Raw genomic sequence first — 41,062 nt, forward strand, 5'->3', positions numbered from 1 at the left:
GGATTGGGCTGGCGGGGGTTGAGCTGGGAGCTTTGGTGGGGAACTGCGTGGGGCGATTTCGCGTGCGGGTGTCGGAGGGTCCGGTTAGCGTCGAGGGCATGAGCGGAGCGATGCGGTGCGGCGTGATCCTTCCGGGCGGTACAGCTACGCAGCAGCTTGAGTTGGGCCTGCTGGCGGAGGAGCGCGGTTGGGACGGGGTCTTCATTTGCGAGGTGGCGTACGGGGTGGACGCGTGGTCCCTGCTGGCGGGGATGGCGGTGCGCACGTCGCGGATCCGGCTGGGGACGCTGCTTTCGCCGCTGCCGTGGCGTCGGCCGTGGAAATTGGCCGGGCAGGTGGCGACGGTCGATCAGCTGTCCGGCGGACGCGCTATCGTCACCGTCGGGCTTGGGGCGACCGAAATGCTGATGGGCACCGCGGAGGTGACCGATCGGCGCGAGCGGGCAGAGCGGATGGACGAGGGGATCGACCTGATGCGCACGCTCTGGTCGGGCGGGCGCACGTACAGCGGGAAGTATTACGAGTTCGGTGCCGGAGTGGTCGGCGGCATCGTCGAAATGGGGCTTCCAGTGCAGCGGCCAGTGCCGATCTGGGTCGTCGGCGCCTGGCCGCGGCCGCGGTCGATGCGTCGTGCTGCGCGGTGCGAGGGAGTGGTACCCGAGTACCACCTCGATGGCCGCGAGTCGACGACCTCGGACGCGCGTGAGATGAAGACCTGGCTGTTGGACCACGGGGCGCGTGCGGACATCGACATCATTGCGGAGGGCGAGACTGCGGCGGATGACGCGGCTGCTGCGCGTGAGCACGTGGCGTCGCGTGCGGACGTCGGGTGTACGTGGTGGCTCGAGACGCGTTGGCAGCGGTCTGCGGACGAGGCTGTGCGGCTTGAGGAGGTACGTGAGCGGATTCTCGCCGGTCCGCCGCGGCGCTGAGGCGGGAGGAGCGGCGAGGCCTGATGGGGAGGGGGTCGGGCGAGGGATCGGATGGTATGGGTGGCGGGGCGTCGCAGCGTGCGGATGCGTGGATCGTGCGCATGTAGGGAGGGCTCTCCGGGGCGTCGCGTCTGGTCTTGCGGCTGCTGGCGAGTCTGAGCGAGGACCATGATCAGGGCTCAGTTCGCTGAGGGCCACTTGGCGGTGCGCAGGGATCGCTGCGAGGCCGCGAAGATTGCGATACCCGCCATCGCCACTGCTGCGCCGCACAGAACCGTCGAGGGGGCAGCGATCTGCAGCACGCTGCCGCCGAAGGCCGCGCCAAGGGGCATCCCGAGCCCTGCGAGAGTCATCACGGCTGTCAACACGCGTCCGCGCTGATGGTCGGGGACTTGCTGGAGGATGAGGACGTCGACCAGCACCTGTGCAGCGGGTACCGCGAAGCCGATCGCCGCCAGCCACCCTGCCATCCAGAAGCCGCCGAACTGGAACAGGGCGGTCATCGTCAGTGCGATCGTCATCAGGGCGCCGAAGACGATGAGCAGTTGGCCGGGGTGCAGGATCTTGTAGAGCTTGGGTATGCAGGGCGCGCCTATGATGCCGCCACCGGCGAAGGCGGCGAGGATCAGACCGATGTAGTGCGTCGGTACGTTTTCGTGCTTGGCGAGCATGATCAGGACGAGGTCGAGCGGTACGCCGATCAGGTTGATCAGCATGATGAAGAGCATCGTGCCGCGCATTACGGGATTACCCCAGATGATGCGCAGCCCGGCGAGGGGGCTCTCGGACTCGCGCTTGGCGGCCCTCGCGTCGGATTCTGCGGGGGAATCGGTGGCTGCGGGGAAGTCAGTGCCGGTGAGCTGCGGCTTCGAGTCGAAGCGCACCACGACGGCGCAGAGCACGGAGACGCCCATGCCGATGGCGACGGCGACGAAGGGCAGCGAACGGTTGACGGCGTACAGCACCGTCCCGACTGCCGGGCCGATCAGCTGTGCGATGCTGCTCACCGCCTGCTGGACCGATAGCGCCCTGGTCAGCTGTGATGCGGGAGCGACCGAGCGGAGCGCCAGGGTCCTGACCCCGCTCAGCGGCTGGCAGATACCCAGGATCGCGGCGCTGAGGTAGATCTCGATGAGCCAGACATGACCGCTGGCCAGGGATACCGCGAGCACCGTCGCCAGGCCGGCGCGGATGCTCTCGCTCACGATGAGGATGAGTCGACGGTCGTGCCGGTCCACGAAGTTCCCGGCCGGCACCGAGGCGAGCAGCAGCGCCGTGAACTGGACCGTGCCGAAAAGGCCGGCGAGCAGCGGCTTTCCGGTGAAGCCGAGCACCAAGAGCGGATAGACGACCTCGGCCATCGTGAGGCCGAGGAACGCGGTGAAGCTCCCGGCGTAGACCGTGTGCAGCGCGTGGTTGGCGCGCATCGGCGGTTCGGGTCTCGCGGAGCGCGGATCGGTACTGATTTCCGGACTGCTTGCCGGCTCGGTCATGGTCGTCATCTGCCCCTGCCCCTCGTCGTGCGGCGCCACTGTTTGCGCCTCGTCCATTATTCACACATACGTGAATGATGCTGTCAAGCAGAATGGTCACGAGCTCGTGTATCATTGTTGGCATGGCGAAGAAGGAGGAGACGGAGTCGGCGGCTGAGACCGAGCTCGAGGCGGCGTTGCCCCTCGGTCCGCAGCCGCTGCCCGAGCTGATCGAGTTCCGTCAGATCGACGACGCCGCGACGATGAAGGCGCTCGCCGATCCGCTGCGGCAGCGGATTATGCGCGCTCTAGGTCGAAACGTGCACGTGAAGGCGCGCATCATGACCGTGAAGCAGCTCGCTGAGGAGCTGGGTGAGCCGACCACGAAGCTGTATCGGCACATGAAGCAGCTGCTGGCCGTGAACCTGATCCAGGTTGCTGAGCTGCGCCTGGTCGGCGGCATCGTCGAACAGCACTACCGCGTCGCCCAGAAGGGCTGGGGCGTGAACCCCGAGCGCTCGATGTTGGACCGGTCGGCGCTCTCGGAGGAACTCGTCGAGCTCGTCGGTGCGGGCGTCAACGAGTATTTCGGCCGCTACGAAGCCGCGTTGCAGGCGGGGCGGACGCACGTGCGTTCTTTGGACAGCCTCGAAAATCCGCCGTATGTCCGCTCGGTCGGTTCGATCTCCGATTTCCGGGTGCCGCGCGAGCGGGCGGCTGAGTTCGCCGAGCGCTTCCACGCCCTCGTGGAGGAGTTCAACAGCCATCCGAATACGACAGAAGGGGACATCGTGCATGCGAATCTGCTGGCGATGTTCTACGCGACCGAAGCGGACGAGGCGCTGGGGGAGTAGCCGGCCCGCTCCGGCCGCGGCGGCGCGAGATCGCCGCGTGCGTTACTCGCCGATGTCCTCGTACCAGAGGTCGGGGCGCGCGGCGATGAAGTCGCGCATCAGGCTGATGCATTCGGCATCGTTCAGCAGGGTGATACCGACGCCGTTCTCGGCCAGCCAATCGTGCCCGCCGTAGAACGTCGTCGCCTCGCCGATCACGACCTGTCCGATGTTGAACTGGCGTACTAGACCTGAGCAGTACCAGCACGGCGAGAGCGTGGTCACCATGATCGTGTCCTGGTAGCCGCGAAGCCGTCCGGCGGCGCGGAACGCCGAAGTCTCAGCGTGCATTGACGGGTCGTCGTCCTGGACCCGGCGGTTGCGGCCAGCGCCGAGCAGCGTGCCGTCCTTGTGGAAGAGGGCGGCGCCGATCGGGATTCCGCCCTCGGCGAGTCCGAGGCGGGCCTGCTCGCGGGCGACGGCGAGCATCGAGTCTGCGGAGGGGTGCACGGCGTGCGGTTCTGTCATTGCGCCAGCTTACGGCCGATGACCTGCGCTGCCGAGACGACGGCGTCGGACAAAGCCTTGAGAGCGGGCGAATCGAGCTTCCACTGCTGCCAGTAGAGCGGCACATCGACCGAGTGCCCGGGCGCCACCTCGACCAGCGCGCCTTCCGGCAGTAGCGCGGCCTGCTCGTCGGGGATCATGCCCCAGCCGATGCCGCGGGCGACTGCGCCGAGGAAGGCTTCGGAGGTCGGAATGAGGTGCCGGATCTGTTCGCGGCTCGGCGGCCGACCTGCCAGAGTGCTGAGGAATCGGTCCTGCAGTTCGTCGTTCCGGTCGAAGACCAGCACCGGCGCGGCGGGCAGCGTCCGCTCGACCGGTCCGGTGGACAGCCAGCGCTCGACAAACGCCGGACTCGCCGAAGCGCGGTAGCGCATGACGCCGAGTTTGGTGACGCGGCAGCCGGTTACGGCGGTCGCGTCCCGGGTCACCGCGGCGGCGACGCGTCCGCGTCGGAGAAGCGCCGCGGTGTGCGCCTCGTCCTCGCGGAGCAGTTCGAAGCCGACGCGCAGCGAGGCCGGAATCCGGGTGAGCGCGTCGAGGAACCAGGTGGAGAGCGAGTCTGCGTTGACGGCGACAGCGATCGTCGTGGGGGCCTGCTGCTCGGCGTCGAGACCGAGTTCGGCGGCGGCGTCTGCTTCAAGCCGAACAAGTTGGCGGGCGTAGCGCACCAGCACTTCGCCGGAGTCCGTGAGCGCGATCGGCTTCGTGCGGGTCAGTAGCACGCGGCCGATCCGCTGCTCCAGCGCCTTCACCCGCTGGCTCACGGCGGACGGCGTGACGTGCAGCGCGGCAGCAGCGGCATCGAAGGTGCCCTCGTCCACGGCGGCGAGCAGCGTGCGGACCTGATCGAGCGGGAGCTCTTGCATCATGATCTCTAATGGTATCGAAGAAACATTAGCTGTACTGTCGTCTTGCTCTCCGATTACGGTCGCGATATGCGTCAAGACCTCCTCACCCTGGTCGCCGGCCTCGGCACCGGCCTGTCTCTGATCGTCGCCATCGGTGCGCAGAACACCTTCGTCTTGCGTCAGGGACTGCGCCGGAAGCACGTTCCCGCGATCGTGACCGTGTGCGTGCTTTCGGATCTCGTGCTCATAGCCGCGGGCGTCGCCGGACTCGGCGCGTTGGTGGAGTTGCGTCCCGGCGTGCTGACGGCGGTCGCGTGGGCAGGTGCGGCGTTTCTGGTGGCGTACGGCGTGCTCGCGGCGCGACGTGCACTGCGGCCAGCGTCGATGCGAGCGGATGACGGAGACGGGTCACCGGACACGTCGATGCGTGGCAGTGTTCTGACCTGCATGGGTCTGACGTGGCTCAACCCGCACGTCTACCTCGACACGGTCCTGCTGCTCGGGTCGGTCGCCGCCGGTTACGGGACGCACCGCTGGCTGTTCGCGATCGGTGCGGGGATGGGCAGCGTGCTGTGGTTCTGCGGTCTGGGCTTCGGCGCGAGACTCGCCCGTCCCCTGTTCGCGAAGCCGCTCGCCTGGCGAGTGCTGGACAGCGCGATCGCGGTCACGATGATCCTGCTGGGCATCCGGATCGCCGCGCTCGGCTGATCGCCTTGCCGTTACTCCGTTTCACTGAACGCGCTCGGCATCATCCGAGCGATGTAGCTCGAATTCGCGCGGAAAGATGGCCCTCCCGACCGATGCGCGGTCGCGGAAGCGCTGCTCAGAATGGGAAGCGTGAAATGGTTGACACGTGACGAAGAGGCCGCCGGGCCGGCCGGTCGGGCTGCCTGGATCCGGCCGGCCGGGCCAGCGCCCCGGCCGAGCAGGCTCGAGCTGCTGTTCGACCTGCTGCTCGCGTTCTGCCTCGCGTTGCCGCTGAAGCCGGAGCGCGCGTACACGGTCAACGTCCTGGGATACCAGCAGGGCTTCGTGGCGAAGGGCACGATGATCGGCATCGCAGTCCTCGTCCTAGTGGCTCTGGCGATCCGGCGGCGCTACCCGCTCGTAGGCCTTGGCCTGCTGCTGATGGGGATGAACTTCACCCCTGCGCCGTTCGTCATGGTCGGCTTCGGGGTCCTGATAGCCGCGTACTCGGCAGCGGTGTACAGCCCGTACCGCCGGGTCATGCTCGCGGTGCTGGTACTCGTCCCCGTGCAGCTCATCAGGCACGGATACATCAACCTCATTCCCGGGAACAGGCAACTCGTCTTCATGGTCGCCGTACCGTTGGCGATCGGGATCGGGCTGTACGGATCCGAGGTACGAAGACAGGCCACGCGCGACGTGGCGGCGCTCAAGCGGACCCGGGAGGAGAAGGAGCGGGAGGCGATCCGGTTGGCGGTGGAGGCTGAGCGGTCTCGCATCGCGCGCGAACTGCATGACGTGGTGACGCACAACGTGAGCGTCATGGTTGTCATGGCCGGCGCGGCGCGTAAGACGCTGCAACGCGATCCGGAGCAGGCAACGAACGCGTTGCTGGAGGTAGAGTCCGCGGGGCGGGCGGCGATGGCGGAGCTGCGCCAGGTGATGGGCTTGCTGACGGACTCGACGCACGAGCAGCACCAACTCGCGCCGCAGCCGGGGCTGGACCAGTTGGAGCCGCTGGTCACCCGAATACGCGCGACGGGCGTGCCGATCGCCTACCGGGTGCTCGGCCGGCCACGCACGCTGCCGCCCGGGCTCGACCTCACCGCGTACCGCGTGGTGCAGGAGGCGCTGACCAACACGGTCAAGCACGCCTCGGGCGCCAACGTGGACATCCTCGTGGACTACGAGCCGGCGCGGCTGAGCCTGGACATCGCCGACTCCGGAGGCGTGCCCGGTGCGGGCGCGGCCGGCGGCAATGGCAGAGGCCTGATCGGTTTGCGCGAACGCGTCGCGGTGCACGGCGGGACGGTGCAGGCGGGGCCGCGGCCGAGCGGCGGATATCGTGTGCAGGTGGAGTTGCCCCTTCCGGCGGAGGACGCCGCATGAGTGAGGTGGTGGAGGATGCCCGGCCGGTGACAGCGGTTGTGGAGGATGCCCGGTCCGTGAATGAAGTGGCGGAAGGCGCCCGGCCGGTGACAGCGGTGGTGGAGGATGCCGGGCCCGTGACAGCGAGGGTGGAAGACGCCCGGCCGGTGAAAGAGATGGTGGAAGACGCCCGGCCCGGGGATGAGAGCCTGCGGGTGGTGGTGGCGGACGACCAACAGCTGGTGCGCACCGGCTTCCGGATGATCCTCGCGGCCGACGGGATTGACGTGGTGGCCGAGGCGGCGGACGGCATCGCGGCGATCGAGGCCGTGCAGCGCACGCAGCCCGATGTCGTGCTCATGGACATCCGCATGCCGGTGCTCGACGGGCTCGAGGCCACGCGGCGTATTCTCGGCGAGCCGCAGGAAGCGGACTCGACGGCGCCGCGGGTCATCATCCTGACGACGTTCGACCTGGACCAGTACGTCTACGACGCGTTGGCGGCCGGGGCCAGCGGCTTCCTGCTCAAGGACGTGACGCCGGAGCACCTGACCAACGCAGTGCGGCTGGTGCGTTCCGGCGACGCGCTGCTCGCGCCGGCGATCACCCGGCGGCTGGTCGAGAAGTTCGCCGCGCCCGCACCCGCCGCCGAGCCCGCCTCGGCCAGAATCCGCGAGCCCGCCTCGGCCAGGATTCGCACGAAGCACGGCGAGCTGTCCGCGCTCACGGCGCGGGAGCTCGAGGTCTTCCGACTGCTCGCGCGCGGGCTGAGCAACGCTGAGCTGGCCACGGAGCTGCATCTGAGCGAGGCGACGGTCAAGACGCACGTCGCCCGCATCCTCGCGAAGCTGCAGCTGCGCGACCGGGCCCAGGCGGTTGTCGCGGCGTACGAGAGCGGTCTCGTCACGCCGCAACAGGTGCAGGACACGTAAGCAGGCCTCGTAGGTAGCGGACTGGTGGACGGCGCACGGCACGGCATGGGCGCCTGTGCGCTGAGCGTGCGCTGGCACGCTCGTAGCCTCGGCTGACGGGTCGGGCCGAGGCAGGCCATGCATGCGCGCAACGTCGCGCTCGTTATGCGTCGCTCGATAGGGGCACGCCTCATGCGTCGCCCCGCGTCGTGCGTCGCGTCCCACGCACCGCTCGGCATGGGTCGTGAGTCGGGCGTCGCCCCCTCGCGCGTCGCTCGTCATGGGTTACGTGTCGTGCGTCGCGCCCCATACACCGGCTCGACATGGGGCACGCCTCGCGGGTCGCCCGTCGCGGGCCACGCGTCGTCCGTTGCTCGTCTCGGGTCCCGACATGCGCCGCTCGTCTTGGGTCCCGACATGCGCCGCTAGTCCTGGTTCCCGTGACATGCGCAGCTCGAAATGGATCCCGTGTCATGCGCGCTTGAGCGGGGCGCTCGGGTCGCTGTCGGAGAGGAAGGACGTGCAGCGCTCGGCCTCCTCGAGCTCGCCGATCTCGCCGGCGGCCTCGGACAGGGCGCGCAGCGCGCGCAGGAAGCCCTGGTTCGGCTCGTGGGACCACGGGATCGGGCCGTGGCCCTTCCAGCCGTTGCGGCGCAGCGCGTCGAGGCCGCGGTGGTAGCCGGTGCGGGCGTAGGCGTACGCCGTGACGGCCTCGCCCGCGTCCAGGGCCTGCTCGGCGAGGAGCGCCCAGGCCAGCGAGGACGCCGGGCAGGAGGCGGCGACCTCCTTCAGCGGCGTCCCGGCGTCCAGCAGTCCTTGGGCCCGCGGGTCGGCGGGCAGGAAGGTGGGTGGCGGGCCGGCGATCAAGTTCTCAGGCATGTGAGAAGTCTAGGCCGCCGTCCGCGCCGCTTCGGCACCGGCCGTCTGCGCCGCTCCGGTACCGGCCGTCCGCGCCGCTCCGGCACCGGTCGTCCGCGCTGCCCCGGTACCGGCCGTCCGCGCCGCTCCGGCACCGGCCGACCGCGCCGCCCCGGCACCGCATCGGGATCGAACCGGGATCGAACCGCTCAGGCGGCGAGTTCGGCGATGGGAGCTTCGCCGTTGAGCTCGCCCTCGAGCTCGTCCTCGGACGCGAGGCGGGCCTTGCGCTGGTAGTAGGGGACCTTCTTGGTGACGTACCAGGCCATCGGGATCAGGCCCAGCGCGAGGGCGCCGATGCCGATCCACTTGGCGCCGGCGGTCAGGCCGCTGCCGCTGAGGTTCTCGATCAGGGTGAAGGCCATGAAGGCGGAGCCGAGCAGCGGGAGGAAGCCGATGAACAGGGCGTTCGAGAGCGAGGTGAAGACCTGCTTGCGGTACGCGACGGTCACGGCGAGGGCGGCCAGGCAGTAGTAGACGGCGATCTGCAGGCCGATGGCGTTGATCGCGTCGGTCATGATCGTGCTGATGGAGCCTATGAAGGCGGAGGCGACGAACAGGATGAGGCTGACGACGGTGACGGCGGCGGTCGCGATGACCGGGGTGCGGCGCTTGGCGTCGATCTTGCCGAAGGCCTTCGGCAGCGTGTTGTCGCGGCCCATGGCGAACAGCGAGCGGGAGACCTGGATGAGCGTGGTCTCGAGGGTCGCGATGGTGGAGAGCATCACGGCGACGATCATCAGCTTGCCCATGACCGACCCGCCGACGGCCGACGCCAATGCGGTGGAGATGGCCGTGCCCTGGTTCTGGATGTCGCTGCCGGAGAAGAACAGGTTGATGTCGACCGTGTAGAGCTCGAACAGCGCCCACACGATCACGACGCCGATGATGCCGCCGAGGTTGGCGAGCTTGGAGTGCTTGGACTCCTCGTTGAGGTTGGCGGTGACGTCCCAGCCCCAGTAGTAGAACGCCGCGACCAGCGCCGCGGCCGCGAAGCCGGAGACGCCGCCGAAGTGGGTGGGGGAGAACCAGCTCCAGGAGAACGCGGCGCCGTGCCGTCCGGACTCGTGGAACAGCGCGGCGACCCCGACGACGATCAGCACCGCCACCTCGATCGCTGACATGATCCACTGGGCTTTGGTGGTGATCGCCACGCCGGCCGCCACGATCACGGCCATCACCAGGAACCAGATCGCGCCCACGGCGGTGATCGTGCCGGTGGACCACGTCTTGTTCTCGTTGAACAGCGAGAGCGTGGCCTGGCCGGCCGGGACGGCGGCGGCGACCATGAAGATCGTCGCGGAGACGACGACGGCCCAGCCGGAGATGAAGCCGAGCAGCGGGTGCAGCGCCTTGCGCACCCACGAGTACGCGGCGCCGGCGTTCACGTCGCCGCGGCCGAGGTGGGAGAAGGCGAACGCGATGCCGAGCATCGGGATGCCGCACCAGAGCAGCGCCGCGGGTCCGGCCAGCGCGGCCGCGCCCACCAGCACCGCAGTACTCGCCGAGACCGAGTAGCCGGGCGCGGTGCCCGCTACGGCCATCACGATCGAGTCGACGCCCTTGAGGGCGCCGTGCGCCAGCTGGGCCGAGCCTGACGAGGAGGGCGTGGCCTCCCGCTGCTGAACCTGATCGCTCATGAAATCTCCACCGACATCACCGTCGTCATCGACAACGCATCTGAAAGGCCCGTCGCGCGCGGGCCTGTCGGGTGAGTACAGCATTGCTGTGACGTGCGCAACAAGAGGCTTCCCCCGCCATTTCTGTGACTTACTGTCTCGGACTTCCCCTACTGTGTGCCTATCTGTCAAGGAAGGCGGGTGAGATGCGCGCGGTCGCCATCTCCGTCCAAGGTCTGTGGAAGCGGTTCGGCACGAAGCAGGCGGTGGCCGGGATCGACCTGGCGATCGAAGCCGGCTCGTTCGCCGGGCTCGTCGGGCCGAACGGCGCAGGTAAGACCACCTCGTTGTCGATGATGACGGGGCTGCTCAGGCCCGATTTCGGGCGCATTCTGATCAACGGCGTGGACGTGTGGGCCGATCCGGTCGGCGCGAAGGCGCTGATCGGTGTGGTTCCGGCGGAGGTGCGGCTGTTCGAGCGGCTCTCCGGCGCGGAGCTGCTGGAGTACGCAGGACGGCTGCGCGGGATCCCGGCGATCGAGGCACGGCGCCGGGCCGCGCAGCTGCTGGACGTGCTCGATCTGGCGCCGGACGCCAGGCGGCTGGTCGCCGACTACTCAACCGGCATGCGGAAGAAGGCTGCGCTCGGCAGCGCGCTCATCCACAATCCCGCGGTGCTCTTCCTCGACGAGCCGCTCGAGGGCGTCGACCCGGTCTCCGCCGAGGCGATTCGCAGGCTGCTGACGCGCTTCGTCGGCAGCGGCTCGACGGTGCTGTTCTCCAGCCATGTCATGGAGCTGGTGGAGCAGGTCTGCGACCGGGTGTCCATCATCGATCAGGGCCGGATCATCGCGAGCGGCACGACCGACGAGGTCCGCAACGGCAGGACGCTGCATCAGGCGTTCATAGACCTCGTGGGTGTCCGGGCGCATGACGGGGAGGGTCTGTCGTGGTTGGGCTCCTCGTCCGTCTGAAGATCCGGCTCCTGCTCAACGCCTTCAAGGTCTCCACGCAGACGGCCGTCTCGTTCGTGTTCAGCAGCGTCGCCGCCGCGGCGGTCGCGCTCGGCGGGTTCGCCGGCCTCGCGGTACTGCGCGGTCAAACGGAGGCCGTCGACGTCACGACGGTCGTGTTCGCGGCGTCCGCGGTCGGCTGGCTGGTCCTGCCTCTGGTCCTGTTCGGGCTCGACAGCACGCTCGATCCGAGCACGCTCGCCCTGTTCCCGCTGCGCATCCGTCCGCTCGCGCTCGGCCTGATCGCGGCATCCGCGACCGGGGCGTGGCCGCTGGCCAACGTCGTCGGTCTGCTCGGTGTGACGGTCGGGCTCGCGGTCGGCGTCCTCGGGGTGCTGATCGCGGTGGTCGCGGTCGTGTTGCAGGTCCTGTTCTGCATCGTGCTCTCCCGTTTCGTCACGACAACCCTGGCAGGGCTGCTGCGCTCGCGCCGCGGCAAGGACTTCGCCGCGCTGCTCATCCTGCCGATCTTCGCGCTGTACGAGGTGTTCGTGCAGGTCGTGCCTCGTCTGACTGCCGAGGGGAAGATCACCGAGAAGAGTCTTGACGGCGCCGACGCGTGGCTGCGCTGGACACCGCCGGGCCTGGCCGCGCACGCGGTCTTCGACGCGTCGACCGGGCATCCGCTGACCGGCCTGCTGCGCCTGCTGCTGCTCGCCGCGATCGTCGTCGTGCTCGGCGGGCTGTGGATCAAGCAGTTGGCGCACGCCCTGGTCACGGTCGACTCGACCACGCACGCGGCGGCCGTCAACAGCGCGTCGCTTCGGTTCGGCAACCGCGGACTGACCGGCGCCGTCGCGGCACGGACCTGGGTGTATCAGCGCCGCGAGCCGCGGTCGCTGATCCTCTGGGGGATGGTCGTCGTGCTCGCACTGGCCACGTCGTTCGAGACGCTGCGGACGGATTACGCGTTCGGCCTGTTCAGTGCCGCGTTCTTCCTGTCGGTCTTCGCCGGCGTCTTCCACGGGAACCTGTTCGGCATGACCGGATCCGCGTTCGGGTTCGACGCCGTCGCACTGGACGGGCGCACGGCGATGCGGGCGTACTTCGCCGGATCGAACCTGGTGATCGCGGCGATCGCCGCGCCGCTTTCCGCGGTGCTGCTCTCCGCGTTGGCCGTGTACGCCCGGCATCCGGCCACAGGCCTGCTCGCGCTGTCGATCAACCTTGCCGGGCTCGGCGCGGGGATGGCGTTCAGCAACCTCTTCAGCGCGGTGCTGGCGTATCCGGTGCAGAAGCGGCCTGGCAATCCGACGCCGAAGCCGGTCGAGGGGTACTCGATGCACGCCGTCGGGATCGGCTGCGGAAGCTTGGTCGGGACGACGCTGCTGCTCATCCCCATGATCATCGCCGTCGTCGCGACCGGTCACGTCGTGGCGGCCCTGCGGATCACGGCGCTGCTGGTCGGCGGCGCGGCGTACGGGCTGCTGATCGCCATCGCCGGCGTGCGTATCTCGGCGCGGATCGCCGCGAAGCGCATTCCGGAACTCGCCCAGATCGCCATGCAGAGCAGGTTGTAGAAGGCCGCGTAGCCATGCAGAGCAGGCTGTGGAAGGCCGCGTAGCCATGCAGAGCAGGTTGTAGAAGGGCTACAGAAGGGCTTGTAGAAGGTCGCGCGCACGGGGCCGCGATCCGCCGGGATCGCGGCCCCGACCTGTGTGGCGACAGGTACTCGGCGACAACAGCTCGCATCATGGCACGCCGAGACCCACGACCGTCCGAGGCGCGACGCGGAACGGCCCCGTTCGGCCGATTGATATGAACTATGCGGGCCGGCGGCCGTGGTTGGACTTGCGGTGCCGCCTGGCCTTGCGCTTGTTGGTCTTCTTGGACATGGCCGGCCTCCCGTTCCGTCGGACAGATTCATGTCCCGTACCCGTCCGGATGATCCCTATTCGAGTGCTGGCTCCGCTTGTAGCATCACCGGCATGACCTTCTCGCTCACCGTGCTCGGCGCGGCCACCCCGTACCCCGCTCCCGACGCCGCCTGCTCCGGCTACCTGCTGCGCGCGGGGGCGGCCCGGGTGTGGGTGGACGCGGGGTTCGGCACGTTCGCGAACCTGCAGCGGCACATGAACCCGGCGGAGCTGGACGCGATCTGGATCTCGCACCTGCACCTCGACCACAGCCACGACCTGCAGACGGCGTTCTACGGTCTGGCTTACGGCGGCCTGGGGCTCGAGGCGCCGATCCCGGTCTACGGCCCGCCCGGGTGGGTCGCGAAGTACTTCGGCGAGCACGCGGGGCACTTCACGGACGTGACGGAGGTCTTCGAGATGCACGAGATCGCCGAGGACTGGAGCGGCCGGGTCGGCGACCTGCGGCTGTCGGTCTGCCGGGTCGAGCACTCGCAGCCGGCGTACGGGCTGCGCGCGGAATACGAGGGTCGCGTATTGGTCTATTCGGGTGACACGGCACCGTGCGAGAGCCTCGTCGAGCTCGCGGCGGGCGCGGATCTGTTCGTCTGCGAGGCCGATTTCGACACCCCGGAGCAGCGCACCGAATACATCCTGCACTCCACCCCCGAGGAGGCGGCGCAGATGGCCAGCGACGCCGGAGTCAAGAAGCTGATGGTCACGCACGTCGCGTACAGCCTGGGCATCGAGGCGGCGACCGCCCGCGCCGCCGCCGCGTTCGGCGGCCCGACGATCTCCGCCAGGGACAACGAGACGCACGAGATCTAGCGGCGGGACGGCGGGGGTTCCGGCCGCGGGACGCACGAGATCTAGCAGCGGGAGGGCAATAAATCGGGCAGCGGGCCGCGGCAGACCTAGCGCGGGCACCCGGTGGCGCGCCACTGGCGAATCATCGGAACCGGTCACCCGGGCTCCCCGGGTCGGGTCAGCATGGGCGGGCAATCGCCCCCAGGACCCGCGAAGGAGCATGCTGTGTCCCCACAAGTCCGGACCCGCGCCGATCTCTGGCGCTGGCGTCGACATAAGATCCTGCTGATCGCCGCCGCACTGCCGCTTGTGATCGGCGGTTGGGTCACGGCGGCGATCGCGGCTCCTCCGGTCCATGGGCCGGCGCGGCCCGTGCGGTCGGTCCGGCCGGTCGCCGGACCCGATCTCGACTGCACGCTGACCATCCCGAACGCGCCTCTCACGGCTCGCGGCCTGGCGACCCCGTACATCCTCTCGGCCACGACGCCGGCCGCCGGACCGTGCCACGAGTCGAACCCCGCGCAGTCGGCGTTCGTGCAGGCGGCGATCTACGATCCGGCCACCGGAGCGATCTCCGTATACGACCCGCTCGTCGTCGACGCGGGGCACGGCGCGGCGCTCGCCCCCAGCGTCCCGGCGATATCGGCCGACGCCGTGGTCGGTATCTGGTTCGGCTACAACGGGAACAACCTCACGATCCGGTCTGCGGGAGGGGCGGGCCTTGCGCTCGACCACTGCGTGAACGGGCTCGGCGAATCTGTCTTCTCGCAGTTCGCGTACTGCAACGCGAAGGCGTTCTTCGCCGCGGTCAACACCGGAATCGCGAAGCACAAGCTCGTGGTCCCCGCGCTCGGCACGGCGAACGACGGCCAGCCCTGCCCGACGACGCGCGACTTCTCGATCGTCGACCAGGACCAGAGCGACAACGTCACCACTCGATACCTGGTCACCGCCGGCGGCCGGACGGCGCAGGACACCCCTGCCAACGCCGCGAGATTGCGTGACGTCGACGTGCTGTCCAACCCGAGCGACAACGCCTTGCTGGACGAGTTCGTGGATCCGGCGCTGGGCTGCACGCCCTGGACCGTGCGCGACCTCGACGGCGGCGGCACGGCCACGTCCCTTGCACTGGACGAGATCCAGGCGAACGCAGACCAGGCCGGGCCCGCCGCGCTCGTGCCGCTCAACGACCCTATGACAACGGTCGGCCGGGCCCGCAGCGTCGCGAAGACCGATCTCTACCGCGTCGGCGTGGACCAGGCGCCGCTGCCGGCCGGGGAGAATCCCCGAGTCTACTGTCAGGACATGGATTCGATCCAGAGCGCGCGGCTCAAGCACGACGCGAACCTCTTCGTGGGAGCCCCGAGCCCGGACGCGGCCGCCGCGATCAACCTGTTCACCTTCCTCGCGGCCCGGCTCAGCGCCTCGTTCCACCATCTCGGCTGCGCGCGCTTCGGTCTGGCCGACCCGGTATCCTCCGAATCGGTCGACGACGCGGGCGCCGTCACGGCGGTTACCTTCGCTTCCTGAGACGACCGAGCAGACCGACCCGAGCCGCTGGAGGCCCCATGTCCCGCCCGTCGGTGAAGTACACCGCCACCGTGATCGGCACCCCGACGCCGCGCACGCTCGCGCGCTTCTACGCCGAACTGCTCGGCTGGGAGATCGGCGCCGACGAGCCGGAGTGGGCCACGGTACGCAACCCGGAGGGCGGCGCCGGGCTCTCCTTCCAGATCGAGGAGCACCACCGGCGCCCGGTCTGGCCGGGCAGCGCGAGCGACCAGCAGATGATGATGCACCTGGACTTCGAGGTCGACGACCTCGAAGCCGCGAGCAAGCACGCCGTCTCGCTCGGCGCCGTCGTCGCGCACTTCCAGCCGCAGGACGACGTCGTCGTGCACTTCGACCCGGACGGGCACCCGTTCTGCCTCTGGATCGCCGTCGCGGCGGCAGAGGGTTGAGACGGGCGCCCGGTGGGCCGGCGGTCAGGCGGTCGGGACGGTCAGCAGCACGTCGCCGGCCGTCGTGGCGACCTGGAACTTCTGGATGTCCGAGGCGTTCATCGCCACGCCGCCGGGGATGGTCGCCGTCGCGCCGACCGCGTCGGGCGCCCACCAGGTGCTCGCGACGACCTTGTTGCCGTGCCCGTCCAGCGCGTACAGCACGCAGTCGTCGCCGGCCTTGACGCCCTTGAGCGAGATCTGGACCCAGCTGCCCCACTCGGTCGAGCGGTACTGCACAGTCCCGGAGACCCCGTCGGCCTTGTTCGCCGCGCTGACCGTCTCGATCCCGGCGGCCTCGGGCGCACCGGAACTCGGCCGGGTTCCGGCGTAGATCCCGATGGCCGCGGCGGCCACCAGCACGCCGGAGATCAGCGCCGCCGTCGCCGGCCGCATCTTCGTGCTGCGGCGGGCGCGGCGCGAGGACGGCCGCGAGGACGGGCTCGGCTGCGGGGGACGCGGGCTGCCGCCGGGACGCTGGCCGCCGGGCAGGCTCGGATTGGCGCGCAGCCGGACGTCTGACGGCGATTCCGCGACGCCCAGCAGGCCGGCGCGCGCGCTGAGGCGCTCCCACATGCCCGGGTCCGGCGCCGCGTCGGCCTCGGCGTAGGAGGTGAAGGCCTCCACCGGGACCTTCGAGAGCAGGCCCGCCACGGGTGCCAGCGCCGCGTACTCGGCCTGGCACGCCGGGCACTGCGTCAGATGCGCGCGCATCCGCTCCGCCTCGTCGGACTCCAGGGCGCCCACCAGATACGCGCCCAGCTCCTCACGCCACGGATGTGCTTCCTCGTTCATCGCGTCAGCCCCCTTTCCGCAAAGGCCGACCGCAGTGCACGCAACGCGTAGTACGTGCGGGATTTCACCGTACCCGGCGGCACGCCGAGCGTCTTCGCGGCCTCCGCCACCGAGGAGCCGCGGTAGTAGGTCTCGATGATCACGGCGCGGTGCTCTTCGCTGAGGGCGTCGAGCGCCTCGGCCATCTGCAGCGCGTCCAGCGTCTGCTCGAAGGCGTCGTCCGTCGGATCGGGCACGGAGCCCGCCCAGTCCTCGCCGAGCCGGTCCTCGCCGACCTCGCGCGGCCGTGCCTGGCGCGCGCGTACCGAGTCGATCACCAGGTTGCGCGCGACGGCGAACAGCCAGGCGCGCACGGATCCGCGGTCCGGGTCGAGCGCGTCCGGGTGGGTCCAGGCGCGCAGCAGCGTCTCCTGGACGATGTCCTCCGCGGCCTGCCGGTCGCCGTGCATCTGGCGCAGCACGTATCCGAACAGCGGCCCGGAGTACTGCTCGTAGAGCGCCCGAAGGCGTTCCTCATCGGCGCGCGCCGGCGTCTCGACCGCGGCGCCGGACGTGCGGGCGGCTCTGCCGAAAGAGCGTTTCAACGGCTCCGCTCCGGTCCGGGGTTGTCTGGGCTCGGCCATACTACCCGCGGAAGCCGGTGCGGAGAGTAGTCCCGCGCTCCCCAGTGTGCTCACACCCCGATGCACGCTTCGCGGGTGTCTCCGGTTCAACCTCTGTCCGAAAAGATGCGCCTCCTTGACAGGAAAACTTGTCGGAGTGAGACTTGGTCCATGCAGGAGATCGCCGTCATCAACGAGCCGGAGGCCGCGCGCAGCGCGCTCGACCCGGTGCGTGCGCGGCTGCTGGCCGCGCTCGCCGAGCCGGCCTCGGCCAGCAGCGCCGCGAAGAAGGTGGGCCTCAGCAGGCAGAAGGCCAACTACCACCTGCACGAGCTCGAGCAGTACGGGCTGGTGGAGCTGGTCGAGGAGCGCCGCCGCGGCAACATGCTCGAGCGGGTGCTGCAGGCCAGTGCGGCCTCGTTCGTCATCTCCCCGGCCGTGCTCGCCGAGCTGGCGCCGGATCCGCGGGAGAGCCCGGACCACCTCTCCGCCCGCTGGCTGGTCGCCCTCGCGGCGCGCATGCTGCGCGAGGTGGGGGAGCTGATGCGCGGCTCGCGCGCGGCCGGAAAGCCGTTGGCCACCTTCGCGATCGACGGCGAGGTGCGGTTCGCCTCGGCCGCGGAGCGGGCGCTGTTCGCCGAGGAACTCGGCCTCGAGGTGCGCCGCCTGGTCGCCAAGTACCACGATGAGAAGGCGCCCGGCGGCCGCGATCACCGGGTCGTCGTCGCCCTGCACCCGAGCCTGAAGCCGCCGGCCGCGCCCGCGGCGCCCGGACCCGGGTCGGCGGCCGGGCCGGATTCCTGAAGCCAAGTCCGTAGCCGAGCCTGAGGAGCAGTGAGCCGTATGTCCAAGCAGTTCGAGGTCCGCCGCGAAGTCGTCATCCAGGGTACGCCCGAGCAGATCTTCGCCGCCGTGACCCGGGAGACCGCCGCGTGGATGTTCCCCGTCGAGGAGGTCCCCTCGGTCGGCGGTCTCGGGCCGGAGGATCCGAAGGTGAAGATCTGGCAGCCGCCGGAACACGTGCAGATCCGCGTGGAGGGGCCGGACGGCTTCTTCAACGCGCTCGACTACCTGATCGAGGCCCGAGACGGCGGTACCGCGCACCTCCGCTACGTGCACAGCGGCGTGCTGATGCAGGACGACTGGCAGGACCAGTACGACGGCGTCGGCGCGCACACGGACTTCTACCTGCACAGCCTCGGCGTATACGTGCGCTACTTCGCCGGTCGGCCGGTGGAGTACGTGGCCGTCGCGGGCCCGCCGTCCTCGGCCAAGGCCGGTTCGATCGACGTGCTCAAGGCCGCGCTCGGCCTCGGTCCGGAGAGCAAGGTCGGCGACCCGCTCTCGCTGGAGGTGCCGAACTTCGGCTGGATCGAGTCGGAGGTCGACTACCTCACCGAGCACTTCGTCGGGCTGCGCTGCTCGGGTGCGCTCTACCGGTTCTACGGGCGCGACGCGTTCGGCGGGACCGTGGACGCGGCGCACCACCTCTTCGAGCCGAAGACCCCGCTTGCCGAGGCGAGGTCCGCCTGGCAGGCCTGGCTCGACGGGGTGTTCGCCTAGCCGCCGGCCGCCGCGGTCCTGCTAGCCCGCGCAGGCTCGCGCGGCCCGGTCGGACATGCGGCGGCGCACGATGTCGGCGGGGGTCGGGAGGTCCTGGCGGTCTGGCGGTCTGGCGGTCTGCGTGGGGCCTGGTCGGGCTGTGCGGCGCGCACGATGTCGGCGGGGGTCGGGAGGTCTGGCGGTATGGCGGTCTGCGTGCGGTCTGGTCGGACCGTCTGCGTGGAGCCGTGTCAGGCTCGCGGCGGCGCGCGATGTCGGCGATCGGTCTGGCGGTCTGGCGGTCTGCGTGCGGCGTGGTCGGACTGTCTGCGTGGGGCCTAGCCGGGCTGTGCGGCGCGCACGACGGCGGCGACCTGGCGGATCGCGTCCGGGCCGACTCGGCAGCAGCCGCCGATCAGCCGTGCCCCGGCGTCGATCCAGGAGCGGACGAGGCCCGCGTCGAACGTGGACTCCTCGTGCCAGCTGCGGGTCTGCGCGTCCCAGGATTCGCCGCTGTTCGGGTAGACGACGACCGGTTTGCCGGTTACCGAGCCGGCGATCTCGACCGCGGCGAGCACGTCTTGCGGGGCGCAGCAGTTCACGCCGACCGCGATGATCTCGGGGACTTCGGCGACCGTCGCGAAGGCCTCTTCGAGAGGCTGGCCCGCGCGCGTCTCGCGGCCGGCGATGCTGAAGGAGAGCCAGCAGGGCAGGCCGGAACCGCGGACGAGGTTCATCAGGGCCTTGGCCTCGTCCGCGTCCGGGATGGTCTCCAGCGCGAGCACGTCCGGCTGGGCTCCGGCGAGGGTTTCCAGGCGGGGCGCGTGGAAGGCCTCGAGATCGCCGATGCTCAGGCCGTAGCCGCCGCGGTACTCCGAGCCGTCCGCCAGCACCGCGCCGTAGGGTCCGACGGAGGCCGCGACCCAGCGCTCGCGCGATGGCAGGTCGTCGTGCTCGGCGGCGGCTGCCTCGGCGTCGCGGGCCAGTTCGACGCTGCGCCGCATCAGCTGGGCGGCGTGGGAGTGGTCGATGCCGCGCGTCGCGAAGCCCTGGAAGCTCGCCTGGTAGCTGGAGGTGATCACGAGCTGGGCGCCGGCCGCGAAGTAGGCGGCGTGCGCGGCGGTGATCTGCGCCGGATCGTCGGCCAGCAGGCGCGCCGACCAGAGGTCGTCGCGCAGGTCAGCGCCCTGCGCCTCGAGCTGGTTCGACAGCCCGCCGTCGAGCACGACCGGGCCCGCCGCGAGGGCGTGCGCCAGCGACGTGGTCGCGGGGACCGCCTGGGGGATGGTCATCGCGATTGCCTCCTGCCCGATCAGCTTCGTCGGATGTCCGATCACTCGATGGTAGCGCCGGGCGATCTTGATTCCGGGCAGGAGGCGGCTGACGCGTGTTCAGGCCGGGCGCCGCGGCCGCGGGTCAGGCCTTCCGGCAGAGGATCTCGCCGTGCGGCAGGCACAGCCAGCCGTCCTCGTCGGCGGCCCAGTCCCGCCAGACCTGGGCGATCCGCTCCAGGTCCTCGGTCGTCGCGCTGCCGCCCTCGACCGCGACCCGCGCGAACTCGGACTTGGTCGCCCGGTCCGCCCACGACGAGCCCCACCAGGCGCGCTCGGCGTCCGTGCTGTAGCACCACGAGGACGTGCTGGCGACGATGTCCGCGCGGTCGAAACCGGCGCGGGCGGCCCAGGCCTTCAGGTGCCGGCCGCCGTCCGGCTCGCCCCCGTTCGCGCGGGCCACTTCGCGATACAGCCGGATCCACTCCTCGAGACCCGGGTTCTCCGGGTACCAGAAGAAGCCGCCGTAATCGCCGTCCCGCGCCGCCACGTAGCCGCCCGGCTTGCAGACCCGGCGCATCTCGGCCAGCGCCCGGACCGGGTCGCCGACGTGCTGCAGCACCTGGTGTGCGTGCACGACGTCGAAGGTGTCGTCCGGGAAGTCCAGCGCGTGCACGTCGCCGGTGACGAACTCTGTGCGGTCGGCCACGCCTTGCTCGGCAGCGGTCGCCCGCGCCTGCGCCAGGATGCCCTCCGCGTAGTCCAGGGCGACGACGCGGCCGGGCGAGACCAGCTTGGCCAGGTCGGCGGTGATCGTGCCCGGGCCGCAGCCCACGTCCAGGAGCGTCATCCCCGGACGCAGGTGCGGCAGCAGGTAGGCGGCGGAGTTCTCCGCCGTGCGCCAGGTGTGCGAGCTCAGCACCGAGGCGTGGTGGCCGTGGGTGTAGTGGGCCGTCTCAGACATGGGAAGCAGACTCCTTCGTCGGGTGTCGCGGTACTGCGACCCTAGCAAGGTCGTCCATACTTCGGTCAATCTTGTCTCGAATAGCGATACCGCTGAGACGGCTCACTGCTGCATCGCGCGCTCCCGGATGATCCGCTTCAGGCCCTCCAGCAGCGTGGCGCGAACCGCCTCCGGGTTCTGGCCGAGCCCGGTCAGGATCTGCGCGGCGCCGTAGGCCGGATCGCGGTAGATGCCGAGCAGCAGGTGCTCGGTGCCGACGTAGTTGTGGCCGAGATCCAGGGCTTCGTCGAGGGCGCCGCGCATCGCCTCCTTGGCATGAGCCGAGCGCGGGATCGCGCCGACGGTCGGTTCCGGCTGCCCCGGCGTGCGCGCGAGCACCCGCTCCAGGACCGCCTCGCGGCTCACTCCGAGTTGCCGCAGGGCGAGCGCGGCCAGGCTGTCTTCGGGCTCGAACAGGGCGAGCAGCAGGTGCTCGGTGCCGCTCGTGGCGTGGCCGAGCGCCCGCGCCTGGTCGATCGAGCCCTGCGCGACGGCCTGGGCCTTCTTGGTGAAGCGGTTGAGGTTCGGGCCCCCGGTGTTGAACCGCTTGTGCGCGGCCTGCTTGCTCACCCCGAGGGCGCCGCTGAGCTCGGCCCAGGACATGCCGGCCTGGCGGCACTGGAAGACGAAGTGGTCGAGCAGCCGGTCGCCGAGCGTGTTGAGTTCGGCGGAGTACTCGGCCGCCTTCGTGAGCTGGCCGAGGGGGTCGTCGTCCGGAACCTCGTCGCGGACGGACTTGACGAGGTCCTGCAGGTTCGGTGTAGGCGTCATGCGTCAACCGTAAGTTGACGAACGTGAATCGTCAACCCAAAGTTGACGATCTTCGGCCGGGGTACAGTGAGCGCGTGCCGCTCAGGGAGTTCTTCACCAGGACCGCGCCCGACGTGGCGCCCGAGCTGTTGGGCTGCCTGCTGACCGCGCGCTCGGAGGAGGGCTCAGTCACCGTCCGGATCACCGAGGTCGAGGCGTATGCCGGCGCGCGGGACCCCGCCTCGCACGCGTACCGCGGGAAGACGGCGCGCAACGCGGTCATGTTCGGACCGCCCGGGCACGCATACGTGTACTTCATCTACGGCCTGCACTACGCGGTCAACGCGGTCTGCATGCCGGAGGGCACCGGCGAAGGGGTGCTGATCCGGGCCGGAGAGGTCGTCGACGGCCTCCCTCTCGCCCGCTCGCGCCGCGTCGCCTCGCGCGTCGACGCCGACCTGGCACGCGGGCCCGGCCGCCTCGCCACGGCCCTCGGACTCACCCGCGAGCTCAACGGCACCGACCTGTGCGAGTCGCTGGGCGCCCTGACGCTGGAGCCGGGAAAGCCCGTGGCTGGCGAGCTGATCCGCTCCGGACCGCGCGTCGGCGTCAGCCAGGCGGCGGACGTTCCGTGGCGCTTCCACGTCCACGGCGACCCCACGGTCAGCCCGTACCGCCGCGCAAAGCCCCGAAAAAGCGCTTCTGACCAGGGCGTATAGCGACACGTTAGTCAGATGTGAGGCGGTCTTGGCAAGCTTAACCCCGTCAGGCGGCGCAAGGCCTGTCGGCCAACAGGGGAGCTGACAGTTCAACGCGATCCAGATGGCAGACGGCCGACGACCGGGCATCCCCACACTGTGCCCGGTCGCCGGCCGACCTGTGTCGCGCCGCGCTCAGCCCTTGACGCAGATGACCTGCCGCAGCTCCGCGGCGACCTCGACGAGGTCGGTCTGCGCGGCCATGACCTGCTCGATCGGCTTGTAGGCGCCCGGGATCTCGTCGATCACCCCGGTGTCCTTCCGGCACTCCACGCCCGCGGTCTGCCGCTCCAGGTCCTTCTGGGTGAAGGACTTGCGCGCCTTGGACCGGCTCATCAGCCGGCCCGCGCCGTGGGACGCCGAGTTGAACGCCGCCTTGTTGCCGAGTCCCTTGACGATGTAGGACCGGGTCCCCATCGAGCCCGGGATGATCCCGTACTCGCCGGAGCCGGCCCGGATCGCGCCCTTCCGCGTCACCAGCAGTTGCTCGCCGTCGTACGTCTCCTCCGCCACGTAGTTGTGGTGGCAGGAGATGGTCTGGTCGAACGCCGGCTCGGCGGCCTTGAAGGCGCGTGCGACGACGTGCCGGAACAGCGCCATCATCACGGCCCTGTTGTAGCGCGCGTACTCCTGCGCCCAGAACAGGTCGGCCCGGTAGGCCGCCATCTCAGGGGTCTTCTCCAGAAACACGGCCAGGTCGCGGTCGACCAGGCCCTGGTTGTGGTCCAGGCCGCGCGCGATCCCGATGTGGTACTCGGCGAGTTCCTTGCCGACGTTCCGCGAGCCGGAGTGCAGCATCAGCCACACCCGGTCTTCGGTGTCGAGGCAGAGCTCGATGAAGTGGTTGCCGGAACCGAGCGTCCCCATCTGGCTCAGCGCCCGCTGCCGCCGCGCGTGCACGGCCGGGGCCAGCGCGTCGAACTCCCGCCAGAACTCCGTCCAGCGCGGGACGTCGAAGCCGCCGAGCTTCGCCGGGTCGACGGGCGTCGCGTGTCCGGCCCGGCCGACCGGGATCGCCTTCTCGATCCGGCTCCGCAGGGCGCCGAGATCGTCGGGCAGGTCGGCGGCGGTGAGCGAGGTGCGCACCGCGGTCATCCCGCAGCCGATGTCCACGCCGACCGCGGCGGGACACACCGCCCCGCGCATCGCGATGACGCTGCCGACCGTCGCGCCGATCCCGGTGTGCACGTCGGGCATCACGGCGACGCCCGCGACCTGCGGAACCGTACTCACGTTGTGCAACTGCCGAAGGGCCTGCTCCTCGATCGAAGCGGGGTCGGCCCACAGCCGGATGGGAACCTTGCCGCCGCCGGGCAGCTCGTGCATGGGCATGCTGAAGTCCTTGTCGTGGTGTGCGAAGAAAAGAGCGATGAGGGTACTGCGGAACGACCCGGAGACGGGCGCGGCGAGGTCCGTGGGGGAACTACACGCCCGGCCGGGGCAGGGGCCTGCGACAGCGGTGCGCGGGAAGTCGCGACATCAGCACTGGAGTCCTCCTGTCCTCGGTCGATGGATCGGGCCGGTCCGCACCACACGGACGCTCAGCCGCGCCGGACTCCATTGACCCACACGGCACCGCCTGCGGCAACGCAATATCGGCGCGGCCGCCCGAGGCTGCCGAGACCTCGGATGTCTGTGGTAGAAACGCACCCATGATGCGTATCGCGTTGCACACCCGGGTGCGGGCCGACCGGATAGCCGAGTACGAGGCCGCGCACCGCGAGGTGCCGGCCGAGCTGACGGCCGCGATCCGGGCCGCCGGCGCGAAGCGCTGGTCGATCTGGCGCAGCGGAACCGAACTGTTCCACCTGATCGAGTGCGAGGACTATGCGCGGCTGCTCGCGCAGCTGGAGAGCCTGCCGGTGAACATCGCCTGGCAGGCGCGGATGGCCGACCTGCTCGACATCGTGCACGATTACTCCGCGGACGGGGCCGAGGCCGGTCTGCCCGAGGTCTGGCGGCTGCCGGAGGACTGATCTCAGACGTGGTCGGCGATCGTGGCCCGGATGTTCGGCATAGTGGCGACCAGCAGCGTGCTGAATCGCTCGACGACCTGCCCGTCCGGGAACACCTCGCCGAGGATCCGCCGCTCCTGCTCCAGGAACGGCGCGGTGCCCGCGCCGAGCCCGGCGATGTACGACTTCGACGCGACGTTCGATATGTGCGTCTCCAGATCGACGGTGCGCTCCCAATCGAACGTGAACCCATGCGTGTGCAGGCCCTCGGGGAGGTCCACCCGCTCGAACATCTCGGTCGCCGAATACCGGTTCCAGCTGGGGCCGGCCACGGCGGTGATCCGGTCGGCTTGATCCCGCTCCCAGCCGCTGGACCGGTCCGTCTGGTTCCACCACAGCGCGAGCAGCCCGCCCGGCCGCAGCACCCGGCTGGCCTCCGGCAGCGCCAGATCGGGATCCATCCAGTGCCAGGCCTGGGCGTACGTGATCAGGTCGGCGCTGTCGTCGGCGAGCGGCAGGGCGTGGCCGCTGCCCTGCACGGCGTGCACGCCGGGGGAGGAGGCGGCCAGCTCGGAGAGCATCGCCGCGGACAGTTCGACGGCGGTCACCCGCGCCCCGCGCTCGGCGAGCTGTCGGGAGGAGATCCCGGTGCCCGCGGCCACATCCACGACGCTCGCGTCGGCGAGGGCGAGCTCGCCGCCGAGCAGATCGTCGAGGGCGTCGAACAGCTCGGAGGGGTACGTGGGCCGGGCCGCGGCGTAGTGCCGGGCCGTGGACTCGGTATCGAACTTCGACTTCTCCGCCATGCCGCCAGCGTACTGGATCACGAACAGGGCGGATCAGGACGCGGCGGCGACGCCTATCGTCCGGTAGTGGTACTCGTGCGCCGTGACGAAGCCGAGCTGCCGGTAGAGCGCGAGCGCCGCTTCGTTCTCCCGCCGCACCTCCAGCATCGCGTGCTCGGCGCCCTGCTCGTCGGCCCAGGCCAGCAGTGTCCTGAGGATCAGCCGGGCCAGGCCGCGCCGCCGCGCCGCCGGAGCCGTCTCTATCCCGGCCAGGCCGACCCAGCCCCCTGACGCCCGGGACAGCGCGGCGCGGCCGATGGCGAGCGGCTCGCCCGAGCTCTCGTCGTAGATCGTGGCGTACCGGTAGCGCTCGCCGGAGCCGAGGATCTCCTTGGCCTGCGGCGGGATGGTCCCCTGCCGGTAGAGGCGCAGCCAGCGGTCCTGCGGGCGGTCGGCGGTGGACAGCGGCACGTTCGGGTGCTGATAGCTGTTGAGCGCCTCGAGGGCGGGCGCGACCGCGGCCGTCTGCCGGTACGCGCCGTCGTGCGCCTCGCCGCAGCCGTGCTCGACGAGCGCGACGTCGAACTCGCTGCCGATCTCCGCGAGCACCTGCGCGGACAGGCCCCGCTCGGTGTACCAGGCGCGGATCTCGTCGAGGGCCTGCGGCAGCGGGCGGCGCAGCGGGCCGAGGGGCCAGACGGAGTTGGCCCGGTTCGTGAATCCGGCTCCGGCGCGCAGCTCCCAGCCGTCCAGCGGCTCGGACTCGAGGTAGCCCCAGAAGTCGGCCGCGACGGCGAAGAGCCCGTCAGCACTCGTTTGCGTCGGCCTGGCAGTCATGCGCTTGATCGTACCGGGCACCGCGCGCCGCCACGCGCCGCAGCAAGGAGTGCAGCAGCTCGGCCTCGGCCGGGGACAGGTCGGAGAGCAGCTCGGCCTCGGCCGCCTCCGTGGCCCGGCGCAGCTCGCACAGCCGGGCCACGCCCGCCGGCGTCGCCCGGATCAGCTTGCTGCGACGGTCGCTCGGGTCGGGCACCCGCTCGACCAGGCCCGCCTTCTCCAGGTCGTCGACGAGGTAGACCATCACGGTCCGGTCCAGGCCGAGGAACTTCGCCAGCTCCGCCTGGTTGCGCGGGACTGGCTCGGCCGCCATCCGCAGCGCGCTGAAGCCGCGGGCCCCGTGGGGCAGGTCGCCGACCGCCTGGCGCAGCACGCCCAGGTGCGCCCGGAAGGCGTTGGCGAGCAGCCAGGACAGGTCCTCCTGCTCGCCGGTCCGGGCGGGTGCGGCGGTCTCTTCGGCCATGTCACCAGCGTACCGCATTGCGCGGGCTTGACAAATAATCTGTGGGACAGACATTCTTGAGTTAAGACGAGATGCCGATCAAACGATCTGAGGAGCAACCCATGGCCCGCCTGCTGCACATCGATTCGTCCGTGTTCTCGCAGAACTCTGTGTCGAAGGAGGTCACCGCGACCTACCGGCAGACCTGGGCAGCGGAGCACCCGGGCGGCCTGGTCACCTACCGCGACCTCGGCGCCCAGCCGGTTCCGCAGCTCAACGAGCTGACGCTGACCGCCTCGTTCACCCCCGAGGAGAACCGCACGCCGGAGCAGCAGGCCGCGCTCGCGCAGCGCGAGGAGCTGGTGAACGAGGTGCTGGAGGCGGACGCGTTCCTGTTCGGCGTCCCGATGTACAACTGGGCCGTGCCCGGCTCCTTCAAGGCCTGGCTGGACCAGATCCTGGTGAACGGACAGGTCGTCGGCGTCGACCCGCTGCCGCTGGCCGGCCGCCCGGCGACCGTCGTGGCCAGCTACGGCGGCGGCTACTTCCCCGGCACCCCGCGCGACGGCTGGGACCACGTGCGGCCGTACCTGGAGACGGTGCTGGGCAAGGCCCTCGGCCTCGACGTCCGCTTCGTCACCGTCCAGCTCACCCTCGCCGAGCGCGTCCCGGCCATGTCCGAGCTGGTCCCGCAGGCCAAGGAGCTGCGCGCCCAGGGCCACACCGACGCCGCCGCGCACGCCAAGGAGGTCGCCGCGCGCTTCGAGGCCACCGGCGTCTGACCGGCGGTCAGTCCGTCGCAGGCCGATGGGCGTGGGCCGAAGGGCGCGGATCGGCGGTGGCTGTGGCCGCGGCGGTTGTGGCTGACCGGAGGGCGTGGTCTGGCGGCGGCTGTGGTCGGCCGGAGGGTGTGGGTCCGCGGGGGCTGTGGGCGTGGCGGTTGTGGCTGACGAAGGGTGTGGTCTGGCGGCGGCTGTGGTCGACGGCGGTCGGCCGTGGTCGGTATGGGCAGGTGACGTTCGGCGTTCGGATCTCTCAGGGCACGTATTCGGTGGATGCGGGGCGGGGGCTGCGGGCATGGACCGCGCTCCGGCGGTCCGGTAATCTGCAGGTCCATCGAATAGTTCTGCATGGAATCATCAAGGTGATCTGCATGATAGATCCGAACCACCTGCGGACGCTTCGAGCCCTCGCCGACCACGGCACCGTCGTCGCCGCGGCCGAGACGCTGCACCTGAGTCCGTCCGCCGTCTCCCAGCAGCTCAACTCGCTGGCACGTACCACCGGGTGCACGCTGCTGGAGAAGCGGGGCCGCGGCGTGGTGCTGACGCAGCCCGCGAAGATCCTGCTCGAACACGCCGACGCCATCCTCGAGCGCTTCGAGCAGGCCGAGAGCGACATGCGCAGCTACCAGCACGGCGACAGCGCCGTGCTGCGCGTCGGCGGATTCTCCAGCGCCCTGCAGTGCTTCGTCGCCGACGCCGTCTCCACGGCGCTGCATCGCAACGGCGGCTGGAGCATCCAAATCGACGAGGTCGAATCCGAAGAGTCGATGGCGATGCTGCTCGACCGCGAACTCGACCTGTCCGTCGTGATGATCGCCCCGAACCGCCCGCTGCTCGCGGACCGCCGCATCAGCCTCGAACCGCTGCTGGCGGACACCTACCGCGCGGTCGTCCCGGCCGTCCACCCCCTCGGCGCGCTCGACGAGCTGGACCGGCTCAGCAGGCTCGCCTACGAGCCGTGGGTGCTCAGCCGGCACTGGACCTCGACGCACGAGATCATCATGGCCGCCTGCGCCGTAGCCGGCTTCCAGCCGCGCGCCGCGCACAACACCACGGACTTCGCCGCCTCCGTCGCGATGGTCGGCCACGGCCTCGGCGTCTCGGTCATCCCGCGCCTCGGCCTGCCCCGCGTGGTCCCCGATTCGGTGAAGATCCTCCCCATCACGGTCGACCCCCCGACCCGCCACATCGCCGTGGCCGTCCGCAGCGGCTCCGCCCAGCCCGGCTCGCCGCTGGCCCAGTTCCGCGCCCTGCTCAAGGAGAAGGTCGGCTACCTCACCGAGCCGATGACCATCGCTGAAGCGGTAGAGCGCGCCGCCGATGCCCCGGAAGACGCCAAGCCGAGGAAGAAGGCTGACAGCTGATGGGGCTGACGGCTGACGGCTAGGGGCTATCGGGTAGCGGCTGACAGGTAAGGGCTGACGGCTGACGGCTAACAGCTGACGGCTGACGACGGTCGGGTAAGGGCTGACGGCTAACGGCTGTCTGCTAACGGCTGTCGGCTAACGGCGGATTCGAGGATGGTCAGGTGGCCGTCGCCCTGATATGTCCGAAGTACGGCCGACGGCGCGTGCGCGCCCGACGGTCACCGCAACGTGGCGGCCGGCGACGCCCGTGCGCCCCGCGGCGGTCGCCGCAACGTGGCGGTTGGCTACACCCGTGCGTCCCGGGGCGGTCACCATGGGGGCGGTCGGCTACGCTCGCCGACGAGCGGCGCAGCTTACGACAGGCCGACGCCGACGCCGACGCCGCCTGAGACCGTCAGGTCGATGCGCTCCGGCGGGCAGGCGAGGAGTGCGAGCACGTCGGCGGGCTTGGGAGCGCCCTCGCTGGGCGGCGCGGTGATCGCGGCCTGGGCGGCCTCCTCGGAGTGCCAGACCTCGATGACGCGGATCGTGTCCGGATCACTCGCGTCGTTCGCGATCGCGTAGACCTCGCAACCGGGGAAGCCGCGCAGGCTCTCGGCGACGCGGAGCATGAGTGTGGACAGTTCGGGGCCGCGGCCGGGCTGCGCGGTTGCCTTCATCAGCCGTCCGATCATCGGTGGCCTCCCTGGTCGCTCGGGCCGCGGTTCTGGAGTTCGCGGCTGTGGGAGTGAGGTTACGGGAGGCCGCCGACGATCTGGTGGACGTGCCGCGGGGGTCGAGCGGTTCAGCCGCGGGCCGCGGGCCGCGGTTCTGGAGTTCGCGGCTGTGGGAGCGAGGTTACGGGAGGCCACCGACGATCTGGTGGACGTGCGGCGGGGGTCGAGCGGTTCAGCCGCGGGCCGCGGTCCTGGAGTTCGCGGCTGTGGGAGCGACGTTACGGGAGGCCGCCGACGATCTGGTGGACGTGCCGCGTGGGTCGAGCGGTTCAGCCGCGGGCCAGCTTGAGGAGGCGGGTGAGGGGTTCGAGGTCGAAGGGGGCGTCGCTGCCGAGGATGATGTGCGTGGCGCCGGCCTCCAGGTACTCGTCGACCTGGTCGAGGCGGTCGTTGTTGATCATGACGGTGCGGTCGATCTCCTTCGGATCGCGGCCGATCTCGGCGCACCAGTCGTCGAGGATCCGCACCTTCTCGGCGAAGGTGGCGGGGTCGCCCATGCCGTTCCACAGCTGGGCGTACTCCGCTGTGAGCCGGAGGGTGACCTTGGGGCCGCTGCCGCCGATCATGATCGGCAGGTCGGGGGCGGCGGGGTTGAGCTTGGCGAGGCGGGACTTGATGCGGGGGAGCGCCTCCTTGAGGGCCCTGAGACGGCCGGGGGCGTCGCCGAACTCGTAGCCGTACTCGGTGTAGTCACGCTCGAACCAGCCGGCGCCGATGCCGAGGATGGCGCGGCCGCCGCTGATCTCGTTGATGGTGCGGGCCATGTCGGCCAGCAGCTCGGGATTGCGGTAGCTGTTGCAGGTGACCAGGGCGCCGAACCGCGCGTGCCTGGTCGTCGCGGCGATCGCGGCGAGCGTGGTCCAGCACTCGTAGTGCGGGCCGTCGGGCTCGCCGAACAGCGGGTAGAAGTGGTCCCACGTCCAGATCGTGTCGACCTCGAGCGCGTCGGCGGCGGTCCACGCCTCGCGCAGCTGGTCCATCGTGCAGTGCTGCGGGCGCAGCTGGACGCCAACCTTGAATCGGGCCATCAGGTGCAGTTCCTCCCAATGAGCTCGGCCAGCGTGGACGGCCGAGGAGACGAGGGGTGCGCGAGGTGCGAGAACTGCGTCGCGCAGGAGAATCCGTCGAGCAGCAGCTCCACCCTACCGCCACTGTCCTCGGACCAGAGCGCGGCGTCGATCTTCGTCAGCCACTGCTCCTCGCCGATCTGGCGGGAGAGCGGCTCGTGCTCGGCGCGGAAGCCGAAGGAGCCGGCCAGTCCGCAGCAGCCGGCGTCGAGGACGTCCACCGTGTAGCCGAGTTGGGCGAGGATTCGTCGATCGGCGTCGGCGGAGTGCGCGGCACGGGCATGGCAGTGCGGGTGGACGAGGACGCGCACGCCGAATTCCTCGGCCGCGAGCGGGGAGAGGTCGTCGGCGTCGAGGCTCAGGAGGTGCTCGGCGGGCGAGCGGGCCAGCGACGCCAGCTTCTCGGCGCGCGGGTCGTCGGGGAGCAGGCCGGGGAGCTCGTCGCGGAACGCGGCGAGGCAACTGGGCTCGGGGACGACGATCGGGACTCCGGCGGCGATGTACGTGTCCAGGGCGTCGAGCAGGCCGCGCAGCGTGCGTTTGGCCAGCTTGAGCATTCCGGCGTCGTAGAGGGGACGTCCGCAGCAGGCCCATTCGGTCGGGACCGCGACACGTTCGCCAACGGACTCGAAGACGCGCCGCCACTGTTCGGCGATCTCGGGGCGGTAGGCGTCGGTGAACGTGTCCGGCCAGAGTACGACGCTCGGTGTATCCGGGAGTTCCGCGCCACGGTGTGAGCGTCGCAGGGTTTTGGCGGCGACAACCGGCGCGGGGCGCTGGGTGGTGATGCCAGCGGACCTGCGAAGCAGAGCGCTGAAGCGGCCGGAGTTGAGCACCGCGTTGGCGAGCCGGGGGACGCGGGCCGCGATGCGCGCGATCCACGGCGTGAGGGCCAGGACGTACATGGCGCGCGGGCGCAGCCGGCGGCGGTAGTGGTGGGCAAGGAATTCCGACTTGTACGTCGCCATGTCCACGTGTGTGGGGCAGTCGACGGCGCAGCCCTTGCAGGCGAGGCACAGGTCCAGCGCGTCGCGGACCTCCTTGTTGCGCCACGTATTCGGAGTGACCTCGCCCTGGAACATCTCCACGAGCAGCTTCGCGCGGCCGCGAGTCGAGTGCTTCTCGTCCCTGGTCACGCGGTACGACGGGCACATGACCCCGGCGTCGTCGCGGCGGCAGCGGCCCACGCCGACACAGCGTTCCGCGGCGTGCTGGAGAGAGGATTCGTCGTCGAGCAGCGCGAAGAAGGCGCCCGGTTCGGGGCGTGCGCGGCGGTATCCCGGGCCCTGGCGCAGGTTCGTGTCGAGCGGGTACGGGTCGACGACCTTGCCGGGATTCATCCGGCCCCGCGGGTCGAAGACCGCCTTCACCTGCCTGAACGCGTCCACAAGCTCGGGTCCGTACATGCGCTCGAGCAGTTCGCCGCGCGCCTGGCCGTCGCCGTGCTCGCCGGAGAGCGAGCCGCCGAGCGATACGACGAGGTCGGCCGCGCGCTCCACGTACGCGCGGTACGCCCGCAGCCCGGCCTTCGTGTGCAGGTCGAAGTTGTTGCGCGTGTGGACGCAGCCCTGGCCGAAATGCCCGTACCACGCGCCGGAGTACCCGAACTCGTCCCAGAGCTCTGAGATCGCCCGCAGGTACTCGCCGAGCCGTTCCGGCGGGACGGCGCCGTCCTCCCAGCCCTCGGCGTTGTGGCCGCCGTCCTCACGGATCGCGGTGGCACCGAGCCCTGATTCGCGGATCGCCCAGGCGCCGCGCTGGTCCGCCGGGGAGACGAGGAGACGGTAGGAGACGCCGGAGGGAAGCGCGGTGATGAGTGATTGGGCAGCGGCGTCGGCCTCGGCGGCCGAGGAGCCGCCCACCTCGGCGAGGAGCCAGCCCCCTGACCCCGATGCGATGGCTTTGTCGAGGTCGGGCAGGACAGGCAGGTGCTCGACGTTCAGGCTCCGGGAGCGCATCTGGCGCACGAGGGTGACGTCGAAGCCCTCCAGGCCGAGCAGACCGTGCGGGAGCAGGGAGGGGACGGCGTCGGCTGCGTCGAAGACGCTGGGGTAGCCGAGGACGATGAGGCGGCGGTGGCCGGGGCTCGGCGCAAGGCTGACGACCGCCTCGGTGACCAGCGCGCACGTCGACTCGGTGCCGACCAGCAGCCGTGCGACGTTGAGCGGCTGGCCGGGCAGCAGTTGCTCCAGGTTGTAGCCCGACACGCGGCGCGGGATGTCCGGGTAGCGTTCGCGCACCAGGTCCGCGTGCCGGCGGCCGATCTCGCGCAGCGACCCCAGGATTCCGGCTTCAGGTGCACCCTCGCGGACCAGCGCCGCGTAAGCCGCCTCGTCGTATTCGCCGAATTCGTACTCGCCGCCTTCGTAGCAGGCCACGCGGAGCCGCAGTACGTTGTCGACGGTCTTGCCCGCGGAGAGCGCGTGCGTGCCGCAGGAGTTGTTGCCGATCATCCCGCCGAGGGTGCACCAGGCATGCGTGGCCGGGTCGGGGCCGAATGTCAGTCCGTGCGCCTCGGCCGCGTGGCGAAGGTCGTCGAGGACGACGCCAGGCTGGACGCGCGCCGTGCGCGCCTTCGGATCGATATCCAGGATGCGGTTCATGTGTCGGCTGAAGTCGAAGACCACCGCCGTGTTGCACGCCTGGCCGGCGAGCGACGTCCCGCCACCGCGGCCGAGTACCGGCACGTCGTGCGCCGCGCAGACCTTCAGCGCGGCGGCCACGTCCTGCGCCGAGCGTGGGAAGACCACCCCGATCGGAACCTGCCGGTAGTTCGACGAGTCCGTCGCGTAGATCGCCCGCGTCCCCTCCCCGAACTCCACGAGTTCGGGCGCGAGCGCCGCCGCCAGCGCCCGCTCCAGCCCGCCCGCGTCCGCATATGTGGTGGACATATGGGCGATCTTAGAGCAGCTCGCACCTGCGGGTATGATCACGCCCTGTGAACTCACCGCCGGACCCGGGCGACCGCCCGCCCAACCTCACCCGCCGCTCGCTGCTGGCCCTCGGCCTCGGCGCGGGGGTGACCGCGCTCACCGCCTGGGGCGGCGGGCCCGGCTCGGGCGCGGCGGGCACCCAGCAGGCGGCGAACGACGGCGTGTCGATGACCGACGTGTCCCTGGCCCTCGACTGGACGCCGAACACGAACCACACCGGCATCTTCGTCGCGCAGCAGCTCGGCTACTTCGCGGCGCGCGGAATCAACCTGCGGATCGTGCCCTACGGCTCGACCGCCCCCGAGACGCTGATCTCCACGCACAAGGCGGACTTCGGCATCTCCTACCAGGACGGATTGACCGAGGCCGCGGTCGCCGGCGGCGACATCGTCTCGATATTCGCGATCACCCAGAAGACGGACGTGGTCATCGGGGTGCGCGCGGACGCCGCGATCAAGAGCCCGGCCCAGCTCGACGGGAAGGTCTACGCGGGCTACGGCGGCCCGATGGAGGTCCCGATGCTGCAGTACGTGATCCGCGCGGCGGGCGGGACCGGGCAGTTCAAGGACGTCACCCTCAACACCGACGCCTACCAGGCGCTTTACGCCGGCCAGGCCGATTTCGCGATGCCCGAGCCGACCTGGGAGGTGCTGCAGGCCGCGCTCGTCGGCAAGCCGCTGCGCACCTTCGACGTCACCGACTACGGCTTCCCGGCGATCTACTCGGCGATCATCGCCTCCTCGAACCACTACCTGCACCGGAACGGCGACGTGGCCAAGCGCTTCCTCGCCGCGATCGAAGAGGGCTATGCGTACGCGTCCGCGCACCCGACCGAGGCGGCGAACCTGCTCATCCAGGCGAACCAGGCGGTGCTCGGCACGCAGACCGAGCTCGTCATTCAGAGCGCGCAGCTTGAGGCGGCCCAGTACTACAAAGACGCCGAAGGACGGATCGGCTACCAGAGCGCCGCGCGCTGGCAGGCGCTGACCGCGTTCATGTTCGAAAACGGCATCCTGACCGACTCCGCGGGCAAGCCGATCAAGACGGAACCGAAGGTCTCGACGCTGTTCACCAACCAATATCTTCCCGCGAGCGTGACCGCATGACACTCGGTCGGCTCATTCGTATGCTCTGGCCGCCGGTTCTGCTGGCCGCCGTGCTCATCGGCGGCTGGCAACTGGTCGCCGAGTACGCGATCAAGAACCCGGAAGTGCTGCCGACGCCCTCTCAGATCGTCTCGGCCGGCTGGGGCCAGCGGCGCGCGATCGCGCACAATGCCTGGCCGACGCTGCGCGAGACCGAGCTCGGCTTCGCGTTCTCCTTCGTGCTCGCCTGGGTGCTGGCCACGGCCATGGACTTCTCGCCGGCGGCCCGGCGCGCGGTGTACCCGCTGCTGGTCGCCTCGCAGACGGTGCCGATCATCGCGATCGCGCCGCTGTTCGTGGTGATGTTCGGCTTCGGGATCGGCCCGAAGATCCTGCTCGTCGCGCTGGCCACGTTCTTCCCGCTGGCCGCGTCGCTGGCCGCCGGATTCGCGAACGCCGACGCGGACGCCGACCGGCTGATGCGGTCGATGGGTGCGAGCCGCTGGCGCATCTTCTGGACCATGCGGGTGCCCGGCGCGCTGCCGTTCTTCTTCACCGGCCTTCGCGTCGCGATCACGTACGCGATCGGCGGTGCGATCTTCGCCGAATACGCGGGCGCCGAGAGCGGACTCGGCATCTACCTGCAGCAGATGCAGCAGGTCTTCCGCACCGACCTCGTGTTCGCGACGGTCGCGGTGATCGCGATCGGCAGCGTCGCGTTGTTCACGTTGACCTATCTGCTGGAGCGTTGGCTCACCCCGTGGCGCAAGCACGAGCGGGCGGGCCGGGAGGTCGTGCGGTGACCGCGGAATTCCTGCTGGAGACTCGGGGCCTCACCCACGAGTACCCGCGCACCGGCCAGCCGCCGCTCCAGGTCCTCGACGCGCTCGACCTCCAGGTGCGCGAGGGTGAGATCGCAGCCGTGATCGGGCCGAGCGGCAGCGGCAAGTCCACGCTGCTGAACATCCTCGCCGACCTCGACAAGCCGACCAGCGGCGAAGTGCACGTCGGCGGCGGGCGCGGCGTCGCGTACATGCCGCAGAAGGACCTGCTCTTCCCGTGGCGCACGATCGAGGACAACGCGATCCTCGGCCTCGAAGTCGCCGGCGTGAAGAAGAAGGCGGCGCGCGAGCGGGTCGCGCCGCTGTTCGAGGAGTTCGGGCTGACCGGCTTCGAGTACGCGTATCCGGCCCAGCTGTCCGGGGGCATGCGGCAGCGCGCGGCGCTGCTGCGGACCGTGGCGATGGACCGTCCGGTGCTGCTGCTCGACGAGCCGTTCGGCGCGCTCGACTCGCTGACGCGCACGCAGATGCAGCTGTGGCTGGCCGAGACCTGGCAGCGGCACGGGTGGACGATCGTACTGGTCACGCACGATATTCGCGAGGCCGTCTTCCTCGCCGACTCCGTGCACGTCCTCAGCCCGCGGCCAGCGCGTGTCACGCGGCGCTTCGAGATCGGCCTGCCTCGGCCGCGCAACGCCGACACCTTCGCTCTGCCGGAGTTCGCCCTGCTCGAACGGGAACTGCTCGACGCGCTCCTCAACGTAAGCGCCTGACATGTCGACCGCGCCGCACCTCGTGCACGGGATGGGCATTGAACCCGCTGAGGCCGATTGGCCGCCGCTGACGCTGAGCGAGCTCGACAGCCTGCTCGCCGCGTTCCCCGCGGCGGACGGCGCGCTCGGGGTGCGCTGGCGTTCCCCGCGACCGCTCTCGGCCGCCGCCCTCGTTCGTACGACGAATGGGCCGGATGTGTTCGTCAAGCGGCACCACGTCAGTGTCCGTACGCGGGAGAGCCTGGCCGAGGAGCACGGCTTCCTGCGGCACCTCGCGGCGAAGGGCGCTCCGGTCGTGCAAGTGCTCGTCGATGCGCACGGCGAGTCGGTGGGCGTGAGCGAGGACGGCGCCTGGACGTACGAGGTACACAGCGTCGGGGCGGGCGACGATGTGTACCGCGACGCAATCTCCTGGTCGCCGTTCCTGAGCCTGGCACACGCTCGTTCGGCTGGCCGGATCCTGGCGACCTTGCACGAATCCGCCAGGGGCTACGCTGCCCCGAACCGGTCAGTCGCCCCGCTGACCGGCGGATTCACCATCTTCGGCGATCAGGTTGACGCGATGTCCGCCGCCGAGGAGTTCGTCGCCGTACGGCCCGCGCTGGAAGTCTTCCTGGAGCGCAAGGCCGATTGGCGAGGTCAGCTGGAGCGCTGGCACATGCCGTTCTACGAGCGACTTCGGCCGCGGCTCGGCGACCTCGAACCACTGTGGACGCATAACGACCTGCACGCCTCGAACCTGCTGTGGCGCGGCGACGCGGCGGCGACCGTCATCGACTTCAACCTCGCCGACCGCGCGTTCGCCGTGCACGATCTCGCCCTGGCCATCGAGCGGAACGCCATCGAGTGGGTCGAGTTGGACCAGAAGGGCGAGCGGGCACTGCACGCCGAGGCCGCGCGTGCGCTGATCGCGGGCTACGAAGAGGTCCGCCGCCTCACCGACGCCGAACGGGCCGCGCTCCCGGACCTGCTCCCGCTCTGCCACGCGGACTTCGCGCTCAGCGAACTCGACTACTTCGCCGGAGTCACCAAGAACGACGAGAACTCGGAACTCGCCTACCGCTACCTGATCGACCACACGGTCTGGTTCGCCGGCGAGTCCGGAGCATCGTTCCTGCGGGACGTATTCACTCCTCGTGCCTGACCGCCCAGAGCGCGGCCTGCGTCCGGTCCGCCACGCCGAGCTTCATCAGGACATTCGACACGTGCGTCTTGACGGTCTTCTCCGCGAGTTGCAGCGACTTCGCGATCTCCCGGTTCGAGCGGCCGGCGGCGATCTGCTCGAGCACCTCCCGCTCACGGGCCGTCAGCTGCGGCCCCTGCGGCTCGCCCGCCAGGTTGGCCGCTGACGCGGTGCCCGCCTGCGCGACCAGCGCCTCCGTCACCTGCGGGCCGAGAAGCACATGACCCGCGGCGACCGCGCGCACGGCCGTCGCGAGGGCCGCCGGATCGACGTCCTTGGAGATGTAGCCGCGCGCACCGGCCCGAAGCGCGGGCAGGGCGCTGCGATATTCGCCGAAGCTCGTCACCACCAGCGCACGCTCGGCCAAGCCCTGCTCGGCCAGCGTCTCCAGCGCGGTCAGGCCGTCCACCCCCGGCATGACCAGGTCGAGGAGCACGACGTCGGGCAGCAGTTCGGCGGTGAGCGCGGCTGCCTCGGCGCCGTCCGAGGCCTCGCCGACCACCTCGAGATCCGGCTCCAGCTCCAGGAACACCCGCAGCCCCTGCCGGACCATCGGATGATCATCGGCGATGAGGACCCTGATGCTCTTCCGGCTCGAACCGCCCCCGCTAAGCCCGGCCACCGGGCACCTCCAACTCGATCGCCGTGCCCTTGCCCTCGCGCGTGCGCACCGTGAGCCGACCGCCGACCGAATCGGCCCGCTCCCGCATCGAGACGAGCCCGAGTCCGCGGCCCGCCGCCTCCGGATCGAAGCCGGTGCCGTCGTCGCTCACCACCAACCGCACGCCGCCGACCAGCCGCTCAGGGCCCGTCGTGATCGGCTGCACGGACACCTCGATCCGGCTCGCGCCCGCATGCTTGAGCGCGTTGTGCAGCGCCTCCTGCGCGACCCGGAGCACGACCTGATCGTGCGTCGGAGGCAGCGAATGCGCCGCGCGGCAGGTGAAGCGCACGCGCGGGCCGCCGTGCGAACTGCGCGCCCGGTCGATCACCGCGACCTGCTTGCGCAGCGCCTCGGCAAGCCCGTCGCCCGCCAGATCCGGCGTGCGCAGCTCGCCGACGGCCGTGGTCAGCTCCTCGGCCGCCTCCGTCGCCAAGGCTCCGACCTGCGCCAGCTGCTCCCGGGCGCGCTCCGGATCCGACTCGACCAGGCTGCTCGCGGCCTGCGCCGTCAACCGCAGCGCGAACAGCTTCTGCGCCACGGCATCGTGCAGCTCCCGCGCCAGCCGCGCCCGCTCCGTCGTGATCGCCAGCTCGCGCTCGCGCTCGTAGAGCCGCGCGTGCGTCAGTGCGATCGCCGCGTGCGCCGCGAGGATCTTCAGCAGCGCCTCGTCGTCGTCCGTGAAGTCCGCGCCCTCGCCGACCGGCTCGGTGTTGCCCATGAACAGCGCGCCGAGGATCAGGTCCCCGTCCCGGATCGGCACGCCGAGGAAGCCGCGCAGCCGCGGATGCGCCGACGGCCACCAGCTGAAGCGCGGATCCGCCATGATGTCCCGCAGCCGCTGCGGATGCGGATCCTGCATCATCACGCCGAGCATCCCGTGCTGCCTGGGCAGCGGCCCGATCGCCTTCCACTGCTCGTCCGAGACCCCCTCGACCAGGAAGCGCGCGAACGAGCCCGCGCCGTCCGGCACCCCGAGCGCCGCGTACTCGGCGCCGACCAGGTCGCGCGCCGTCCGCAGGATCGTCCGCAGCACGGTCGAGGTGTCCAGGTGCTGGGTGACCGCGAGCACGGCCTCGCTCAGCTCGCTCATGGCGGCCAGCGCCGCGGACCTCGCGCTCGACCCCGCGCCGTTCTCGGACGTCATGCGTCCCACGGTACCGCCGACCTCCGACGGAGCGGATCGGTCCGCGTGCGGGCGCTTGGTCCTAGGACCAAAGTCCTGCGACGGACCGGGCTGCGGCCCGATCACGGTCCGCACCGCGCGGCGGGACCGTCGAGGCATGACGAACACGAACGCAACCGCGAAAACCCTCCGCGACACCCGGCCGGTCGCCGTCATCACCGGCGCCTCCCGCGGCCTCGGGCTCGAACTGGCCCGATACCTGGCCGGCGCCGGCTGGCGGCTGGTGCTGACCGCGCGCGGAGCCGAGGACCTGGAGAAGGCCGTCGCCGAGATCGACGCGTGCGCGGCCGTGACGGCGCTGGCGGGGAGCGTCGTCGACGACGACCACCGCGCCGAGCTCGCGCACGCCGCGGCGGAGCTCGGCGGAGCCGACCTGCTGATCAACAACGCCTCCACGCTCGCCGGCTACGACCTCAAGGGCGACCCGATGCCGACACTCGCGCAGTTCCCGCTGGTCGGGCTGCTGGAGACCTTCGAGGTCAACGTCCTCGGCCCGCTCGCGCTCACCCAGCTGCTGCTTCCGCAGCTGCGGCTCAAGCACGGCCGGATCATCAACATCTCCTCGGACGCGGCCGTCGAGGCGTACGCGGGCTGGGGCGGCTACGGCGCGAGCAAGGCGGCGCTGGACCACGCCTCGGCGATCCTCGCGCAGGAGGAGCCGGACGTGACCGTATGGTCCGTGGATCCCGGCGACATGCGCACGAAGATGCACGCGGAGGCCTTCCCCGGCGAGGACATCTCCGACCGGCCGCTGCCGTCCGCCGTCGTGCCCGCCTTCCGCAGGCTGCTCGACGAGAACCCCGCCTCCGGCCGCTTCACGGCCGCCGGCCTGCTCGGGCAGGAGGCCTGACATGAGCCTCAGTCTGGAGACCGGATTCGACTTCGACGTCCCCGAGGAGCTGACCGCGCACGCGCCCGCCGAGGCGCGCGGCCTGGCCAGGGACGGGGTGCGGATGGTCGTCGGCTACAAGAAGGCGATGACGGCCGAGCACCACCGCTTCACGGACCTGCCTGACGTGCTGACCTCGAAGGACCTGATCGTGGTCAACAACTCGGGCACGCTCCCGGCGGCGCTCGCCGGACACCTGATCGACGGCCGGACCGTCGCCGTGCACGTGTCCTCGGCCGAGCCGAACGAGCGCGGTACGTACCTGGTCGAGCTGCGCGAGCCCGCGCCGGACGGGGGCGCGGCGCGGTTCTACCCGGCGGCCGAGTCGCCGGCGCGGCCCGGTCTCGTGGTCACGCTGCCGGGACGTGCGCACGCGCGGCTGACCGAGCGCTTCACGGATCGGCTCTGGTACGCGGAGCTCAAGCTGCCGCGCGGCATGTCGCTCGTGGCGTACCTCGCCTGGTACGGCAAGGCGATCCGGTACGGATACGTCGACCGGGAGTGGCCGATCGAGGCGTATCAGACCGTGTTCGCGACCGAGCCGGGCAGCAGCGAGATGCCGAGCGCCGCGCGGCCGTTCACGGCCGAACTGGTGACGGAGCTGGAGCGGCGCGGTACGACTATTGCGCCGATCACGCTGCACACCGGCGTCGCATCCCCCGAAGCGCATGAGGCGCCGTACGCCGAACGGTTCAAGGTGCCCGCGGCCACCGCTGCTCTGGTCGAGCGAACACGACGCGAGGGCGGCCGCGTCGTGGCCATCGGAACCACCGTAGTGCGCGCCCTCGAATCCGCGGTCGACGCGGCCGGCCGCGTGCACGCGGCCGACGGCTGGACCGACCTGGTCATCACCCCCGAGCGCGGCGTGTTCGCGGTCGACGGCCTGCTCACCGGCTGGCACGAGCCGCGCGCCTCGCACCTGCTGATGCTCGAGGCCGTCGCCGGCCGACCGCTGCTCGACCTCTGCTACGCCGAGGCGATCGCAGGGGGCTACCTGTGGCACGAGTTCGGCGACGTGAACCTGCTGCTGCCCTAGCGGGCCGTCGCCGCGCAGGGCGGGGCGG

At 70.5% G+C, this 41,062-nt stretch carries 41 protein-coding genes; 22 read left to right on the top strand and 19 right to left on the bottom strand.

Annotation, left to right across the window (positions count from 1 at the left end; all coding sequences use genetic code 11):
- The coding region (locus KDK95_RS21585; protein WP_212520056.1) for an LLM class flavin-dependent oxidoreductase at positions 1 to 932 on the top strand (932 nt) is incomplete at its 5' end.
- A gap of 179 nt (positions 933 to 1,111) precedes the next feature.
- Here the strand turns inward: KDK95_RS21585 and KDK95_RS21590 are convergent.
- Positions 1,112 to 2,434: an MFS transporter gene (locus KDK95_RS21590; protein WP_212520057.1), complete on the bottom strand. Its 1,323-nt coding sequence runs from the start codon at positions 2,432 to 2,434 to the stop codon at positions 1,112 to 1,114.
- A gap of 113 nt (positions 2,435 to 2,547) precedes the next feature.
- Here KDK95_RS21590 and KDK95_RS21595 point away from each other — a divergent pair, with 113 nt between their 5' ends.
- Entirely contained in the window at positions 2,548 to 3,258 is a 711-nt protein-coding gene (locus KDK95_RS21595) for a helix-turn-helix domain-containing protein (protein ID WP_212520058.1), read from the top strand.
- A 42-nt stretch (positions 3,259 to 3,300) separates the two neighbouring features.
- Here the strand turns inward: KDK95_RS21595 and KDK95_RS21600 are convergent, their stop codons facing one another.
- Together KDK95_RS21600 and KDK95_RS21605 are read right to left on the bottom strand one after the other, a co-directional pair.
- Complete coding sequence (locus KDK95_RS21600; RefSeq protein WP_212520059.1) at positions 3,301 to 3,765, bottom strand: nucleoside deaminase; 465 nt, start codon at positions 3,763 to 3,765, stop codon at positions 3,301 to 3,303.
- Positions 3,762 to 4,673, bottom strand: coding sequence for a LysR family transcriptional regulator ArgP (locus KDK95_RS21605; protein ID WP_212520060.1), 912 nt, complete (start codon positions 4,671 to 4,673; stop codon positions 3,762 to 3,764). Before KDK95_RS21605 ends, KDK95_RS21600 begins: the two co-directional genes overlap by 4 nt.
- A gap of 66 nt (positions 4,674 to 4,739) precedes the next feature.
- On the opposite strand from KDK95_RS21605, the gene KDK95_RS21610 reads away from it, so the two are divergent.
- From KDK95_RS21610 to KDK95_RS21620, 3 genes are all read left to right on the top strand, one after another.
- Entirely contained in the window at positions 4,740 to 5,360 is a 621-nt protein-coding gene (locus tag KDK95_RS21610) for a LysE/ArgO family amino acid transporter (protein WP_212520061.1), read from the top strand.
- A gap of 129 nt (positions 5,361 to 5,489) precedes the next feature.
- The gene (locus KDK95_RS21615; RefSeq protein ID WP_212520062.1) at positions 5,490 to 6,728 is read left to right on the top strand and encodes a sensor histidine kinase; all 1,239 of its coding nucleotides are present in this window, start codon (positions 5,490 to 5,492) and stop codon (positions 6,726 to 6,728) included.
- A gap of 155 nt (positions 6,729 to 6,883) precedes the next feature.
- Positions 6,884 to 7,639, top strand: coding sequence for a response regulator transcription factor (locus KDK95_RS21620; protein WP_212520093.1), 756 nt, complete (start codon positions 6,884 to 6,886; stop codon positions 7,637 to 7,639).
- Positions 7,640 to 8,089: 450 nt separating this feature from the next.
- Here KDK95_RS21620 and KDK95_RS21625 read toward each other — a convergent pair whose 3' ends face one another.
- Positions 8,090 to 8,497, bottom strand: coding sequence for a DUF3151 domain-containing protein (locus tag KDK95_RS21625; RefSeq protein WP_212520063.1), 408 nt, complete (start codon positions 8,495 to 8,497; stop codon positions 8,090 to 8,092).
- Positions 8,498 to 8,685: 188 nt separating this feature from the next.
- The gene (locus KDK95_RS21630; RefSeq protein ID WP_212520064.1) at positions 8,686 to 10,176 is read right to left on the bottom strand and encodes an APC family permease; all 1,491 of its coding nucleotides are present in this window, start codon (positions 10,174 to 10,176) and stop codon (positions 8,686 to 8,688) included.
- A 185-nt stretch (positions 10,177 to 10,361) separates the two neighbouring features.
- Here KDK95_RS21630 and KDK95_RS21635 point away from each other — a divergent pair, with 185 nt between their 5' ends.
- The 5 genes from KDK95_RS21635 to KDK95_RS21655 all read left to right on the top strand — a co-directional run bounded on the left by KDK95_RS21635 (position 10,362) and on the right by KDK95_RS21655 (position 15,792).
- Positions 10,362 to 11,129: an ABC transporter ATP-binding protein gene (locus KDK95_RS21635; protein ID WP_212520065.1), complete on the top strand. Its 768-nt coding sequence runs from the start codon at positions 10,362 to 10,364 to the stop codon at positions 11,127 to 11,129.
- On the top strand, positions 11,105 to 12,688 hold the full coding sequence (locus KDK95_RS21640) for a hypothetical protein (RefSeq protein WP_212520066.1): 1,584 nt from the start codon (positions 11,105 to 11,107) through the stop codon (positions 12,686 to 12,688). The genes KDK95_RS21635 and KDK95_RS21640 overlap by 25 nt, the downstream gene beginning before the upstream one ends.
- Positions 12,689 to 13,096: 408 nt before the next feature.
- Positions 13,097 to 13,852 carry an MBL fold metallo-hydrolase gene (locus KDK95_RS21645; protein WP_212520067.1) on the top strand — a complete coding sequence of 252 codons (756 nt, stop codon included), beginning with the start codon at positions 13,097 to 13,099 and terminating at the stop codon, positions 13,850 to 13,852.
- Between the two features lie 204 nt (positions 13,853 to 14,056).
- Positions 14,057 to 15,361, top strand: a complete 1,305-nt coding sequence (locus tag KDK95_RS21650; RefSeq protein ID WP_212520068.1) for a hypothetical protein — start codon at positions 14,057 to 14,059, stop codon at positions 15,359 to 15,361.
- A gap of 38 nt (positions 15,362 to 15,399) precedes the next feature.
- Entirely contained in the window at positions 15,400 to 15,792 is a 393-nt protein-coding gene (locus KDK95_RS21655) for a VOC family protein (RefSeq protein ID WP_249161667.1), read from the top strand.
- Positions 15,793 to 15,816: 24 nt separating this feature from the next.
- Here KDK95_RS21655 and KDK95_RS21660 read toward each other — a convergent pair whose 3' ends face one another.
- Entirely contained in the window at positions 15,817 to 16,626 is an 810-nt protein-coding gene (locus KDK95_RS21660; RefSeq protein ID WP_212520069.1) for an anti-sigma factor family protein, read from the bottom strand.
- Positions 16,623 to 17,210 carry a sigma-70 family RNA polymerase sigma factor gene (locus tag KDK95_RS21665; protein ID WP_249161668.1) on the bottom strand — a complete coding sequence of 196 codons (588 nt, stop codon included), beginning with the start codon at positions 17,208 to 17,210 and terminating at the stop codon, positions 16,623 to 16,625. The genes KDK95_RS21660 and KDK95_RS21665 overlap by 4 nt, the downstream gene beginning before the upstream one ends.
- 189 nt (positions 17,211 to 17,399) lie before the next feature.
- On the opposite strand from KDK95_RS21665, the gene KDK95_RS21670 reads away from it, so the two are divergent.
- Positions 17,400 to 18,032, top strand: coding sequence for a helix-turn-helix domain-containing protein (locus KDK95_RS21670; protein ID WP_212520071.1), 633 nt, complete (start codon positions 17,400 to 17,402; stop codon positions 18,030 to 18,032).
- A 39-nt stretch (positions 18,033 to 18,071) separates the two neighbouring features.
- The gene (locus KDK95_RS21675; protein ID WP_212520072.1) at positions 18,072 to 18,791 is read left to right on the top strand and encodes an SRPBCC family protein; all 720 of its coding nucleotides are present in this window, start codon (positions 18,072 to 18,074) and stop codon (positions 18,789 to 18,791) included.
- 317 nt (positions 18,792 to 19,108) lie between these two features.
- Here the strand turns inward: KDK95_RS21675 and mmuM are convergent, their stop codons facing one another.
- From mmuM to KDK95_RS21690, 3 genes are all read right to left on the bottom strand, one after another.
- The gene (gene mmuM / locus KDK95_RS21680; protein WP_212520073.1) at positions 19,109 to 20,062 is read right to left on the bottom strand and encodes a homocysteine S-methyltransferase; all 954 of its coding nucleotides are present in this window, start codon (positions 20,060 to 20,062) and stop codon (positions 19,109 to 19,111) included.
- 124 nt (positions 20,063 to 20,186) lie between these two features.
- Positions 20,187 to 21,005, bottom strand: a complete 819-nt coding sequence (locus KDK95_RS21685) for a methyltransferase domain-containing protein (RefSeq protein ID WP_212520074.1) — start codon at positions 21,003 to 21,005, stop codon at positions 20,187 to 20,189.
- A gap of 102 nt (positions 21,006 to 21,107) precedes the next feature.
- Complete coding sequence (locus KDK95_RS21690; protein ID WP_212520075.1) at positions 21,108 to 21,815, bottom strand: Clp protease N-terminal domain-containing protein; 708 nt, start codon at positions 21,813 to 21,815, stop codon at positions 21,108 to 21,110.
- A 74-nt stretch (positions 21,816 to 21,889) separates the two neighbouring features.
- Here KDK95_RS21690 and KDK95_RS21695 point away from each other — a divergent pair, with 74 nt between their 5' ends.
- Complete coding sequence (locus tag KDK95_RS21695; protein ID WP_212520076.1) at positions 21,890 to 22,513, top strand: DNA-3-methyladenine glycosylase; 624 nt, start codon at positions 21,890 to 21,892, stop codon at positions 22,511 to 22,513.
- A 174-nt stretch (positions 22,514 to 22,687) separates the two neighbouring features.
- On the opposite strand, the gene KDK95_RS21700 is transcribed toward KDK95_RS21695, so the two are convergent.
- Complete coding sequence (locus KDK95_RS21700; protein WP_249161669.1) at positions 22,688 to 23,884, bottom strand: RtcB family protein; 1,197 nt, start codon at positions 23,882 to 23,884, stop codon at positions 22,688 to 22,690.
- A 323-nt stretch (positions 23,885 to 24,207) separates the two neighbouring features.
- Between KDK95_RS21700 and KDK95_RS21705 the strand changes: the two genes are divergently transcribed.
- Positions 24,208 to 24,528: an L-rhamnose mutarotase gene (locus KDK95_RS21705; protein ID WP_372463363.1), complete on the top strand. Its 321-nt coding sequence runs from the start codon at positions 24,208 to 24,210 to the stop codon at positions 24,526 to 24,528.
- A 2-nt stretch (positions 24,529 to 24,530) separates the two neighbouring features.
- Here KDK95_RS21705 and KDK95_RS21710 read toward each other — a convergent pair whose 3' ends face one another.
- The 3 genes from KDK95_RS21710 to KDK95_RS21720 are packed head-to-tail and all read right to left on the bottom strand — an operon-like array spanning position 24,531 to position 26,592.
- Positions 24,531 to 25,313, bottom strand: coding sequence for a class I SAM-dependent methyltransferase (locus KDK95_RS21710; protein WP_212520078.1), 783 nt, complete (start codon positions 25,311 to 25,313; stop codon positions 24,531 to 24,533).
- Between the two features lie 33 nt (positions 25,314 to 25,346).
- Complete coding sequence (locus KDK95_RS21715) at positions 25,347 to 26,129, bottom strand: GNAT family N-acetyltransferase (protein ID WP_212520079.1); 783 nt, start codon at positions 26,127 to 26,129, stop codon at positions 25,347 to 25,349.
- Complete coding sequence (locus KDK95_RS21720) at positions 26,098 to 26,592, bottom strand: MarR family winged helix-turn-helix transcriptional regulator (protein ID WP_212520080.1); 495 nt, start codon at positions 26,590 to 26,592, stop codon at positions 26,098 to 26,100. The genes KDK95_RS21715 and KDK95_RS21720 overlap by 32 nt, the downstream gene beginning before the upstream one ends.
- Positions 26,593 to 26,693: 101 nt before the next feature.
- On the opposite strand from KDK95_RS21720, the gene KDK95_RS21725 reads away from it, so the two are divergent.
- Together KDK95_RS21725 and KDK95_RS21730 are read left to right on the top strand one after the other, a co-directional pair.
- Positions 26,694 to 27,353 carry an FMN-dependent NADH-azoreductase gene (locus KDK95_RS21725; protein ID WP_212520081.1) on the top strand — a complete coding sequence of 220 codons (660 nt, stop codon included), beginning with the start codon at positions 26,694 to 26,696 and terminating at the stop codon, positions 27,351 to 27,353.
- Between the two features lie 371 nt (positions 27,354 to 27,724).
- Positions 27,725 to 28,720, top strand: a complete 996-nt coding sequence (locus tag KDK95_RS21730) for a LysR family transcriptional regulator (RefSeq protein ID WP_212520082.1) — start codon at positions 27,725 to 27,727, stop codon at positions 28,718 to 28,720.
- Between the two features lie 356 nt (positions 28,721 to 29,076).
- Here the strand turns inward: KDK95_RS21730 and KDK95_RS21735 are convergent, their stop codons facing one another.
- From KDK95_RS21735 to KDK95_RS21745, 3 genes are all read right to left on the bottom strand, one after another.
- Positions 29,077 to 29,397, bottom strand: a complete 321-nt coding sequence (locus KDK95_RS21735; protein WP_212520083.1) for a putative quinol monooxygenase — start codon at positions 29,395 to 29,397, stop codon at positions 29,077 to 29,079.
- A 311-nt stretch (positions 29,398 to 29,708) separates the two neighbouring features.
- Positions 29,709 to 30,467: an LLM class F420-dependent oxidoreductase gene (locus KDK95_RS21740; protein ID WP_212520084.1), complete on the bottom strand. Its 759-nt coding sequence runs from the start codon at positions 30,465 to 30,467 to the stop codon at positions 29,709 to 29,711.
- Positions 30,467 to 33,397 (bottom strand): FAD-binding and (Fe-S)-binding domain-containing protein, encoded by a 2,931-nt coding sequence (locus KDK95_RS21745; protein WP_212520085.1) that lies wholly within the window; start codon positions 33,395 to 33,397, stop codon positions 30,467 to 30,469. Before KDK95_RS21745 ends, KDK95_RS21740 begins: the two co-directional genes overlap by 1 nt.
- A 47-nt stretch (positions 33,398 to 33,444) precedes the next feature.
- On the opposite strand from KDK95_RS21745, the gene KDK95_RS21750 reads away from it, so the two are divergent.
- The 4 genes from KDK95_RS21750 to KDK95_RS21765 are packed head-to-tail and all read left to right on the top strand — an operon-like array spanning position 33,445 to position 37,223.
- The gene (locus tag KDK95_RS21750; protein ID WP_212520086.1) at positions 33,445 to 34,545 is read left to right on the top strand and encodes an ABC transporter substrate-binding protein; all 1,101 of its coding nucleotides are present in this window, start codon (positions 33,445 to 33,447) and stop codon (positions 34,543 to 34,545) included.
- A complete protein-coding gene (locus KDK95_RS21755) occupies positions 34,542 to 35,327 on the top strand; it encodes an ABC transporter permease (protein WP_212520087.1) in 786 nt (261 codons plus the stop codon). The genes KDK95_RS21750 and KDK95_RS21755 overlap by 4 nt, the downstream gene beginning before the upstream one ends.
- Entirely contained in the window at positions 35,324 to 36,079 is a 756-nt protein-coding gene (locus KDK95_RS21760; RefSeq protein WP_212520088.1) for an ABC transporter ATP-binding protein, read from the top strand. Before KDK95_RS21755 ends, KDK95_RS21760 begins: the two co-directional genes overlap by 4 nt.
- 1 nt (position 36,080) lies before the next feature.
- Positions 36,081 to 37,223 carry a phosphotransferase enzyme family protein gene (locus tag KDK95_RS21765; protein WP_212520089.1) on the top strand — a complete coding sequence of 381 codons (1,143 nt, stop codon included), beginning with the start codon at positions 36,081 to 36,083 and terminating at the stop codon, positions 37,221 to 37,223.
- Here the strand turns inward: KDK95_RS21765 and KDK95_RS37795 are convergent.
- Both KDK95_RS37795 and KDK95_RS21775 read right to left on the bottom strand, forming a co-directional pair.
- Positions 37,207 to 37,815, bottom strand: coding sequence for a LuxR C-terminal-related transcriptional regulator (locus KDK95_RS37795; RefSeq protein WP_212520090.1), 609 nt, complete (start codon positions 37,813 to 37,815; stop codon positions 37,207 to 37,209). The genes KDK95_RS21765 and KDK95_RS37795 overlap by 17 nt on opposite strands.
- A gap of 55 nt (positions 37,816 to 37,870) precedes the next feature.
- Complete coding sequence (locus tag KDK95_RS21775; protein WP_249161671.1) at positions 37,871 to 39,070, bottom strand: GAF domain-containing sensor histidine kinase; 1,200 nt, start codon at positions 39,068 to 39,070, stop codon at positions 37,871 to 37,873.
- Between the two features lie 136 nt (positions 39,071 to 39,206).
- Here KDK95_RS21775 and KDK95_RS21780 point away from each other — a divergent pair, with 136 nt between their 5' ends.
- Both KDK95_RS21780 and KDK95_RS21785 read left to right on the top strand, forming a co-directional pair.
- Positions 39,207 to 39,959 (top strand): SDR family NAD(P)-dependent oxidoreductase, encoded by a 753-nt coding sequence (locus KDK95_RS21780; RefSeq protein ID WP_212520091.1) that lies wholly within the window; start codon positions 39,207 to 39,209, stop codon positions 39,957 to 39,959.
- Position 39,960: 1 nt separating this feature from the next.
- Positions 39,961 to 41,034, top strand: coding sequence for an S-adenosylmethionine:tRNA ribosyltransferase-isomerase (locus KDK95_RS21785; protein WP_212520092.1), 1,074 nt, complete (start codon positions 39,961 to 39,963; stop codon positions 41,032 to 41,034).
- Positions 41,035 to 41,062 lie beyond the last annotated feature (28 nt).

Origin of the sequence: Actinospica acidithermotolerans, assembly GCF_018139625.1 — a bacterium.
In the GTDB taxonomy this organism is placed as follows: Bacteria; Actinomycetota; Actinomycetes; order Streptomycetales; family Catenulisporaceae; genus Actinospica; species Actinospica acidithermotolerans.

Excerpts from the sequence above, each read along its gene's own strand:
- KDK95_RS21590 (WP_212520057.1), bottom strand. The coding sequence starts at position 2,434 with ATGACGACCATGACCGAGCCGGCAAGCAGTCCGGAAATCAGTACCGAT.
- KDK95_RS21595 (WP_212520058.1), top strand. The coding sequence starts at position 2,548 with ATGGCGAAGAAGGAGGAGACGGAGTCGGCGGCTGAGACCGAGCTCGAG.
- KDK95_RS21600 (WP_212520059.1), bottom strand. The coding sequence starts at position 3,765 with ATGACAGAACCGCACGCCGTGCACCCCTCCGCAGACTCGATGCTCGCC.
- KDK95_RS21605 (WP_212520060.1), bottom strand. The coding sequence starts at position 4,673 with ATGATGCAAGAGCTCCCGCTCGATCAGGTCCGCACGCTGCTCGCCGCC.
- KDK95_RS21610 (WP_212520061.1), top strand. The coding sequence starts at position 4,740 with ATGCGTCAAGACCTCCTCACCCTGGTCGCCGGCCTCGGCACCGGCCTG.
- KDK95_RS21620 (WP_212520093.1), top strand. The coding sequence starts at position 6,884 with ATGGTGGAAGACGCCCGGCCCGGGGATGAGAGCCTGCGGGTGGTGGTG.
- KDK95_RS21625 (WP_212520063.1), bottom strand. The coding sequence starts at position 8,497 with ATGCCTGAGAACTTGATCGCCGGCCCGCCACCCACCTTCCTGCCCGCC.
- KDK95_RS21630 (WP_212520064.1), bottom strand. The coding sequence starts at position 10,176 with ATGAGCGATCAGGTTCAGCAGCGGGAGGCCACGCCCTCCTCGTCAGGC.
- KDK95_RS21635 (WP_212520065.1), top strand. The coding sequence starts at position 10,362 with ATGCGCGCGGTCGCCATCTCCGTCCAAGGTCTGTGGAAGCGGTTCGGC.
- KDK95_RS21645 (WP_212520067.1), top strand. The coding sequence starts at position 13,097 with ATGACCTTCTCGCTCACCGTGCTCGGCGCGGCCACCCCGTACCCCGCT.
- KDK95_RS21655 (WP_249161667.1), top strand. The coding sequence starts at position 15,400 with ATGTCCCGCCCGTCGGTGAAGTACACCGCCACCGTGATCGGCACCCCG.
- KDK95_RS21660 (WP_212520069.1), bottom strand. The coding sequence starts at position 16,626 with ATGAACGAGGAAGCACATCCGTGGCGTGAGGAGCTGGGCGCGTATCTG.
- KDK95_RS21670 (WP_212520071.1), top strand. The coding sequence starts at position 17,400 with ATGCAGGAGATCGCCGTCATCAACGAGCCGGAGGCCGCGCGCAGCGCG.
- KDK95_RS21675 (WP_212520072.1), top strand. The coding sequence starts at position 18,072 with ATGTCCAAGCAGTTCGAGGTCCGCCGCGAAGTCGTCATCCAGGGTACG.
- mmuM (WP_212520073.1), bottom strand. The coding sequence starts at position 20,062 with ATGACCATCCCCCAGGCGGTCCCCGCGACCACGTCGCTGGCGCACGCC.
- KDK95_RS21685 (WP_212520074.1), bottom strand. The coding sequence starts at position 21,005 with ATGTCTGAGACGGCCCACTACACCCACGGCCACCACGCCTCGGTGCTG.
- KDK95_RS21690 (WP_212520075.1), bottom strand. The coding sequence starts at position 21,815 with ATGACGCCTACACCGAACCTGCAGGACCTCGTCAAGTCCGTCCGCGAC.
- KDK95_RS21700 (WP_249161669.1), bottom strand. The coding sequence starts at position 23,884 with ATGCCCATGCACGAGCTGCCCGGCGGCGGCAAGGTTCCCATCCGGCTG.
- KDK95_RS21705 (WP_372463363.1), top strand. The coding sequence starts at position 24,208 with ATGCGTATCGCGTTGCACACCCGGGTGCGGGCCGACCGGATAGCCGAG.
- KDK95_RS21710 (WP_212520078.1), bottom strand. The coding sequence starts at position 25,313 with ATGGCGGAGAAGTCGAAGTTCGATACCGAGTCCACGGCCCGGCACTAC.
- KDK95_RS21715 (WP_212520079.1), bottom strand. The coding sequence starts at position 26,129 with ATGACTGCCAGGCCGACGCAAACGAGTGCTGACGGGCTCTTCGCCGTC.
- KDK95_RS21720 (WP_212520080.1), bottom strand. The coding sequence starts at position 26,592 with ATGGCCGAAGAGACCGCCGCACCCGCCCGGACCGGCGAGCAGGAGGAC.
- KDK95_RS21725 (WP_212520081.1), top strand. The coding sequence starts at position 26,694 with ATGGCCCGCCTGCTGCACATCGATTCGTCCGTGTTCTCGCAGAACTCT.
- KDK95_RS21730 (WP_212520082.1), top strand. The coding sequence starts at position 27,725 with ATGATAGATCCGAACCACCTGCGGACGCTTCGAGCCCTCGCCGACCAC.
- KDK95_RS21735 (WP_212520083.1), bottom strand. The coding sequence starts at position 29,397 with ATGATCGGACGGCTGATGAAGGCAACCGCGCAGCCCGGCCGCGGCCCC.
- KDK95_RS21740 (WP_212520084.1), bottom strand. The coding sequence starts at position 30,467 with ATGGCCCGATTCAAGGTTGGCGTCCAGCTGCGCCCGCAGCACTGCACG.
- KDK95_RS21745 (WP_212520085.1), bottom strand. The coding sequence starts at position 33,397 with ATGTCCACCACATATGCGGACGCGGGCGGGCTGGAGCGGGCGCTGGCG.
- KDK95_RS21755 (WP_212520087.1), top strand. The coding sequence starts at position 34,542 with ATGACACTCGGTCGGCTCATTCGTATGCTCTGGCCGCCGGTTCTGCTG.
- KDK95_RS21765 (WP_212520089.1), top strand. The coding sequence starts at position 36,081 with ATGTCGACCGCGCCGCACCTCGTGCACGGGATGGGCATTGAACCCGCT.
- KDK95_RS37795 (WP_212520090.1), bottom strand. The coding sequence starts at position 37,815 with ATGGTCCGGCAGGGGCTGCGGGTGTTCCTGGAGCTGGAGCCGGATCTC.
- KDK95_RS21775 (WP_249161671.1), bottom strand. The coding sequence starts at position 39,070 with ATGACGTCCGAGAACGGCGCGGGGTCGAGCGCGAGGTCCGCGGCGCTG.
- KDK95_RS21780 (WP_212520091.1), top strand. The coding sequence starts at position 39,207 with ATGACGAACACGAACGCAACCGCGAAAACCCTCCGCGACACCCGGCCG.
- KDK95_RS21785 (WP_212520092.1), top strand. The coding sequence starts at position 39,961 with ATGAGCCTCAGTCTGGAGACCGGATTCGACTTCGACGTCCCCGAGGAG.